The organism is Nocardia beijingensis NBRC 16342 (genome assembly GCF_001612785.1).
GTDB classification, from domain to species: Bacteria; Actinomycetota; Actinomycetes; order Mycobacteriales; family Mycobacteriaceae; genus Nocardia; species Nocardia beijingensis.
The window spans coordinates 1-57,554 of sequence record NZ_BDBC01000047.1 but is presented as its reverse complement, the minus strand read 5'-3'; the positions used below and the strand labels follow the sequence as shown (position 1 = coordinate 57,554).

The 57,554-nt window shown below is 68.4% G+C and carries 52 protein-coding genes (1 of these 52 running past the window's edge); 37 read left to right on the top strand and 15 right to left on the bottom strand.

Features of this window, described 5'->3' with window-relative positions; genetic code table 11:
- The 3 genes from NB3_RS24735 to NB3_RS24725 form a co-directional block, all read left to right on the top strand.
- On the top strand, positions 1-4,556 hold part of the coding region annotated (locus tag NB3_RS24735) for a non-ribosomal peptide synthetase (RefSeq protein WP_157111990.1) (this coding region is incomplete at its 5' end). Its footprint begins 5,837 nt before the window's first position; 4,556 of 10,393 annotated nt are visible.
- 235 nt (positions 4,557-4,791) lie between these two features.
- Positions 4,792-5,781, top strand: a complete 990-nt coding sequence (locus NB3_RS24730; protein WP_067808138.1) for an alpha/beta hydrolase — start codon at positions 4,792-4,794, stop codon at positions 5,779-5,781.
- 132 nt (positions 5,782-5,913) lie between these two features.
- Complete coding sequence (locus NB3_RS24725; protein WP_067808135.1) at positions 5,914-7,155, top strand: Nramp family divalent metal transporter; 1,242 nt, start codon at positions 5,914-5,916, stop codon at positions 7,153-7,155.
- Between the two features lie 22 nt (positions 7,156-7,177).
- Here NB3_RS24725 and NB3_RS24720 read toward each other — a convergent pair whose 3' ends face one another.
- Complete coding sequence (locus tag NB3_RS24720; RefSeq protein ID WP_067808117.1) at positions 7,178-8,203, bottom strand: SDR family oxidoreductase; 1,026 nt, start codon at positions 8,201-8,203, stop codon at positions 7,178-7,180.
- Between the two features lie 48 nt (positions 8,204-8,251).
- A complete protein-coding gene (locus tag NB3_RS24715) occupies positions 8,252-9,067 on the bottom strand; it encodes an enoyl-CoA hydratase-related protein (protein ID WP_067808115.1) in 816 nt (271 codons plus the stop codon).
- A 127-nt stretch (positions 9,068-9,194) separates the two neighbouring features.
- Here NB3_RS24715 and NB3_RS24710 point away from each other — a divergent pair, with 127 nt between their 5' ends.
- Positions 9,195-10,463: a TetR/AcrR family transcriptional regulator gene (locus NB3_RS24710; RefSeq protein WP_067808111.1), complete on the top strand. Its 1,269-nt coding sequence runs from the start codon at positions 9,195-9,197 to the stop codon at positions 10,461-10,463.
- Between the two features lie 88 nt (positions 10,464-10,551).
- On the opposite strand, the gene NB3_RS24705 is transcribed toward NB3_RS24710, so the two are convergent.
- On the bottom strand, positions 10,552-12,078 hold the full coding sequence (locus NB3_RS24705) for an aldehyde dehydrogenase family protein (protein ID WP_067808133.1): 1,527 nt from the start codon (positions 12,076-12,078) through the stop codon (positions 10,552-10,554).
- Positions 12,079-12,443: 365 nt separating this feature from the next.
- On the opposite strand from NB3_RS24705, the gene NB3_RS24700 reads away from it, so the two are divergent.
- From NB3_RS24700 to NB3_RS24690, 3 genes are read left to right on the top strand one after another with little or no spacing between them, the layout of a single operon-like run.
- Positions 12,444-13,427, top strand: a complete 984-nt coding sequence (locus NB3_RS24700) for a daunorubicin/doxorubicin resistance ABC transporter ATP-binding protein DrrA (protein WP_067808130.1) — start codon at positions 12,444-12,446, stop codon at positions 13,425-13,427.
- 23 nt (positions 13,428-13,450) lie between these two features.
- Complete coding sequence (locus NB3_RS24695; RefSeq protein WP_244892062.1) at positions 13,451-14,248, top strand: ABC transporter permease; 798 nt, start codon at positions 13,451-13,453, stop codon at positions 14,246-14,248.
- On the top strand, positions 14,245-15,123 hold the full coding sequence (locus tag NB3_RS24690; protein ID WP_067808105.1) for an ABC transporter permease: 879 nt from the start codon (positions 14,245-14,247) through the stop codon (positions 15,121-15,123). Before NB3_RS24695 ends, NB3_RS24690 begins: the two co-directional genes overlap by 4 nt.
- 24 nt (positions 15,124-15,147) lie before the next feature.
- Here the strand turns inward: NB3_RS24690 and NB3_RS24685 are convergent, their stop codons facing one another.
- The gene (locus NB3_RS24685; RefSeq protein WP_067808102.1) at positions 15,148-16,344 is read right to left on the bottom strand and encodes a lycopene cyclase family protein; all 1,197 of its coding nucleotides are present in this window, start codon (positions 16,342-16,344) and stop codon (positions 15,148-15,150) included.
- Between the two features lie 234 nt (positions 16,345-16,578).
- Between NB3_RS24685 and NB3_RS24680 the strand changes: the two genes are divergently transcribed.
- From NB3_RS24680 to NB3_RS24670, 3 genes are read left to right on the top strand one after another with little or no spacing between them, the layout of a single operon-like run.
- A complete protein-coding gene (locus tag NB3_RS24680) occupies positions 16,579-17,586 on the top strand; it encodes an alpha/beta hydrolase (RefSeq protein WP_067808100.1) in 1,008 nt (335 codons plus the stop codon).
- A 17-nt stretch (positions 17,587-17,603) separates the two neighbouring features.
- Entirely contained in the window at positions 17,604-18,539 is a 936-nt protein-coding gene (locus tag NB3_RS24675; RefSeq protein ID WP_157111989.1) for a lipase family alpha/beta hydrolase, read from the top strand.
- 47 nt (positions 18,540-18,586) lie between these two features.
- On the top strand, positions 18,587-19,237 hold the full coding sequence (locus tag NB3_RS24670; RefSeq protein ID WP_067808087.1) for an ATP-binding cassette domain-containing protein: 651 nt from the start codon (positions 18,587-18,589) through the stop codon (positions 19,235-19,237).
- Between the two features lie 133 nt (positions 19,238-19,370).
- Here NB3_RS24670 and NB3_RS24665 read toward each other — a convergent pair whose 3' ends face one another.
- Positions 19,371-19,847: a hotdog fold domain-containing protein gene (locus NB3_RS24665; protein WP_067808079.1), complete on the bottom strand. Its 477-nt coding sequence runs from the start codon at positions 19,845-19,847 to the stop codon at positions 19,371-19,373.
- A 437-nt stretch (positions 19,848-20,284) separates the two neighbouring features.
- Between NB3_RS24665 and rpsJ the strand changes: the two genes are divergently transcribed.
- The 17 genes from rpsJ to NB3_RS24580 all read left to right on the top strand — a co-directional run bounded on the left by rpsJ (position 20,285) and on the right by NB3_RS24580 (position 32,917).
- Complete coding sequence (gene rpsJ / locus NB3_RS24660; protein WP_003938093.1) at positions 20,285-20,590, top strand: 30S ribosomal protein S10; 306 nt, start codon at positions 20,285-20,287, stop codon at positions 20,588-20,590.
- A 14-nt stretch (positions 20,591-20,604) separates the two neighbouring features.
- Positions 20,605-21,270, top strand: a complete 666-nt coding sequence (gene rplC / locus NB3_RS24655) for a 50S ribosomal protein L3 (RefSeq protein WP_067808076.1) — start codon at positions 20,605-20,607, stop codon at positions 21,268-21,270.
- Positions 21,267-21,941: a 50S ribosomal protein L4 gene (gene rplD / locus NB3_RS24650; RefSeq protein WP_067808073.1), complete on the top strand. Its 675-nt coding sequence runs from the start codon at positions 21,267-21,269 to the stop codon at positions 21,939-21,941. Before rplC ends, rplD begins: the two co-directional genes overlap by 4 nt.
- Positions 21,938-22,243, top strand: a complete 306-nt coding sequence (rplW, locus tag NB3_RS24645) for a 50S ribosomal protein L23 (protein WP_011207266.1) — start codon at positions 21,938-21,940, stop codon at positions 22,241-22,243. The genes rplD and rplW overlap by 4 nt, the downstream gene beginning before the upstream one ends.
- A 33-nt stretch (positions 22,244-22,276) precedes the next feature.
- Entirely contained in the window at positions 22,277-23,113 is an 837-nt protein-coding gene (rplB, locus tag NB3_RS24640; protein WP_039795441.1) for a 50S ribosomal protein L2, read from the top strand.
- 15 nt (positions 23,114-23,128) lie between these two features.
- Entirely contained in the window at positions 23,129-23,410 is a 282-nt protein-coding gene (gene rpsS / locus NB3_RS24635) for a 30S ribosomal protein S19 (RefSeq protein WP_043719741.1), read from the top strand.
- Entirely contained in the window at positions 23,407-23,808 is a 402-nt protein-coding gene (rplV, locus tag NB3_RS24630) for a 50S ribosomal protein L22 (protein ID WP_067808071.1), read from the top strand. The genes rpsS and rplV overlap by 4 nt, the downstream gene beginning before the upstream one ends.
- Positions 23,809-24,603 carry a 30S ribosomal protein S3 gene (gene rpsC, locus NB3_RS24625; protein ID WP_067808069.1) on the top strand — a complete coding sequence of 265 codons (795 nt, stop codon included), beginning with the start codon at positions 23,809-23,811 and terminating at the stop codon, positions 24,601-24,603. It begins immediately after the preceding gene.
- Positions 24,604-24,606: 3 nt separating this feature from the next.
- Positions 24,607-25,023: a 50S ribosomal protein L16 gene (gene rplP, locus NB3_RS24620; RefSeq protein WP_063021258.1), complete on the top strand. Its 417-nt coding sequence runs from the start codon at positions 24,607-24,609 to the stop codon at positions 25,021-25,023.
- On the top strand, positions 25,023-25,262 hold the full coding sequence (rpmC, locus tag NB3_RS24615) for a 50S ribosomal protein L29 (protein WP_040864843.1): 240 nt from the start codon (positions 25,023-25,025) through the stop codon (positions 25,260-25,262). Before rplP ends, rpmC begins: the two co-directional genes overlap by 1 nt.
- Positions 25,259-25,531, top strand: coding sequence for a 30S ribosomal protein S17 (gene rpsQ, locus NB3_RS24610; RefSeq protein WP_043719750.1), 273 nt, complete (start codon positions 25,259-25,261; stop codon positions 25,529-25,531). Before rpmC ends, rpsQ begins: the two co-directional genes overlap by 4 nt.
- Before the next feature lie 189 nt (positions 25,532-25,720).
- Positions 25,721-26,533, top strand: coding sequence for a phosphatase (locus tag NB3_RS24605; protein ID WP_067808066.1), 813 nt, complete (start codon positions 25,721-25,723; stop codon positions 26,531-26,533).
- 567 nt (positions 26,534-27,100) lie between these two features.
- Complete coding sequence (locus NB3_RS24600; protein WP_169810743.1) at positions 27,101-27,679, top strand: helix-turn-helix domain-containing protein; 579 nt, start codon at positions 27,101-27,103, stop codon at positions 27,677-27,679.
- 276 nt (positions 27,680-27,955) lie between these two features.
- Positions 27,956-28,111, top strand: coding sequence for a lariocidin/triculamin family lasso peptide core domain (locus tag NB3_RS24595; RefSeq protein ID WP_157111988.1), 156 nt, complete (start codon positions 27,956-27,958; stop codon positions 28,109-28,111).
- Positions 28,112-28,291: 180 nt separating this feature from the next.
- Entirely contained in the window at positions 28,292-29,461 is a 1,170-nt protein-coding gene (locus tag NB3_RS24590; protein WP_084823638.1) for an asparagine synthase-related protein, read from the top strand.
- 7 nt (positions 29,462-29,468) lie between these two features.
- On the top strand, positions 29,469-31,226 hold the full coding sequence (locus NB3_RS24585) for an ABC transporter ATP-binding protein (protein WP_084823637.1): 1,758 nt from the start codon (positions 29,469-29,471) through the stop codon (positions 31,224-31,226).
- Positions 31,223-32,917, top strand: coding sequence for a bis-aminopropyl spermidine synthase family protein (locus NB3_RS24580; RefSeq protein WP_084823636.1), 1,695 nt, complete (start codon positions 31,223-31,225; stop codon positions 32,915-32,917). The genes NB3_RS24585 and NB3_RS24580 overlap by 4 nt, the downstream gene beginning before the upstream one ends.
- Before the next feature lie 60 nt (positions 32,918-32,977).
- Here the strand turns inward: NB3_RS24580 and NB3_RS24575 are convergent, their stop codons facing one another.
- Positions 32,978-33,904, bottom strand: coding sequence for an NAD-dependent epimerase/dehydratase family protein (locus NB3_RS24575; RefSeq protein WP_067808125.1), 927 nt, complete (start codon positions 33,902-33,904; stop codon positions 32,978-32,980).
- A 92-nt stretch (positions 33,905-33,996) separates the two neighbouring features.
- Between NB3_RS24575 and NB3_RS24570 the strand changes: the two genes are divergently transcribed.
- The 5 genes from NB3_RS24570 (at position 33,997) to NB3_RS24550 (ending at position 38,939) form a co-directional block, all read left to right on the top strand.
- On the top strand, positions 33,997-34,221 hold the full coding sequence (locus NB3_RS24570) for a ribbon-helix-helix domain-containing protein (RefSeq protein ID WP_067808056.1): 225 nt from the start codon (positions 33,997-33,999) through the stop codon (positions 34,219-34,221).
- Positions 34,218-34,664, top strand: a complete 447-nt coding sequence (locus NB3_RS24565) for a type II toxin-antitoxin system VapC family toxin (protein WP_067808053.1) — start codon at positions 34,218-34,220, stop codon at positions 34,662-34,664. The genes NB3_RS24570 and NB3_RS24565 overlap by 4 nt, the downstream gene beginning before the upstream one ends.
- Positions 34,665-34,984: 320 nt before the next feature.
- Positions 34,985-35,464, top strand: coding sequence for an EXLDI protein (locus NB3_RS24560; RefSeq protein WP_067808050.1), 480 nt, complete (start codon positions 34,985-34,987; stop codon positions 35,462-35,464).
- Between the two features lie 42 nt (positions 35,465-35,506).
- Positions 35,507-37,657: an MMPL family transporter gene (locus NB3_RS24555; protein ID WP_067808043.1), complete on the top strand. Its 2,151-nt coding sequence runs from the start codon at positions 35,507-35,509 to the stop codon at positions 37,655-37,657.
- Positions 37,658-37,877: 220 nt separating this feature from the next.
- A complete protein-coding gene (locus NB3_RS24550) occupies positions 37,878-38,939 on the top strand; it encodes a fatty acid desaturase family protein (protein WP_169810742.1) in 1,062 nt (353 codons plus the stop codon).
- A 39-nt stretch (positions 38,940-38,978) separates the two neighbouring features.
- Here the strand turns inward: NB3_RS24550 and NB3_RS24545 are convergent, their stop codons facing one another.
- From NB3_RS24545 to NB3_RS24515, 7 genes are all read right to left on the bottom strand, one after another.
- A complete protein-coding gene (locus tag NB3_RS24545; protein ID WP_067808039.1) occupies positions 38,979-40,166 on the bottom strand; it encodes a helix-turn-helix domain-containing protein in 1,188 nt (395 codons plus the stop codon).
- Positions 40,167-40,214: 48 nt separating this feature from the next.
- Positions 40,215-42,797, bottom strand: coding sequence for a helix-turn-helix domain-containing protein (locus NB3_RS24540; protein ID WP_067808038.1), 2,583 nt, complete (start codon positions 42,795-42,797; stop codon positions 40,215-40,217).
- A gap of 313 nt (positions 42,798-43,110) precedes the next feature.
- Positions 43,111-43,851 (bottom strand): CPBP family intramembrane glutamic endopeptidase, encoded by a 741-nt coding sequence (locus tag NB3_RS24535; RefSeq protein ID WP_067808033.1) that lies wholly within the window; start codon positions 43,849-43,851, stop codon positions 43,111-43,113.
- A 148-nt stretch (positions 43,852-43,999) separates the two neighbouring features.
- A complete protein-coding gene (locus NB3_RS24530) occupies positions 44,000-44,959 on the bottom strand; it encodes an RluA family pseudouridine synthase (RefSeq protein ID WP_067808031.1) in 960 nt (319 codons plus the stop codon).
- Positions 44,960-45,013: 54 nt separating this feature from the next.
- The gene (locus NB3_RS24525; RefSeq protein ID WP_067808028.1) at positions 45,014-45,595 is read right to left on the bottom strand and encodes a putative glycolipid-binding domain-containing protein; all 582 of its coding nucleotides are present in this window, start codon (positions 45,593-45,595) and stop codon (positions 45,014-45,016) included.
- Positions 45,596-45,600: 5 nt separating this feature from the next.
- On the bottom strand, positions 45,601-46,053 hold the full coding sequence (locus NB3_RS24520; RefSeq protein WP_067808025.1) for a TIGR03667 family PPOX class F420-dependent oxidoreductase: 453 nt from the start codon (positions 46,051-46,053) through the stop codon (positions 45,601-45,603).
- A 97-nt stretch (positions 46,054-46,150) separates the two neighbouring features.
- Positions 46,151-46,345 carry a hypothetical protein gene (locus NB3_RS24515; protein ID WP_067808123.1) on the bottom strand — a complete coding sequence of 65 codons (195 nt, stop codon included), beginning with the start codon at positions 46,343-46,345 and terminating at the stop codon, positions 46,151-46,153.
- 345 nt (positions 46,346-46,690) lie between these two features.
- Here NB3_RS24515 and NB3_RS24510 point away from each other — a divergent pair, with 345 nt between their 5' ends.
- Positions 46,691-48,544, top strand: a complete 1,854-nt coding sequence (locus tag NB3_RS24510) for an ABC transporter ATP-binding protein (RefSeq protein ID WP_067808023.1) — start codon at positions 46,691-46,693, stop codon at positions 48,542-48,544.
- Positions 48,541-50,277, top strand: coding sequence for an ABC transporter ATP-binding protein (locus NB3_RS24505; protein ID WP_067808021.1), 1,737 nt, complete (start codon positions 48,541-48,543; stop codon positions 50,275-50,277). Before NB3_RS24510 ends, NB3_RS24505 begins: the two co-directional genes overlap by 4 nt.
- A 64-nt stretch (positions 50,278-50,341) precedes the next feature.
- On the opposite strand, the gene NB3_RS24500 is transcribed toward NB3_RS24505, so the two are convergent.
- Positions 50,342-51,043, bottom strand: coding sequence for a siderophore-interacting protein (locus NB3_RS24500; protein WP_067808018.1), 702 nt, complete (start codon positions 51,041-51,043; stop codon positions 50,342-50,344).
- A gap of 116 nt (positions 51,044-51,159) precedes the next feature.
- The gene (locus NB3_RS24495; protein ID WP_067808120.1) at positions 51,160-51,624 is read right to left on the bottom strand and encodes an MTB12 C-terminal domain-containing protein; all 465 of its coding nucleotides are present in this window, start codon (positions 51,622-51,624) and stop codon (positions 51,160-51,162) included.
- A 214-nt stretch (positions 51,625-51,838) separates the two neighbouring features.
- Here NB3_RS24495 and NB3_RS24490 point away from each other — a divergent pair, with 214 nt between their 5' ends.
- From NB3_RS24490 to NB3_RS24480, 3 genes are all read left to right on the top strand, one after another.
- Positions 51,839-53,125, top strand: a complete 1,287-nt coding sequence (locus NB3_RS24490; protein ID WP_244892060.1) for a SidA/IucD/PvdA family monooxygenase — start codon at positions 51,839-51,841, stop codon at positions 53,123-53,125.
- A gap of 44 nt (positions 53,126-53,169) precedes the next feature.
- The gene (locus tag NB3_RS24485; RefSeq protein WP_067808013.1) at positions 53,170-54,108 is read left to right on the top strand and encodes a methionyl-tRNA formyltransferase; all 939 of its coding nucleotides are present in this window, start codon (positions 53,170-53,172) and stop codon (positions 54,106-54,108) included.
- Positions 54,109-54,117: 9 nt separating this feature from the next.
- Positions 54,118-57,554 (top strand): non-ribosomal peptide synthetase (locus tag NB3_RS24480; RefSeq protein ID WP_067808011.1); only part of this gene is annotated, 3,437 nt, incomplete at its 3' end.

Genomic DNA, 57,554 nt, shown 5'->3' with positions numbered 1-57,554 from the left:
AGACCGTCACGCGCGCCATCGGTTCGGTCGTCCGGCTCTGCGCCGACGGTCGCGCGGCCACCGACGCCGACGCGGCGAGCACGGTGGGCGGCTTCGTCACCGAATATCCGTTGCCGCTGCGCTTGAGCCGGATCGACATCGACGAGGCCCTGATCGGCGGGCCAGCGGCGGGCACGGCGATCGCGCAGATCAAGGAACTGCGGCGATCGGTGCCGTCGCGCGGTGTCGGCTACGGCCTGTTGCGCCACCTCAACGCCGAGACCGCCGCCGAACTGCGCCGCCTCGGCCGCGGCCGGTTCGCGCTGCGCTACCGGGATCTGCGTCCGGCCCGCGTGCACACCGACATCCCGGCCGACGACCTGCTGCTGGTGCTGACCGTCGACGCCACCGACGACGGACTGCTCGCCCGGTTCGACTTCGCCGCCGCCGCATTCCGCGGCGAGGACGCGAAAACCTTCGCCGAGCACTGGATTCGCGCGCTCGGCGGCCTCGCCGAACACGGCCTGCGCCCGGACGCGGGTGGCTACACCCCCTCCGACTTCCCGCTGGTGCGGCTCAAGCAGCCCGACATCGACCGGTTCACCCGCGCATACCCCGACCTGTCCGACGCGTGGCCGCTCACCCCGCTGCAATCGGGCATGCTGTTCCACGCCCTGCTCGCGGAGCACTCGGTGGACGTCTACACCACCCAGTTCGTGCTCGATCTCGGCGGCGCGGTGGACGCGCGCCGGATGCACGCGGCCGCGCAGGCGGTGCTGGACCGGCACGACAACCTGCGCGTCGCGTTCGCCGACGACAGCGAGGGCAAGCCCGTGCAGATCGTGCAGGACGCGCTGGAAGTGCCGTGGCGGCTGATCGATCTGAGCCATCTGGAACAGGCTGCGGCCGCGACCGAACTGGAACGGATCAAGACGGCCGATCTGGCCGACCACTTCGACATGCGCACCGCGCCGCTGCTGCGGTTCGCGCTGATCCGCTCTGCCGCCGCCCGCTACCACCTGCTGGTGACCAGCCACCACATCCTCGTCGACGGCTGGTCCATGCCGCTGTTGATGAAGGACCTGCTCACCCTGTACGCGTTCGGCGCCAATTCCCGGCACCTGCCCCCGGTGCGGTCCTACCGCGACTATCTGGCGTGGCTGGTGGCGCAGGACGCGGAGGCGGCCCGTTCCGCGTGGCGCGCCGCGCTGGCCGGTGTCACCGAGCCGACGCCGCTGGCTCCGGTCGACCCGGGCCGTGAGATCGCCGCGGGGGTCGGCGAAGTCGGGTTCGAGCTGTCCCCGGCCGACACCGCCGCGCTGACCCGGCTCGCGTCCGGTCTCGGCGTCACGGTGAACACCGTGGTGCAGGCCGCGTGGGGATTGCTGATCGGCCGCATCGTCGACCGTGACGACGTGGTCTTCGGCGCCACCGTGTCCGGCAGGCCGCCACAGTTGGACGGCGTCGAGGCGATGGTCGGCCTGTTCCTCAACGCGATCCCGGTGCGGGTGCGGCTCGACCCGACCGGCACGCTCGCCGGGCTGCTGCGGCAGCTACAGGCCGAGCAAGCCGCGCTGCTGGACTACCACTATCTGGGACTGAGCGACATCCAGGAAGCCGTTGGCGTGGAGGGGCTGTTCGATTCGCTCGTCGTGTTCGAGTCGTTCCCGGTGGACCGGGAGGGCCTGGACCGGGCGGGCGCCATCGACGGTATGAGTGTCACCGGCGTCGGCGCGGTCAACGGCACCCACTACCCGTTCACGGTGATGGTGGTGCTGGACAACCAATTGCGCGTCTCGGTGAAGTACCTGCGCGATGTGACCGCCGAACCGGCGGCGCTCGCGCTCACCCAGCGGCTCTCGGCGCTGATCGGCCGCTTCGTGACCACACCGCAGGCGCGCGTCGGCGAGATCGACGTGCTGCTGGACGACGAGCGCGCCGAGCTGGCCACGCGCAACGCCACCGACATGCCGGAACTGCTCGACGGCACGACCTTGCCCGCGCTGTTCGCCGCGCAGGTGGCGCGCACACCGGACGCGCCCGCGGTGCGCTTCGGCGACACTACGCTCAGCTACGCCGAGTTCGACTCGCGCGTCCGGTCCATGGCCGTGGAGCTGATGCGCTGGGGCGTCGGCCCGGAGACGCTGGTCGCCGTGGCCATGCGACGCGGCATCGACCTGGTCGTGGCGATCCACGCGGTGCTGCGGGCCGGTGGCGGTTACGTTCCGATCGATCCGGACCATCCGGCCGAACGCAACGAGTACGTCCTCGGCGGCACCGCTCCGATCTGCGTCCTGACCACCACCGCGGACGCGTTCGACACCGCGACCGGTGTGCCGGTGATCGCGGTGGACACGCTGTATCTGCCGCCGTTCGAAGGCCCGTGGCCCCAGGAGGACGTGCACCCGGACACCGTCGCCTACGTCATCCACACCTCCGGCTCCACCGGCAGGCCCAAGGGTGTGATGATCACGCACCGGCAGATGGTGAACCAGTTCCGCTGGGCGCAGTCGGCCTACCCGCACGACGGCCGGGACGTGGTGCTGCACAAGACGCCGATCACCTTCGACATCTCCGTCTGGGAGTTGTTCTGGCCCTTGCAGACCGGGGCGTCGATCGTGATCGCCGCGCCCGACGGGCATCGCGACCCGGCCTATCTGGCCCGCGTCATCGTCGCGAACGCCGTGACCACGGTGCATTTCGTGCCGTCGATGCTGGACGCGTTCCTGGACCCGGTCGCCAACGCGACCGTGGGGTACCCGTCGCTGCGCCGGGTATTCGCGGCGGGCGAGGCGCTGTCCGGGGAGACCGCGGCGAGGTTCGCCGCGACCGCGCCGGACGCCGAGCTGATCAATTGGTACGGTCCCGCCGAGGCCACCGTGGTCACCGGCCACCCCGTGCGCGGCGACGCCGCGGTGGCGGTCCCGATCGGGGTGCCGGTGGCCAACACCCGGGTGCACGTGCTCGACCGGCAGTTGCTGCCGGTGCCGCCGGGCGCGGCGGGCGAGTTGTATGTCGCGGGTGTGCAGTTGGCGCGCGGCTATCTCGGGGCCCCGGCCCTGACCGCCGAGCGTTTCGTCGCCCACGCGGGCGGCGCGCGGCTGTATCGCACCGGCGACATCGTGCGCTGGCGCGACGGCGTCCTGGAATACCTCGGCCGCCGCGACTTCCAGGTCAAACTGCGCGGCCAGCGCGTCGAACTCGGTGAGATCGAGGCCGTGCTGGCGAGTCATCCGCAGGTGCGGCACGCCGCGGTCGCGGTGGTGCGTGGCGGCTCCGGCGACCGGCTGGCCGCCTACGTCGTCGTCGCGCCGGGGCAGCCCATCGACGAAGCCGCGCTGCTGCTGCACGCCCGCGCCGCGCTGCCGTCGTACATGGTGCCGTCGGCGGTCGTCACGCTCGCCGAGCTTCCGCTCAACGCCAGCGGCAAACTCGACCGCAAGGCGCTGCCGGAACCGCGGCTGGTGACGCGTCCGTACCGCGCGCCGGGCACGCCGCTGGAGCGGACCGTGCTCGAAGTGTTCGACGAGGTGCTCGAACTCGGCGTCGGGCAGCGGGTCGGGATGGACGACGACTTCTTCGACCTCGGCGGTACCTCGCTGGTCGCCACACGCGCGGTCAGCAGGCTGCGCACGCTCACCGGCGCCGAGGTGCGGGTGCAGTGGTTCTTCACCGATCCGACCCCCGCCGCGCTGGCGGCCAGGATCATGGCCGCGCTCGCCGACGACCACGACTACGACCAGGACTCCAACGCCGCGCTCGGCGTCCTGCTGCCGATCCGCACCATGGTGCCGCACGACGTGGCCGCCGCCGAGCCGCTGTTCTGCCTGCATCCGATGTACGGGCTGTCGTGGTGCTACGCGGGCCTGGCGCGCTACGTGCCCGCGAGCACGCCGATCTTCGGCCTGCAGTCGCCCGCGCTCACCGAGGAGGGCTACCTGCCGCGCTCGCTGGCCGAGATGGCGCACCGCTATGTGGCCGAGATCCGGGCGGTGCAGCCGCACGGGCCCTACCGCCTGCTCGGCTGGTCACTCGGCGGTGTGCTGGCGCACGCGGTGGCGACCGAGTTGCAAGCCGCCGGCGAGGAGATCGGCCTGCTGACCATGCTCGACAGCCACCCCGACATCGATGTCACGGACTTCAGGGCGGCGATCCGCGAGGCGCTGGCCGAACTCGGTATCGGCGCGGACGCTCTGCTGCCCGGCGAGGGCGACATCCACGATCTGAGCGAGGACGCGCTGGCGGCGCTGCACGCCACCATCCCGCCGGACATGGCGGTGCTCACCCCCGACCGGGTGCGCCGGATCTACCGCAGCGCGGTGCGCTCGGCCGAGTTGATCGCCGAGCATCGGCCCGAGGTCTACCGCGGCCGGTTGGACTACTTCAGCGCGGCCGGACACGACACCGCGGCGTCCGGCTGGCAACCCTATGTGCACGGCCGGGTGGACGATCATCCCGTCAATGTCTCGCACGATCAGATGACATCGCCGGAGGCGCTCGCCCAGATCGGGCCTCGATTGTCCGAGTTGCTCGATCCCCCGGGGTGGGAAGCGACACGGAATATGGGGCGGTCATGATCGGATCGACACCGGTCGGGCATGATGGGCAACGGTGCGGTAACGAAGTCCACTGTTGTGACGACTACATAGGCCGTATGGTCGGGCGGATGCCTTGACATCCATCCGGCGTGTGGGGCATGCAGAGCGAATCTCGAGACGAAGCGAAGGTGCGAAATTGATACGTCGACAGAGCCGGCGCGGTGGCCTGCGGGCCGCGGCCGCGATCGCGGCAACCGCGGTGCTCGCGGGAATGATGACCGGTCTCGGCGCGTCCAGCGCGACAGCTGATCCCATCATCGATTCCAAGAGTCTGCTGGCCGACCCGGTCGCCCCGGACGGTTCGCGTATCACCAAGGCCGAGTACAAGGACGCGCGCAGCATCCGGCTGTACGTGTACTCGGCGGCGATGGACGAGAAGGTCATCATCGACGTCCAGCGTCCGGCCGACGCCTCGGTGCCGCGTCCGACGCTGTACCTGCTCAACGGCGCGGGTGGCGGCGAGGACGAGGCCTCGTGGCAGGCGAAGACCGACGCGCTGCAGTTCCTGTCGGACAAGAACGTCAACGTGATCCAGCCGATCGGCGGCAAGTGGAGCTACTACACCGACTGGATCAAGGACGACCCGGTGCTCGGCCGCAACAAGTGGAAGACCTTCTTCACCGAGGAGCTGCCCCCGCTGGTCGACGGCGCGCTCGGCACCAACGGCGTGAACGCCATCGCGGGCCTGTCCACCTCGGGCACCACGGTGCTCGCGCTGCCGATCGCCAAGAAGGGCCTGTACAAGGCCGCCGCGGCCTACAGCGGCTGCGCGCAGACCAGTGACCCGGTCGGCTCCGAGTTCGTCAAGCTGACCGTCGAGACCTGGGGCGGTGGCAACACCGACAACATGTGGGGTCCGGAAGGCTCGCCGGAGTGGGTGGCCAACGACCCGTACGTGAACGCCGAGGGGCTGCGCGGGCTGGACCTCTACATCTCCACCGGCAACGGCCTGCCCGGCCAGTACGACACGCTCAATGGTCAGTACGCCCTTCCCGGCGCCTACGGTCTGGCCAACCAGATCGTCATCGGCGGCGTGATCGAGGCGGGCACCAACTACTGCACGCACAACCTGAAGAACCGGCTGGACGAACTCGGCATCCCGGCCACCTACAACTTCCGCGACTCGGGCACCCACTCGTGGGGCTACTGGCGCGACGAGTTCCAGCGGTCGTGGCCCGTGCTCGCGAGGGGTCTCGGTATCTGATCGATGTGAGCCGGGACGCCCGGCCCGCTTTCACCGACCGCCTGGTCTCCGCTGTCGCGGGGACCAGGCGGTCGTCTTTGTGGGGTAACCGTCACAAAAAGTTCGGGAGGCCGTAAAATCTAGTTCGTGGGTATTACGCTGGCTGAACAGACCAAGTCCGTCACCGAGCGCGCGCGGGCCGCGACGGTCCTGCTCGGCCCGGCGTTCGTCGCGGCCATCGCGTACGTCGATCCCGGAAACGTCGCGTCGAATATCAGTGCGGGCGCGCAGTTCGGTTATCTCCTGGTCTGGGTCATCGTTCTGGCCAACGTGATGGCGGGGCTGGTGCAGTACCTCTCGGCCAAGCTCGGCCTGGTCACCGGGTGGTCGCTGCCCGAAGCGGTGCGCGCGAAAGCGAGCGGCCCGGTCCGGCTGGCGTACTGGGGTCAGGCGGAGACGGTCGCGATCGCCACCGACCTGGCCGAGGTGGTGGGCGGCGCCATCGCGCTGCACCTGCTGTTCGGCCTGCCATTGCTGGTGGGCGGCGTGATCACGGGAGCGGTGTCGATGGGCCTGCTGCTGGTGCAGGACCGCCGCGGCCAGCAACCGTTCGAGCGGGTGATCACCGGGATGCTCGCGATCATCGCGATCGGATTCCTGGCCAGCGTGGTCATCGCCCCGCCGTCGGCCGCCGACGCGGCGGGCGGTCTCCTGCCGCGCTTCCAGGGCACCGAGAGCGTCCTGCTCGCCGCCGCCATGATCGGAGCGACGGTCATGCCGCACGCGGTCTACCTGCACTCCGGCCTGGCCCGCGACCGGCACGGGCAACCGGAGGCCGGCCCGCTGCGCGCCAGGCTGCTGCGGATCACCAAGGTCGACGTCGGGCTGGCCATGATCCTGGCGGGCACGGTGAACCTGGCCATGCTGCTGATGGCGGCCAACACCCTGCGCGGGCGAGACGTCGAGACCATCGAGGACGCGCACGCGGCCGTCGGCGACGTGCTCGGCCCGGCCGCCGCGCTGCTGCTCGCGATCGGCCTGCTCGCCTCCGGCCTTGCCTCCACGTCGGTCGGCGCCTACGCGGGCGCGATGATCATGCAGGGCCTGCTGCACAAGCGGATTCCGCTGATCACGCGCAGGCTGATCACGTTGATCCCGGCCATCGCGGTCCTCGCGCTCGGCATCGACCCGACCCGCGCGCTGATCATCTCCCAAGTGGTGCTGTCGTTCGGCATCCCGTTCGCGCTGATTCCCCTGGTGCGCTTCACCAGTGACCGCACGCTGATGGGCGCGGACGTCAACCACCGCGTGACCACCGCGCTGGCCTGGGGGGTCGCCGCGATCATCTCCGTGCTCAACGCCGCCCTGATCTATCTCACCGTCACCGGGCGATAGCCAGCCCGGTGACGCGCGCCGGTCAGACCCAGTTCTCGATCCAGTACTTCCAGATCCGCGGCGCGTAGGCCTCCAGCGGCGGCACTCTGATGTCGGTGCCCGCCAAGGCCGCGCTGGTGTGCCTGCAGTCGAACCAGCAGGCGAATTCGCTGTGCTCCAGCACGTCCAGTGGCACGCCGACCCTCGGCAGCAGCCAGTTCGCGCCGGGGACCCGCAACATCATGTCCAAGGTGCGCTTGGGCATCACCTCGACCAGGTGCGGCGCGCCCGCCTCGTCCGCGAACAGGTTCAGCGCGTCGACCGCGCTCTGCCTGCGCGGATCGACCAAGTGATAGGCGATCTTGTCCGAGCCGGCGCGATGCGCGATGTGATCGAGGGCTCGGGCCACGAAATCCACCGGAACCATGTTGGTCTCGCCCAGTTTGGGCACCAGCACCGGCAGCAGCCTCGGCAGCTGGGCGCCCATGCGCAGCAGGCGGAAGAAGTAGTACGGGCCGTCGATCCGGTCGATCTCGCCGGTCCTGGAATGCCCGATCACGATCGATGGCCGGTACACGCGCCAGCGAAGCGACGATTCCCGCACGATCCGCTCGGCCTCGAACTTCGCGCGCTGCGCCGGGGTGGCCAGCGTCTGGCCGTGATCGAACATGTCCTCGGTGAACAGGCCCTCGCTGGACCCGGCCACCTCCACGGTCGAGACGTGGTGCAGCAGGCCGGCGTCCAGTTCCTCGGCGACGTCGACCAGGTTCCTGGTCCCGCCGCCGCGCGCGGTCAGGTCGTAGCCCGCGGCCAGATGGAAGACGTGCTCGATGGCGCCGCGATGCCGGGCCAGCCAGGTGGGATCGATGCCAAGGCCCGGGGCGCCGAGATCGCCGCGCACCAAGCGGACGCGGTCGCCGCCGGCCCATTCCTGCGCGCAGCAGGCGAACCGGTCGGCCGAGGCGTCGCCCGGCCGCACCAGCACGTGGATGTCACCCTCGCGTTTCAGGAGCTCAGGGATGAGAAAACGACCGATGAACCCAGTTGCCCCGGTAACCAGGTAAGTCATAGCCGATGAACATAGTCGCCTGCCGGTCGCTACGTTCCGGCGGGCCGATCAGTCGGCGAAGACGGCCTTGCGCTTGGTGAGCATCGCGGTGGCGCCTTCGATGAAATCGGCGGAGCGCAGCAGCTCGGTCTGTCCCGCCTTCTCGGCGGCCAGCGCCGCGTCCAGCGAGGCCAGCGTGGCCTGGTTCAGCGCCTGCTTGGTGAGTTCGAGCGCGCGGCGCGGACCCGTGGCGATCTTCTGTACCCCGGCCTCCACGGTGGCGTCGAGTTCGTCGTCGGGCACGACGGCGGTGAACAGACCGGCGGCCGCGGCCTCCCGGGCGGGCAGCCGTTCGCCGAGCAGCGCCATCCGCGCCGCCAGCGGACGGCCCGCGGCCGCGGCCACCAGCGCGGCGGCCCCGCCGTCCGGCATCAGGCCGATGTTGATGAAGGCCAGCAGCAGGTAGGAGTCCTCGCTCGCGTAGACCAGGTCGGCGGCCAGCGCGATGCCGACGCCGACGCCGGCGGCGGCGCCCCGGATCCGCACGATCACCGGGACCGGCGCGTCGACGATGGCGCGCACCAGCCGGTTCGCCGCGTCCATCACCATGTCCGAGGTGATGCCCCGCTGCGCCTCGTCCGCGCTCGCGGACAGATCGGCGCCCGTGCAGAAATCGCCGCCTTCGCCGGTCAGTACGATCGCCCGCACCGCGCGGTCGTCCGCCGCAGCGCGGAAGGCGTCGCCGAGCGCGACCATGGTGTCGTAGTCGATGGCGTTCTTCCGCTTGGGGTTGGTGATCGTGATCCGCAGCACCTTGCCGTCCTGGACCGCGGTGAACTTCGCGGTGGACGCGGCGGCCGGGGCCGCGGAATCGTTGTTGCTCACGTTTGCTCCTAAGCTGCAATTCGGCGGGCACCAGGCCGTGAATAGTGGTTAACTTTGCGAATTGTGGTTAACTTAGGGTCCAGTGACGGGCGCTGTCAACCAGCGCCGCCGGAGAACGGAGAGGTGCATGGTCGCGGATCGCAGCGAGATCGATCTCGCTCCCGCGCGCCCCGAACCGGGCAGGCGGGCGAGCGCAGCGGGCGCGCCTTCGGTGCGCCGACGTCCGAAGGACCGCAAGGTGCAGATCATCCGGGCGGCCGCGCGCGCGTTCAGCGAACGCGGCTACTACCCGGTCGGCGTCGATGAGATCGCCGCGGAGGTCGGCATCTCCGGTCCCGCCCTCTACCGGCATTTCACGAACAAATACGCGCTGCTGGTCGCCGCCGCCGAGGAGGGTGCTCGGCACCTGTTGAGCGTGGCAGAGGGGGCCGACGATGCCCGGCTGGACCCGGAGCGGCGCGCGGACGCGCTGATCCGCGCGATCAGCGAGCACACCGTCGAGATCCGCCGCGAGGCCGGGCTCTACCGCTGGGAGCGCCGCTACCTCGAGCGCGACGACCGCGTCCGGATCAAGAAGATCTACGACGACCTGAACAACACCCTCGCCGCCCCGATCGCGCTGCTGCGCCCGGAGGCGGCGCCCGCGGACGTCGCGATGCTGGCCGCGGGCGTGCTCAGCGCGATCGCCAGCATCGCCGCGCACCGCACCGCGCTGTCGAGCGCCAGGCTGCTTCCGCTGTTGCATCAGATGTCCTGGGCCATCCTGCGCACCGAGCTGCCTCCCGCGCCCGCGGAACCCGATCCGGGCCCGCCCGTGCGCGGCATTCCGGTGACCTCCAAGCGCGAACAGTTGCTCACCGAGGCCATCCGGATCTTCGGCAGGCAGGGCTACCACGAGGCGAGCATCGAGGAGATCGGCGCCGCCGTCGGCATCAACGCCTCCAGCGTGTACCGGTACTTCGCGAGCAAGGCCGACCTGCTCGCCGCGGCCTTCCACCGCACCGGCGACCGGCTGGCCATCGCGATCACCGAGGCGCTGGCCGAAGCGACGAGCCGGGCGGACGCCGCGCGGAATGTGGCCGAGCGCTACGCCAAACTGAGTTTCGCCATGCCCGAGATCATGGCGGTGTACTACGCCGAGTTCGGCAATCTGCCGCAGGCCGAGCAGCACAAGCTGCGCGCCATCCAGCGGCAGAACGTGCTGGAGTGGGCCAACCTGCTCGACGGCGACCCGGTGGAAGCGCGCTTCCGGGTACACGCCGCCATCAGCCAGGTGATCGATGTGGGCAGACTGATCCGATTCGATTCCCGCCCCGCGCAATTGGCCCGGGTGACCGCGCTCATGGACGCGGTGCTGCTCGCCGAACAGGCACAGCCGCACCACGACCGCGATTGACCCGCGTATAGCTCAGCGCCTGCTGGGTGCTAGGACAACCTCGACTCGAGTACGGCCGCAGCGAAGGCGGAGGTACGCCGAAGTCCGCTCAGGGGCGGCGGCCGTGCCGGATTCGGAAGAACGTCCTGGCCAGGCGGAGGTGGCGGGGGTGCCGATCGAACGTGGACAGGTTCACCGGCGCCTGGTACCGCTTGCGTGTGATGGCCAGGGTCCGGCTGAACTCCCGCAGCCCCTGGTCGCCGTGGCTGTGGCCCTGGCCGTATTCGCCCACACCGCCGAAGGGCAGCGCGGGGATGCCGGCGTAGGCGGTGGAGGAGTTGATGGTCACCACCCCGACGCGCAGTTGCTCGGCGAAAGCCTCGATCTCGTGCACGTCCCTGGTGAACACGGACACGGCGACGTCGGTGCCCACGGCGTTGATCCGCTCGGCGGCCTCGTCCATGCTCGCCACCTTGTTCACGATCAGCACCGGGCCGATGCCCTCGCCGGTGATCGCGATGCTCTCCTCCGGCACCTCGGCCAGCACGATCGGCTCGATGTAGGGATCGCGGATGGAGTCGAGCCCGCCGACCACCGCGCGGCCGCCGCGGGCCACCGCGTCGCGCACCTGCCTGCGCACCACCTCGATCTGTGACTCCATGATCATCGGGCCGTAGGACGCCTTCCGGTCCGCGCCGGGCCGCAACTTGCGCGCCTGGGCCGCGACCAGGTCCAGGAAGCGGTCGTAGACCGACTGGGCGACGTAGGCCCGCTGGATGCCGGTGGCGTTCTGCCCGGCGTTGGCCATCGCGCCGAAGACGGCGGCCTCGGCGGCGTCGTCCAGCTTCGCGTCGACGTGCACGACCATGCTGCCTTTGCCGCTGCGCTCGACGACGACCGGCGTCATGGTCTGCGCGCACACCGAGATCACCTCGCGCGCGCCCGCCTCGGAACCGGCGTAGGCGATCTTGTCGACCTTCGCCCGGCACAGCGCGGTCCCGGTGGCCTTGTCTCCCGTGACCACTTGCAACACCGGCTGGTTCGGCGCGAGCCGCGCCCAGCTGTCGGCCAGCCACACGCCGACGCCGGTGGTCAGCTCGTGCGGCTTGAACACCACGGCGTTGCCCGCCGCCATCGCGTAGGCGATCGAACCCATCGGGGTGAACACCGGGTTGTTCCACGGACCGAGCACTCCGACGACGCCCAGCGGCAGATAGCCGACCGAGGCGCGCTGATTGCGGGTGAGCCAGTTGGAACCGATGCGCCGCCGGCCCAGCGCGCGGCCCGCGTTGCGGGCGGCCCAGTCCAGATCCTCCACCGCGAGCATCACCTCGATCGCGGCGTCGGCCACCGGCTTCCCGGTCTCCTCGCACAGCAGGGCGACCAATTCGCCCGAGCGCCGGGCGATCTCGCGTTTCCAGTCCAGCAGCCACCGCTTGCGACTGCTGAATCCGAGTTCGGCCCACCACTTTTCGGCGGAGCGGGCCGCGCGCACCGCGCGATGCAGTTCGCTCGCGGTCATCACGGCGTAGTTGCCCACGACCTCGCCGGTGCGCGGGTCATAGGACGTCAGGACGTTCGTAGGGCCCGTTCCTCCCGGACGCGCCGCCAACCGTGACTGCGCGGACTCGGCCATGATCACCTCTCGCAGTGTCGAAACCAGCCTGCGGACCGCTATATGGGGCCACAGCCGCGGACGAGTGAGTGTTTTCCCCCGCAAAGCAGACTATGGTCTCGCGCAGCGGACCGACAAGGCTCGGCCGCAGGCCCGGCGTCCGTACCGGATCGCGCTCACCAGCGTCGATTCTTCGGGTCGCGAACGGGCGGCGGGAAATGTGAGTAAGGACACAATGGGTGCGCCCCGGTGCGGGTACCTCACGCGACGCGGAAGTCCGGGCGATCGGGCCGGTAACATCACGCCGAGCGCGACGGATCACCAATCCGAGCGTGCGCCTGCGCTCGGGCGACCTGGTCGCCGCACCGGCCGATAGTGGAGAGTTGATGCCGAGTTCCAACCAAGCAGAGTCGCATGCCAGTGAGCCTGCGGTCCGGGTAGCGGACGTCCGCAAGTCGTTCGGCGATGTGCATGCGCTGCAGGGCGTCAGCTTCGTCGCCGAACGCGCCTCCGTGCTCGGCATCCTCGGGCCCAACGGCGCGGGCAAGACGACCATGGTGAAGGTGCTGTCCACGCTGCTGCGGCCCGATTCGGGCACCGCCGTCGTCGCCGGGTACGACGTGCTGAAGGACCCGGCGGGCGTGCGCCGATCGATCATGATGACCGGTCAGTACGCGGCGCTGGACGAGAACCTCTCCGGCCGGGAGAACCTCGAGCTGTTCGGCAGGCTGATGGGCCTCGGCAAGTCCGCGGCCCGCAAGCGCGCCGACACCCTGCTGGAGGAATTCGATCTGGTGAGCGCGGGCCGCCGCGCCGTGCGTCACTACTCGGGCGGCATGCGCCGCCGCGTCGACATCGCCTGCGGGCTGGTGGTGCGTCCGGAGGTGGTGTTCCTGGACGAGCCGACCACCGGTCTCGACCCGCGCAGCAGGCAGGGCGTCTGGGATCTGGTGACCGCGCTCAAGACGCAAGGCATCACGGTGCTGCTGACCACGCAGTACCTGGAGGAAGCCGACGTGCTCAGCGACAACATCATCGTCATCGACAAGGGCACGGTGATCGCGGAGGGCACCGCCGACGAACTCAAGGAGAAGACCGGCGGCAGCTACTGCGAGGTCGTCCCCCTGGATCAGAAGAAGCTGCGCACCGCCGCGTACGCCCTCGGCGACCTGGTGCCGCCCGCGGTGCTGGCCGACGTCGACGGCGGCGACCGGCTGTCCATCCCGGCCCCGGAGGGCGCCGCCACGCTGACCGAGGCGTTGCGCAGGCTCGACAGCGCCGGTGTCGAACTGGCCGACATCGCGCTGCGCCGCCCCTCGCTCGACGACGTGTTCCTGTCCATCACCGGCCACTCGGGCGGCCGAGCGTGACCGCTGCGACCGCCCCGGAGCACATCCAGGCCGACGTGACCTTGTTCGCCGAGCTGCCCGCGGCGCGGCTGTCGTCGTTCGCGCAGTGGCGCGCGCTGACCGGCCGCATCGTGCGGACCATGGCGACCAAGGGCGAGCTGATCGTCGCGGCGATCACGCCGCTGATCTTCACCCTCGGCTTCTATCTGCCGCTGCGTTATGTGATGAAGATCCAGGGCGTCGACTACGCCCAGTACGTCATGCCGATCATCGTCTTGCAGACCATGGCCTTCACCATGATGTCGAACGCGCAGCTGGCCGCGTTCGAGGCGATGACCGGCCTGAGCACCCGCCTGCAGACCATGCCGATCGGGACGCTGGTGCCGTTCACCTCGCGCATCTGCGCCGGGCTGGTCCGGTCGGTGACCTCGCTCACCGCCGCGGTGCTGTTCGGGCACCTGATCGGCTTCCGTTTCGTCGCAGGCACCGGCCAGGCCGTGCTGTTCTGCGCGTTCTCGCTCGCGGTCGGCACCGTGCTCGCGGTCGGCGCCGACGGGCTCGGCAGTCTGACCAAGAGCCCGGAGTCGCTGAGTCAGGCGCTGACCCTGCCGACACTGATCTTCGGCATGCTCTCCTGCGGGTTCGTGCCGGAGCGCAACTTCCCGGAGTGGATTCGCCCGTTCGTGCGCAATCAGCCGATCTCGCAGTTCTCCTTCGCGCTGCGCGACATGGCGGCCGACGGCGTGACCTGGCAGGTGCTGTGGGTGCCGCTGGTGTGGTTGATCGGGCTGGCCGCGGTGTTCACCCCGTTGGCGATCTGGGCGAGTGTGAGGCGGTCATGAGTTCGGTGGAATCGACCGTGGAGCGCACCGCGCCGCAGGCCGAGCAGGCGGAGGTACGCGCGAGCGAACCGCTGCCCATCGTCCGGGCGAAGCCGGAAGGTTCGCTGGTCACCTGGGTCTCGCAGAGCCTGATCCAGTGCAAGCGGCTGCTGCTGGTCTGGGCGCGTGATCCCGCGACCACCATCCAGACGCTGGTGTATCCCGCGCTCACCTTGGTGATGTTCTACATCGTGCTGAACAAGCCCGTCTCCGGCGCCACCGGGATGCCGGCCGTGTACGGAACGGTCCCGTTGCTGACGCTGGTCGCGGCGATGTCCGGCGCGGTGGTCAGCGCACTCGGCTTCAAGACCGAGAAGATGACCGGACTGCTCGGCCGGTTCTGGACGATGCCGGTGCACCGCGCGGCGGGATTCACCGGCCGGCTGCTCGCCGAGGCGATCCGGGTACTGGTGACCACGGTGTTCGTCGTGGCCGTCGGTCTGCTGCTCGGCTTCCGATTCGAGCAGGGGCCGCTCGCGGGCCTGGCGCTGATCGGCATCCCGGTGCTGTTCGGGGTGGCGTTCGCCGTCCTGGTCACCGCGCTGGCCACCGTGTCCGAGGGCGTGATGCTGGTGAACATCATCGGCATGATCAGCACGCTGCTGATGTTCTTCAACTCGGGTTTCGTTCCGGTCTTCGCCTACCCGATCTGGTTGCAGGACGTGGTGGCGCACCAGCCGATGAGCTGCGCGATCGACGCGATGCGCGGATTGTCCTACGGCGGCGCGGTCGCCGACCCGCTGCTGGAGACGCTCGCTTGGACGATCGGGATGATCGTCGTCTTCGCCTACCCCGCGATCAGGGGGTACCGGCGGGCCGCGGAAACCGGGCCGTAACCACCCACGTCGCCGTCCGCCGGGTCAGCGAATCCGGCGGACGGCGTCTTCCCGCGGTTCGGCGAAGTCGTAGTCCAGCCAGCGGTTGCGATTGGTCCAGCCGACCAGGTCGTAGCGCCAGCGGAACGGCCAGGTGTGCGCGACCGTGTTGAACAGCACCGCGCCGAGCGCCGCGTAGTCGTCGTGGGCGGACAAAAGGGCGCGCTGCCCGCGCGGTGACGCGCTGAAGAACGCGTCGAACATGGCGACGGACTGCTCGGTGGTGAGCCTGCCGAGGCCGTAGAGGCCGCGCATCCGCATCCAATACACCAGTCGCGCGCGCGGCGGCCAGAGCGCGGCGATCGGGTCGCGGCCTTCCAGCAGCGCGGCGACCGCGGTGTCCACCAGCGCCAACGAGTCGGCGACGCTGTACCCGGTGCACGGGTGCATCATGCCGCCGCGCGAACCGAACGGAATCGCGCGCGCCTCGCCTCTGCGCGGCGGCGGCTGGTCCAGCGGATAGTGCGCCGCCTCGCTCGGTTCGGCGCCGGTGAGCCGGATGCCGTGCGCGGCCAGCCGCGCGAGCGTGCGCCGCCGCAGTTCGTGCTGCGGCATGCCGCCCCGGAGACCGAGGCTGGTCTCCTCGAAGATCACCGTGCCGTCGCCGAGCGGCACCGCGTAGAGGAACGACGGCGGCTCGTCCGGTCCCGCGCCGTTCTCCGGCCGCCAATCCAGCAGCAAGCCCTCGCCCTCGGTGATCATCGGGGCCGCGGTCTCGGCGTCGACGAAGATGCCGTGCGCGCTGGCCGCTCTGCGGCGTCCCAGCGAGGGCAGTCCACGGGTGTCGAACACCACCGCCGCCCGGTGCACCGCGCCGTCGGTGAGTTCGACCTCGTGCGCGTCCACCCGCGTGGCGCGGCCCGTCACGACGGTGGCGTCGTCGAGCGGCAGCGCCGCCCGCAGACCCGGTTTGGACAGCACACAGTACGGACGGTCGATGCGATGCTCGGTCTTCGTCCACACCGTCGGCGCCGGGATGGTCGTCGCGATCGCCGTGGCGGGCAGCCATGGCGGCAGTTCGTCCACCCAGCAGGAGAAGGTGGGCGGCCACAGCCGTTCCGGGCGTGGGTCGATCGCGGTCACCGACAGCCCCGCGCGCATGACGCGGTGCGCGAGCGCCCGTCCGGTGGGACCGAGCCCGACCACGCACACATCGACTTCCCGGTCCGCGCTGACACCCATACGGGCATTCAATCCGGTGGGACGACGGCCGCGCAACTATTCCGCGCCTCGGAGCCCAAGGAATCAAGGGCTCGCTATTTCGGGATCGGATCGATATGGACGGACGATAATTCGGGGTTTCTGGCATGCCCCCAGAATTGGTGGCCCAGCAACTTCAGTCGTGAATCGGCTCCGGCCGGACCATACCCTGAGCTCGGAACGCGAGGCGTTCCGGGATTCGGGACAAGGGGAGTCATGAGAGGAAGCCACCTCCGTCGGCTGATGTTGTCGGCGGTCGTCGCCGGGGCTGCCGCCGCGTCGGCAATGGTTTCGGTGCAGGCCCACGCGGCGCCCGCGGAATCTTCCATCGTCTCCGTGCAGGAACACAATGCGCGGAGCCTGACATTGACGGTGCATTCCGCCGCGATGGATCTCGACATTCCGGTGGAAGTGCAGCGCGCCGCGGATACGAGCGTGCCGCGGCCGGTGCTGTATCTGCTGCTCGGCGCGGCCGGTGGCATCGACGGCTCCACCTGGGCCACGAAGACCGACGCGATGCAATTCCTCGCGGACAAGAACGTGCACGCGGTCACGCCGATCGGCGGCATGTTCAGCTACTACGCGGACTGGGAGAAGGACGATGCCAGACTGGGCCGACAGAAGTGGCGGACCTTTCTGAGCACCGAACTGCCCCCGCTCATCGACGCGTACCTCGGGACCAGCGGGCGCAACGCGCTCGCGGGGTTCTCGATGTCGGGGACCACGACGCTCGCCCTCGCCGCGACCACGGGCGAGTTGTTCTCCAGCGTCGCGGCCTACAGCGGTTGCGCGCAGACCAGCGATCCGGTCGGCCGCGAATTCGTCCGGCTGACCGTCGAGGAATGGGGTCTCGCGGAGCTGGACAACATGTGGGGTCCGGCGGGCGCCCCGCAATGGGCGGCCAATGATCCTTACGTGCAGGCGGAGGGATTGCGCGGAAAATCCATCTACATCGCCAGCGGTAATGGCATGCCCGGCGTCTACGACCGATACGGCGGAAAATATTCGCTGAACGGTCCATGGGGTTTCGCGAATCAGTTGGTCGTCGGCGGCGTGATCGAAGCGGCCACCAATTACTGCTCGCACAACATGAAAGACCGGCTGGACAGCCTCGGCATCCCCGCGCGCTACAACTTCCGCCCGGAAGGAACTCATTCCTGGGGCTATTGGGAGGACGCGCTGAAGGATTCCTGGCCGACGCTCGCCGCACCATTGGGAATCTGATCCGTCGGGAATTCGGAATGACTGTTCGTACCAGGGCCGCGCGCGTCGTCGGCCTCATGCTGGCCGCGGCCTGCGTGGCACTGTCCCACGCGCCGAGCGCGGCCGCCGCACCGGAGACACCGGCGCTGGACGGCGCCAACGACTGGACCTGCGAGCCGACACCGGCGCGACCGGAGCCGGTGGTGCTCGTGCACGGCTCCGGCACCGACATCGGCCGCAGCTTCCCCCTGCTCGCGCCCGCCATCCGGGCCGAGGGTCATTGTGTGTTCGCCGCGAATCTCGGCGCGGCGCCGGGCGTCGTGGACGCCGTGAGCGGGCAGACCGGCTCCAGTGCCACCGGCATCGGGCCGATCGGCGCCGCGCTGCTGGGCCGCGTGGTCTACGGCGTTGCCGACATCGACCGGATGGCGGCCGAACTCGCCGAAGTCGTGCGGTCCGTGCGGGAGACGACGGGCGCGAGCCGGGTGGCGCTGGTCGGCCACTCCACCGGCGGCACCGTGATCCGGCAGTATCTGCGCACCCGCGGCGGCGAGGCGGTGGCCCAGGTGGTGACGCTCGGCACGCCCTATCGCGGCACGACCTGGGCCGGGTTGCGCGGCAGTTATCCGGACCTGGCCGCGCTCGGCCTCGGGGACGCGCAGATCGCCGCTCAGGTCTTCGGGACTCCGGGTCAGCAGCAAGTGGTCGGGTCACCGCTGCTGAACCGGCTGAACGCGGGAGGCGAGACCGTGCCGGGTCCCCGGTACACGGCCATCGCCTCCCGCGCCGACCAGGTGATCACGCCGCAGGACACCGCCCTGCTGGCCGCGCCGACCGCCGCCGACCGCAACGTGTGGTTGCAGGACGGATGCCCCGCCGACGCGGCCGACCACAGCGGGATGCTCGAAGACCCGCGCGCCGCCGCGGCGGTGCTGTCCGCGCTCGCCGGAGATCGGCGGGCACTGCCCTGCTGAGCGCGCCTGCGGCCGGACAAGATCACGAGACGGGATGGAGAACCGCGGTGGGCCTCGGCATCACTTGTAGCGGGCTGCGCCGCGAATTCGCCGGAATCGCGGTGGTCGACGACGTGACGTTCCGCGCCCCCGCGGGCCTGGTCACCGCAGTGGTCGGGCCGAACGGCGCGGGGAAGACGACGCTGCTATCGATGCTCGCCGGTCAGTTGCGGCCGCACCGGGGGCGGCTGCGCGTGGAGGACGCGGATCCGAGCGTCGAACCGTGGGTGGTCCGCTCCAGGGTCGGCTGGGTCCCCGACGTGTACGAGGGCAGCGAGACCTGGTCGGTCGCCGAGGTGGTGGAGTTCTCGGCGAAGATCGCGGGGCACAGCGCAGACGCGGCCGAGGAACTGGTCGATCGCGCACTGCATCTCGCGCGTTTGGCGGAGTCCTCGGCCACGCCCGTGCTGCGGCTGTCCCGCAGCGAGAAGAAGTGGCTCGGTCTGGCCAAAGCGCTGGCCGCCGGAACGACGGCGCTCGTGCTCGACAATCCCATGGCCGACTTGGACGACGACGGTCGTCGCTACCTGTCCGGGATGCTGCGCGCTCTCGCGCGGCAGGATATGACGATCGTCGTTTCGGCCTGTCTGGAAGACGATCTCGCCGGCTGCGCCGAGCGCATCCTGCGTATCGATCGGGGCCGCGTCGTCGCCGGGTGAATGAAATCCGCCCCGGCGCAGGAGGAGCCGGAAAGCGTCGGTGGTACCGGCCGCGCGCGAGGGGTCGCCACCCAGCGACCCTCAGCGGTCGAGATCACCGCGGCGGGACCGGCCGCGCGGGGGTCGTCGGTGACTACTTGGGCGTGACCCAGGTCGTGATGTCGGCGTGCACCACCTCGAGGCCGTGCTTGTCGTAGATCGACACCGGCACCACCACTTCGCGGCCATCGGTGATGCTCGCGAAGTCGGGGATCTCGGCCAGTTTCGCGACCGCCCGCAGCCCGGTCTCCGCCTTGGCCAGGTACCGCACGTTCATCGCCTTGGGGATCCACCGGTGCGTCGCGGGCACGGTCGCCTCGCTGAGCATGCCCATCGCCACCTCGGCCAGGTTGCACGCCGCGATGGCGTGGAAAGTGCCCAGATGGTTGTGGATGCCGAACCACTTCGGCGAGGTGACCTCGCACAACCCCGGTTCGAGCCGCACCACGTTCGGCAGCACGGTGCCGAAGTAGGGCACCCGGGCCACCATCCCGAGCGAGAACAAGGCATGTCCCAGCCGGTTGTCCGGCAGCTTCTTCCAGCCGCGATAGGTCACGGTCTCTTTCGTCATGGCCGCTATCTTACTCAGAAGTAAGTTCGTCTCGGGCCCCACTGATTTGAAGTGGCCCACGGGGGTCGTGCATACTGTTCGGGTTGCCTTGCACCGGGCCATGCCTGTTTCTCCGTGAAACGGCTGGTCGGGCGGGGCGAGCAGTACCCATCATGTACCTCGCCGGGTTTCTGGCGTGGGTACGTCCGGGACAGTGTTCCAGGCCTGAGATACGTAGCGATCCGAGGCCGAGGAATGAGCGGACGGGCGACACGCCCGACCGCGTGGACCGGAGAACCATGACAGATGAACAGCGGCGAGGATCGGGCATGCCCGGTCATGGTCTCCACCGTGTGGGACGTCTTCGTGTGTTCGGGCTGTGCAAATGAGGGTGGTCCAGAGGACTGGTGTAGCCGGGCTTCGGATCACGAAGGAAAGCGGAGAAAAGGACACTTAGCGTGGCGGGACAAAAGATCCGCATCAGGCTCAAGGCCTATGACCACGAGGCGATCGACGCTTCGGCGCGCAAGATCGTGGAGACGGTGACCCGCACAGGGGCACGCGTCGTCGGCCCGGTGCCGTTGCCGACCGAGAAGAACGTGTACTGCGTCATCCGTTCGCCGCACAAGTACAAGGACTCGCGCGAGCACTTCGAGATGCGTACGCACAAGCGCCTTATCGACATCCTCGACCCGACGCCGAAGACGGTGGACGCGCTCATGCGCATCGACCTGCCGGCCAGCGTCGACGTCAACATTCAGTGACGGGGACTCGAGACATGACTGACAACAAGAACAGGCCTGCCGCGGGCATCCTGGGCACCAAGCTCGGCATGACCCAGGTCTTCGACGACAACAACCGCGTCGTTCCGGTGACCGTCATCAAGGCAGGGCCGAACGTCGTCACCCAGATCCGCACCGTCGAGCGCGACGGCTACAGCGCCGTCCAGGTCGCCTTCGGCGCCATCGACCCGCGCAAGGTGACCAAGCCGGTCTCCGGCCAGTTCAGCAAGGCCGGCGTCACCCCGCGCCGCCACGTCGCCGAGATCCGCGTCGCGGACGCCTCCACCTTCGAGGTCGGCCAGGAGATCAACGCCGACGTGTTCGAAGAGGGCACCTACGTCGACGTCACCGGCACCAGCAAGGGCAAGGGCTTCGCGGGCACCATGAAGCGCCACGGCTTCCGTGGCCAGGGCGCCTCGCACGGTGCGCAGGCCGTGCACCGCCGTCCGGGTTCGATCGGTGGCTGCGCCACCCCCGGCCGCGTGTTCAAGGGCATGCGCATGTCGGGCCGGATGGGTAACGACCGGGTCACCACGCAGAACCTGTCGGTGCACAAGGTGGACGCCGAGAACGGCCTGCTGCTGATCAAGGGAGCGATCCCGGGTCGCAAGGGCGGCGTCGTGATCGTCAAGAGCGCCGTGAAGGGTGGTGCGCACGCATGACCAGCCTCGAGAAGAAGGCCAACCTGACGCTGCCGGTCAAGGAGATCGGCGGCAAGACCAACGGCACCGTCGACCTCCCCGCGGAGATCTTCGACGTGACCGCCAACATCGCGCTGATGCACCAGGTCGTCGTGGCCCAGCAGGCCGCGGCCCGCCAGGGCACGCACGCGACCAAGACCCGTGGCCAGGTCTCCGGCGGCGGCAAGAAGCCGTACCGGCAGAAGGGCACCGGCCGCGCCCGCCAGGGTTCGACCCGCGCGCCGCAGTTCACCGGCGGTGGCACCGTGCACGGCCCGCAGCCGCGCGACTACACCCAGCGCCTGCCCAAGAAGATGAAGGCCGCCGCCCTGCGTGGCGCCCTGTCCGACCGGGCGCGCAACGAGCGCATCCACGTGATCACCGAACTGGTGGCCGGGCAGACCCCGTCCACCAAGACCGCCAAGAGCTTCCTGGCCGAGCTGTCGGACCGCAAGAAGTTCCTGGTCGTGGTGGGCCGCGAGGACGTCGCCGCGTGGAAGAGCGTGGCGAACCTGCAGAACGTGCACCCGATCGCTCCCGATCAGCTCAACACCTACGACGTGCTCAACAGCGACGACGTGGTGTTCAGCGTCGAGGCGCTCAACGCGTTCGTGCACGGCCCGGCCGAGGCTGCACAGGAGGAGAGCAAGTGACCACCATCGCCGACCCCCGCGACATTCTGCTGGCGCCGGTCATCTCCGAGAAGTCCTACGGACTGATCGAGGAAGGCACCTACACCTTCCTGGTGCACCCGGACTCGAACAAGACGCAGATCAAGATCGCCGTGGAGAAGGTCTTCGGTGTGAAGGTGACCAGCGTCAACACCGCCAACCGTCAGGGCAAGCGCAAGCGGACCCGCTTCGGTTACGGCAAGCGCAAGAACACCAAGCGCGCGCTCGTGACCATCTCGGCCGACAGCAAGCCCATCGAGATCTTCGGAGGCCCGGTCGCGTAAGCGCCCGGGAGTCCAGAAAGCAGAGAAGAACTCATGGCAATCCGTAAGTACAAGCCGACTACGCCGGGCCGTCGTGGCTCCAGCGTCTCGGACTTCGCCGAGATCACCCGGTCGACCCCGGAGAAGTCGCTGCTGCGCCCGCTGACCAAGTCCGGCGGCCGCAACGCCCACGGCCGGATCACCACCCGGCACCGCGGTGGCGGGCACAAGCGCGCCTACCGCCTGATCGACTTCCGTCGCCTGGACAAGGACGGGATCCCGGCCAAGGTCGCGCACATCGAGTACGACCCGAACCGCACCGCGAACATCGCGCTGCTGCACTTCGTGGACGGCGAGAAGCGCTACATCATCGCCCCCAAGGGCGTGACGCAGGGCACCCGCATCGAGTCCGGCCCGACGGCCGACATCAAGCCGGGCAACAACCTGCCGCTGCGCAACATCCCGACCGGTACCACCATCCACGCGGTGGAGCTGCGTCCCGGTGGCGGCGCCAAGCTGGCCCGTTCGGCCGGCATGAGCATCCAGCTGCTCGGCAAGGAAGGCCCCTACGCCACGCTGCGTATGCCCTCCGGTGAGATCCGCCGCGTCGACGTGCGCTGCCGCGCCACCGTCGGCGAGGTCGGCAACGCCGAGCAGTCGAACATCAACTGGGGCAAGGCCGGACGTATGCGCTGGAAGGGCCGCCGCCCCACGGTCCGTGGTGTCGTCATGAACCCGGTCGACCACCCGCATGGTGGTGGTGAGGGCAAGACCTCCGGTGGTCGCCACCCGGTCTCGCCGTGGGGTCAGCCGGAAGGCCGCACCCGCAAGCCCAACCGTCCGAGCGACAAGCTCATCGTCCGCCGTCGCAAGACCGGCAAGAAGCGCTGAAGGAGGAGGTAAGAAATGCCACGCAGCCTCAAGAAAGGCCCGTTCGTCGACGACCACCTCCTGAAGAAGGTGGACGTGCAGAACGAGAAGGGCACCAAGCAGGTCATCAAGACCTGGTCGCGTCGTTCGACCATCATCCCCGATTTCATCGGGCACACGTTCGCGGTGCACGACGGCCGCAAGCACGTGCCGGTGTTCATCTCGGACAACATGGTCGGGCACAAGCTCGGTGAGTTCGCGCCGACCAGGACGTTCAAGAGCCACGTCAAGGAAGACCGGAAGAGCAAGCGGCGATGACGACTGAGACTCAGAACCCGACTGCGCGCGCGACCGCCAAGCACGTTCGCGTCACCCCGATGAAGGCCCGCCGGGTCGTGGACCTGGTCCGCGGCAAGCGCGTCGAGGATGCCCTCGCCCTGCTGAAGTTCGCGCCCCAGGCCGCGAGCGAGCCGGTCGCCAAGGTCGTCGCCAGCGCCGCGGCCAACGCCGAGAACAACCTCGGCCTGAACCCGGCCACGCTGGTCATCTCGACGGCGTACGTCGACGAGGGCGCCACCCTGAAGCGGTTCCAGCCGCGTGCCCAGGGCCGTGCGTTCCGCATCCGCAAGCGCACCAGCCACATCACCATCGAGGTCGAGAGCATCCCCACCGCCGGTGGAGCCACTCGTAACCGCCGGAAGGGAGGGGCAAAGTAAATGGGACAGAAGATCAATCCCCATGGCTTCCGCCTCGGTATCACCACCGACTGGAAATCGCGTTGGTACGCGGACAAGCAGTACGCGGACTACGTGAAGGAAGACGTCGCGATCCGCAAGCTGCTGGCCACCGGCATGGAGCGGGCCGGCATCGCCAAGGTCGAGATCGAGCGCACCCGTGACCGCGTGCGGGTGGACATCCACACCGCGCGTCCGGGCATCGTGATCGGCCGCCGCGGCGCCGAGGCCGACCGCATCCGCGCCGAGCTGGAGAAGCTCACCGGCAAGCAGGTGCAGCTGAACATCCTCGAGGTGAAGAACCCCGAGTCGGATGCGCAGCTGGTGGCCCAGGCCGTCGCCGAGCAGCTGTCCAACCGTGTGGCGTTCCGTCGCGCGATGCGCAAGGCCATCCAGTCGGCCATGCGTTCGCCGAACGTCAAGGGCATCCGTGTGCAGTGCTCGGGCCGTCTCGGCGGCGCCGAAATGTCGCGCTCGGAGTTCTACCGCGAGGGTCGGGTGCCGCTGCACACGCTGCGCGCCGACATCGACTACGGCCTCTACGAGGCCAAGACCACCTTCGGTCGCATCGGCGTGAAGGTCTGGATCTACAAGGGCGACATCGTCGGTGGCAAGCGTGAGCTCGCCGCCGCTGCCGCCGCGCCCGAGCGTCCGCGCCGGGAGCGGCCGAGCCGCCCGCGTCGGTCCGGTTCCACCGGCACCACCGCGACCAGCACTGAGGCCGGGCGCGCCGCCACCGCGGTGGCCGACGCTCCGGCAGAGACACAGGAGGGCTGACGCATGCTGATGCCTCGCAAGGTGAAGCACCGCAAGCAGCATCACCCGGGCCGTTCCGGTACGGCCAAGGGCGGCACCTCGGTGGCGTTCGGCGATTTCGGCATCCAGGCGCTGGAGCCGGCCTACGTCACCAACCGGCAGATCGAGTCGGCGCGTATCGCGATGACTCGCCACATCCGCCGTGGCGGCAAGATCTGGATCAACATCTACCCGGATCGCCCGCTGACCAAGAAGCCCGCCGAGACCCGTATGGGTTCGGGTAAGGGTTCGCCGGAGTGGTGGGTCGCGAACGTCAAGCCCGGTCGCGTGATGTTCGAGATGAGCTACCCGAACGAGGAGACCGCTCGCGAGGCCCTGCGTCGCGCGATGCACAAGCTCCCGATGAAGTGCAGGATCGTGACCAGGGAGGAGCAGTTCTGATGGCTACCGGAACACCGGCCGCAGAGCTCCGCGAGCTCACCGAAGAGGAGTTGGTGGCCAAGCTGCGCGACTCCAAGGAAGAGCTGTTCAACCTGCGCTTCCAGATGGCGACGGGTCAGCTGGACAACAACCGTCGTCTGCGCGTCGTCCGTCACGAGATCGCGCGCATCTACACGGTCATGCGTGAGCGTGAGCTCGGTCTGGCCACCGGACCCGCTGGCAAGGGAGATGCCGCATGAGCGACAAAGCAGAAGGGCAGCGCGGCACCCGCAAGGTGCGGGTCGGCTACGTTGTCTCGGACAAGATGAACAAGACGATCGTCGTCGAGCTGGAAGACCGTAACCGGCACCCGCTCTACGGCAAGATCATTCGCACCACCTCGAAGGTGAAGGCGCACGACGAGAACGAGATCGCCGGCATCGGCGACCGCGTTCAGCTGATGGAGACCCGTCCGCTGTCGGCCACCAAGCGCTGGCGTCTGGTCGAGGTGCTGGAGAAGGCCAAGTAAGCCTCTCCGCCACGGCGTGAAACCCGAAGGCCCGTTTCCCGTTCCGGGAGGCGGGCCTTCGCCGTGTGCGGAGTGGGTACTGTCGTGTGCGTGTCGCGGGCAGCGATGGGGCGAACCGGCACCGCCGCCTGACCGCAACCGCGACGACTGGCGCCGACGGCCGATGCGGAGGTATGAGCGGTGGGGAACGTGACTCGACCCGACCAGCCCGATGACCGTGCGCGGCTGCGGGAACATCTGCTGCGGACGCGGATCGCGGGGGATGTCGCGACGCCTCGGGAAGGGAATCTCGCGAACTATCGCAAGATGGTGGATAAGGATCCGGGATACCAGTTCGGGCTGACGCTGAGGAATTGGACGTTCGCCGAGACCCTGGAGATGATGGCGCGGCTGTGCGGGGTCGGTTCCGATCCCCGTCATGTCCGGGGGCCGGACACCATCGACGTCGACCTGACGCTCGACGCGCTCGACGCGATGGCAGAGCGGATCGGACTCGCGGCCCGCCGCGAGGAGACGGTGATCCTGGCGACCGGGCATCCGGACACGCTGATGGGCGTCTATCGCGCGGCCGCAGACGCGCTGCGGGCGGCGGGCTGTGTGGTGCTCACGCCTGCCGCCGGGTGGTCGTATCGGGCCACCACGCCCTTCGGCCCTCAGCACCGCGAAATCGTCTACACCTCAGGAGTCGCCGCGCTCGGCACCGACGGCACGCTGCGACACACGCATGACCCGCATCCGATGCGGGCGGTCCTGCGGGAGTTGCGCGACGCCGCGACCGGCCGGTGGCCAGGTCTGGTCATCGCCGATCACGGCTGGGCCGGAGCGGCGGGCGAGGCGGGCATCGAGACCGTCGGATTCGCCGACAGCAATGACCCCGCCCTGTTCGCCGGGCACGCGGAAGGGAAGATCGCGGTCACGGTGCCACTCGACGACGGCGTCCACCCCGGCCACTACCGACCTCTGACCGCGTATCTGCTCGACCGCGCTGGACTCGGCGGGTGACGCCGACCGTATGTCGCGGCCACGGCTTCGCCGCTCGGACCATGCGCGCCAACGCATCTCGGCTTGTTCGGCGAACCGCTCGGCCGGTATTTGCGTCTATTGTGGACGGTGGGCCGACTCCAGGACGGAGGTGAGGTGTGCAGGAGCCGGGAGACTCCAGCCCCGCACGGGCGAGCATGCCTCGAGTACGGGCGGCCGCAGTCAAGGGGGTGGGATGTCGGTTCGAGCGTATCGGGCACGCCTGCGCGGGGGAGCGCTCCTCCGCGATCCGGAGGTCGTATCGACCTCGGTCTTTCGATGTCGGCATGTGATGCCCCCGTGAGCGTCGCGAACTGATCGCGAGCGCGGGCGGCTCTGCCGCGGCAGGCGGCGCGCGGCGGTATCGAACGAGTGCCGGGCGCGCGGTTCGGCCGCGTTCGAGATGTCCGGCCTCGGCATGTGCGTCACCATCGTAACGGGGGCGATAAGCGAGGAAGTCGCGCATTCTTTTCGAGTGGGAGGAGGCTCGATAGGTCATTGTGGCGGTTCGGCTAAGTTGACAAATCAGTGATCTCGCGAAGGATGATCATGGGGCGGGCGTTGAAGAAACTGAATCCTGACCAGTCGGCACAACACAGATTCGGGGCGGAATTGCGGCGATTGAGAATATCGCGCAATTTATCACAGGTCGAGCTGGGGCGCCTGCTGATGCACAGCGGATCGACTGTGGCGAAAATAGAGAAAGCCGAGCGATGGCCGAGTTCGGAATTCGCCGAACGCGCCGACGAAGTCCTCGGCGGCGGGGGGAAACTACTCGAACTACTGTCCACTGCGCGTCGTGAACGGGCGATCGGACTATCCAATGTGCGGAGTGGCATCACCTGGAATTCGAGAAGCAATTCCGAAGCCTCCGCGCGGACGCGCGGTCGCTGCGACGGTTTCGGCGGCCAGTCGACCGGCGATCCATCCGCGCCGGGCTCGGCGGAAGCCACAGAGTTGGACAGCGTGGTCGCGGAATGCCTGGCTGCGCTGCGCAGCGCGGTCGAGGAGCATCCCGAGGGAGAGTACCTGACCAGGCATGTCGACTTCGTCATCGACGTGATCGACTACCACTTCGGCGGCCGTGTGCGGACGGCCTACCGGTTCGCCTACCGCGCGGGTGCGTGATGGCGTAGGTGGTGTGAACGCTTCATCGAAGCCGGGGGCCGCAGTACGCTGCGGCCCCCGGCTCGCGTTTCGGCACGCCGCGGGCGAAGCGGCTCGCGCATCCGTCCAATTCCTGTGCAAAACCGTATCAGTGCTCGAATACTCCCAGCATCCATTCGTACATCCGTATCGTCCGATTCGAAATCATTGAAACCTCATTCTGGTCCGGGTTTCATGGGAATCGGCGCTCGGTTGAATCAACCGGACGCACCGAAGAAATTGATGAAGGAGATATCGATGGCGAAGAAGAGCAGCCCCGGCGACGGCACCCACGGCAAGGGCGTGCGCGGCGGTCGTGCCGATGCCTACGACCGCACCGCGGCGGAGGGAATTCAGAGCAACATGGTCGCTCTGGCGGAGACCGTGAAGTCCTTGCAGAAGGCGCCCAAGTAGGGCGGAACTCCGGAGGCTTGCCCAGGTCCGCTCGGACCGGGCAGGCCTCCCTTCTGTAAAGGGGGGAATATCATCGTGCTGACGAATAGCATTTCGCGGAGAAAGCTGGCGCTCTGGCTCGCCCTCCCCGCGATCAGAGGCGAGTTCGGCCCAACGCATCCATTCGAAAACGAGCCGGACATGGTGCTGGAGCAGCCGTGGCCCGCGCCCGACCGGAGCCTGCGAGACCTGCGCGCGGAATTCGTCGCGGCCATCGAACGTGTGGTCGGCGACAGCGCCGATATCGCCGTGTCCACGTCGGGCGGGCTCGACTCGCTCGCGGTCCTCGTCAACGCCGTACGCGCTTTCGGCGACGAGCGGAAGGTGAGGGCGGTCGCCATCGAGATGATCGACGATCGGGGCCGGTCCAACGTCCCGGTCATCGAGCGGGTGTTGCGCGGTCTCGATCTGCGTTGCGAACTGCGCACGGCCCCGCTGTCGCAAAGGCCGGCAGGCCGCCCGCAGTGGCACCCGGAAGGTCCGCGGCTGGACGCGCTGCCGGACGCCAACCGCGTTGTCGCCGAGCTCGCGCATGCCGCGGGCGCGGAGGTCATCCTCTCCGGCGACGGCTCCGACGAACTGCTGGGAAGTACGCAATTCCTCACCCTCGAGCTGTTGCGCGCGGGCCGGTGGCGTGACCTTCCCGGCTACTGGCGCGATCATCCGGGCGAGCACTACTCCACGGCGAAGCTGGAAGCCGTCGCGCTGCGGGCCGCGTTCGAACGGAAGCGGAAGCGGGCGATGCTCTATCTCGCCTCATCCTGGCCCGAACTGTGCCGCAACCCGTCGCACGATTTCTTGCGAGAGCCCTACCGCGGCCTCGCCGACGAATGGGCGGGGTCCTGGATCGGATCGTTGGTCGCCATGCACGAGCACCACCACGCCACCTTCGCGACGATGGATGCCTGGAGCAGCCTCTATCCGCATCAGAGGCTGCGCACTCCAGGATTGGTCCGTGCCGAAGATCCCTTCCTGGAACCGGGATTCGTCGCCGACGCCCGCAGACTGCCCCTGCACATGCGATACGACCCTGGCTACCCGTGCGCGTACTGGCGGAGGAAGTCGCAGGTCGTCAAGCTGCTGCCGGCCGAGGCCGTGCCATACCTGCCCACGGAGAAGCAGATATTCTCCCGAGCGATCCTGGATCGTGTCGATACCGAGGTACTCGCAGCGGACACGCTGGTGGACAGCGGAATCCTCGACGCGGGGGCGCTGCGCAAAGAAATTGATCCGATGGTGGCCACCCGTATCATGGAAGTCGAGCTGTGGCTTGCCGAAGCGATTGATCTCGGCTACGAGATCGTGGATTGACGGGATCATGAATTCGACAGTGGACACGCCGGCGCGAACTTCGCTGCGGGATCTGCTCGCTTGGACCAGAGGCAATCGCATCAGATTGTCTTTCGCCGGATCGGCGGCCTTGCTCGCGGCGGGTCTCGGGTTGCTGCAGCCGATGATCGTCAATTGGACCATCGACCGGGCGATCGCCAAGAATTCGGTAGTCCTGTTTCTCGTGCTGCTGGTGGCGGTTTTCCTCGCCCAGGCCATCCTGCAGGCCTACGCGCTGTTCCGGCTCGATCAAGCGGGGGAGCGCATGATCCTTCGCATCCGAAGAGCCCTTGTCGATCGCCTGATCAGGGTCGATTTAGCCGTGCTCGCAAAGCAGCGGCTCGGCGACTTGATTTCGCGCGCGACGACCGATACGACCCTGTTGCGCGACGCGTTGGTCTATGACGTGGTCGGCGCGGCCGTCAACGGCGTGATCATCATCGGCGGAATCGGGATGCTGCTTTGGCTCGACCCTCTGCTCGCCGTCATCGTGCTGACCTTGGTATTCGCCGCGGGTTTCGTCGTCGCCGGCGCGCTGAAAGGCATTCGCCGGGCCGTGACGGCCGCGCAGGACAGCACCGGTGCGCTCGCCTCCGACTTGGAACGCGTGCTCAGTGCGGTGCGCATGGTTCGCATCCATCGCATGGAAGAGCGGGAATCGGACCGACTGGCGCAGGTGGCCGGGGAAATATACCAGCACAATGTGCGGGCTGCGCGCCTGAGTTCGGCGATATCGCCCGCGATCGAAATGGGCATCCACGCCTCTTTCGTAGTCGTGATCGTCGTGGGTTTGCAGCGTGTCTCCGGCAATCACATGATGATCGGCGAACTCGTCGCTTTCCTGCTGTATGTGAATTATCTGTCGGCCCCGATGATGGGGATCCTGGATTTCGGGCGGGCCATGCAGACCGGCCTGGCGGCACTACAGCGGGTGGACACGGTCCTCGATCTTCCCGCCGAGACGGACCGGCGACCCGAGGAGAACCAGCAGTGTGAGACGAACCTGCCTGCTGAAACCTCCGGCCTGATACTGCGCAATGTGCGATTCAGCTATGGAGACCGGCCCGTGCTGCGTGGCATAGATTTTCGCGTCGCACCGTGCACCATGGTTGCCATAGTCGGACGTTCGGGGGCAGGGAAGAGCACGATACTGAGCTTGCTCGCCAGATTCTATGATCCTTCCGAAGGATCCATAATGTTGAACGGCCGCGACGCGCACAGCGAGCATTCCCTGCATGACTGGCGCGCCCGAGTCGGTCTCGTCGAGCAGGATTCCCCGAGCATGTTCGGAACGCTGCGGGACAATATCTGCTATGGCACGCCGGAGTCCGCGGAGAACTGGTTGGAGCAGGTCGTGGACATGGCGGGCCTGGCCGATCTGGTCGAACGTCTCCCCGAAGGTCTGGACACGCCGGTCGGCGAACACGGGACGTCGCTGTCCGGCGGTGAACGGCAGCGCGTCGCGATCGCGCGGGCCGTGTTCGGCCGGCCCGAACTGCTGCTGCTCGACGAGCCGACCGCGCATCTGGACGGCATCACCGAGGATCTGATCGCCGAGAACTTGCGGCGCCTCGCGCAGGGATGCACCGTGCTGGTCGTCGCGCATCGGCCTTCGACGGTTCAGGCGGCCGATCAGGTCGTGGTGATCGAGGACGGGCGCGTGGCAGCCGCGGGCGGATACGCGGATGTGTACGACCGGCTCCCGACGTCGGTGCGGGGTGAACCGGCCACTATCGTGAGAACGTGACCGATAACAACCATCTCGGCAGTGGGGGTCTTGCGATCGAGAAGGTGGCCGCAGTTGTCGAAGCTGCCGGTGTGGCCGGGCGTCAGCTGCGGGAAGTCGTCTACGCGGTCGGCACGGAGGAGCACACGCTGGCTTCGCTGGTGCGGTCGACGGCCGTCCCGCGGCGGACCGTGGAAGACGTTCTGTCGGCGCTGGGGGACGATCTCGAGTATCAGGGGGAGACCTTTCGGCTGCGCGCCGACCGGGTGGACAGCTACGCCGCACGCTTCGATTTTCCGCAGCTGCGACGCACCGAGCTGATCGATCCGCTGGCGGCGCGGATGTCGCAGCACACCGACACCATCCGGATCGTGCGGGACCTGATCCGGCGGGCGCCGGCGTCGCGCCAGGACATCGACCACGTCTCGGCCACAGCGGAAACCGTTGTGCGACGCGCCCTGTGGATGGATTCCACCTTCGACTTGGCCGGGTCGCGGATTCTCTTCGTCGGCGATCACGATCTCACCTCGATCGCCACCGCGCTGGTGTGCCCGCGGGCGAGTATCACGGTGGTCGACTTGGACGAGCGCATTCTCGAGTTCATCGATACCGAGACCGCGGAGCTGCCCAACGAGGTGCAGTGCCTGTTCGCCGATCTTCGCCTCGGCCTGCCGACAGCCGCCGCCCGGTCCGCCGATCTGGCGGTGACCGATCCGCCGTACACGCCGGAGGGCATCAAGCTGTTCCTGGCTCGCGGTCTCGCGGGCCTCAGCGACAAAGAGAATTCGCGGATTCTCCTGGCCTACGGGTTCAGCGCCCGGCAACCAGCGCTGGGTTTGAAGGTGCAGAACACGGTCCGCGATCTGCATCTGGCGACCGAGGCGATGCTGCCGAAGTTCAACCGGTATCTCGGTGCGCAAGCCGTCGGGAGCTCGGCTGATTGGTACGTGTGCAGGCCGACCTCGCGGACCTGGCGTTCGCTCGAGTCCGCGCAGGGCGGCGTCGCGGCGAACATCTACACCCACGGTCCGCAATCCCTCGAAGGAGGTACCGGTCAGCTCGACAGCGAGTTCGTGGATTACCTGCTGGAGCAGACCACGGGGGAGGCCGCGGTACTGGTCGGCGACGGCTGGGGTGGCAGTGCCGAAGGGCGGGCGAAGGTCGGCCTGGACACGTTGCTCGCCAACGGGATACCCGCCGCGCACAGTCGGCGTGGACTGTGCAGTGTGGTCGCGAACTTGGCGAAGGACCCTGGCGGCTGGTTGCTGCGGGTACTGCTGGCCGCGAACTGCCGCGAGGTGGTCGCCGTGGTGCCCGATTCGCATCCCGATGTGCGCGACGCGCGGTCGCTGGCGCGATTGTCCTCGTCGGTATCCGCCAAGTACGGGCTGCGCGTCACCCGCGATACACCGCGAGCCGGATATCTGATCGTGCACGCGGACGCGGTCGACACTGCCGGTCCGGACGACGCGGTCGTCGGCTTCCTCTTGAGCCGTGCGCACGGAAAAGTCGGAAACGTCTGGCGGGACGGGCTGATTCGCCATGCGTCGGGTGAATCCGAGCTGACCAAGCGGCAGGCGAAAGAGCTGGTGCAGACCACGGCGTCGAAGAGCAAGCTGCTCGGGCTGCCGCTGATCGAACTCGCGCGTCACGACGTCGCCACGGTGGTGGCGGATGTCCGCGCATCGATGCGCGCACTCGCGCACGGTTGACCCGCGCGGGAGTGATGAGTTCGGACGGGCTGGTTCGCGGCGATGGGTGGGTCGCAGCGATCAAGACGGGCCGGGTGATCCTTTGGTCTCGTCGGTCCGGGCGATACGCCAGGTGTCGCGAACGATCGTTTCGATGTCCGAACGACAAGGACGCCAAGGTAATTCGGTCATCGCCTTCGTGGGATCGCTGATCAGCGCGGCCGGTTCGGGCGCCGGTGGCCGGTGGGTCAGCTGGATGCGGCGGCCGGTCTGCCGTTCGACCGCGGCGACGACGTCGAGGATGCTGCTGCCACGGCCGCCGCCGATGAGATAGCGCCGTTCGCCGCTCATCGGCATATTCTCGACGCACGCGACGAAAGCGGCCGCGGCGTCCGCGATATGCAGATAGTCGCGAACCGCGCTGCCGTCGCCGTTGACTTCCAGCGCCGAGCCGTTCATCGCGGCGGCGAACGCACGGGGCACCAGACGCGTCGGATCGGGATCCACGCCACCGGCTACGTTCATCAAGCGCAGCACGACAGCGGACAAGCGACCGGTGGCCGCCTGCGCACTGATCGCCCACTCGGCCGCCAGCTTGCTCGCCGCATACGGGTGCGGGGGCGCGTCGGGTAGACGCTCCGTCATCGGCTGCCGTTCGGGAGTTCCATATATCGATCCGGTGGAAGCGAAGACCATCCGCGATACTCCGGCGGCGGCCATCGCATCCAGCAACGCGACGGTCCCGCCGGTATTGACGCGGAAGTACCGCAGCGGATCGGCCGCCGACTCGCGGGCCCGAGTGAGCCCGGCGAGATGGCACACCACCTCCACCCCGTCCAGCGCTGCGCGCAGCCCGCCCTCGTCCAGCAGGTCGGCGACCCGAGTCGCCACCCCCAGGGCCGAACCGCTCCCGCGCACCATCGCGATCGGCTCGTGCCCGGCACCGGCCAGCAGCTCCACCACCGCTCGGCCCAGATAGCCGTTCGCTCCGGTCACGAGTACCCGCACCACACGATCCTGTCATCGAGTGGGGGTGGCTGTAGCCCGGGTGGAATTATGAGAAGCACTCCGATTGGTATCAGGGCTGATACCATCATGGTATGGCTTGGACCATGCGGTTGCCGGAGGACGAAGAGGCGGCGCTGAATGCGCAAGCCGATGCCGAGGGGCGCTCGAAGCACGAAATCACTCGTGATGCGGTCCGGGCGTATCTCATGCGCCATCGCAAGTGGGACTCTCCCTTGCTCAGTGATGACGAGACTTTCGATCTAGGTGGGCCCATCGGCAAGGACGACATCCGTAATGCGATGAACCGGCCCGCATGATCGTCATCGCAGACCCCTCGGGAATCCTCGCGCTTTTCAATCGTTCGGATCCTGAGCACTTCGCGGTGCGGCGAGCCGCGGATTCGGCTAGCGCGATCGTGGTGAGTCCGCTGGCGCTGACCGAGGTGCATCATGTGGCAAGCGTTCGAGCTGGACGCAAGGTGGCCGACGGCATCCTCGCTCTGCTGGCCGATCGGGTTGCGTCGACGCGAATCGTCGTCTCGGGCATCGATGCGGCACAGCTGCATGCCGCTGTCGGTATTCGTGGGAAGTACGGCGATCTCAATCTGGACCTGGTCGACGCTGCGTGCGTGGCTCTAGCGGACGAATTCGATACCGACGCGATTCTCACGCTCGACCGCCGTGACTTTCGAGCCTTGCGGCCCGTCAGTCGTTACTCCGCGTTCCGGATCTTGCCGGACGATTGGAGTTCCAGCACCTGATGCGTGCCAGTCGGCGCGGCAAGGTTCATCCTGCATGCGCGGCAGGAGTGAAGCCGTGGCCGAGGTCGGCGTTGTTCGAGGGAGGTCCGCGGGGCCTCGAACACGGTCGGCCGGTCGGGCGGGCCGGCTAGTCGAGCGCTTCGGTGTTCGGACGGGCCCTCGGGCGGCTCTTGCGTTATACGTATACATCTACTTATAGTGAGATGACGGCCCGGATGTTCTGAGAACTCGAATCCGCACCGGTAGAGCCGGATTCGGGGCGGGCCGGTCGATGGTAGACGCATGCCCACATGCGCACTGATCTATGAAATGGGGACATCATGACCACCGATCCGAACGACCCGAGCGATGCGGACACTGTCGAGGCGCGGGCTTGCGGCGTCACCATCGTGAAGGAATCGGCCGAGCCGGGCGACGCGGAGGACTTGCGCCAGATCGTGTTGCGCGTGGGGCCGGGAGGCGGGCGGCAGCAGCGGTTCTTCGGCAGGCTGCTCGGCGAGTCCCGGGAATACAGCAAAGTCGGGATGAACGTGGTGCGGGTCTATGTGAGCCGCAAAGGCAAATTCGTGGTGCACCGCCGGGAATCGGACTGGCGCGAAATGTCGGTCGCGATCGACTGGACCGAATGGAAGAATTGGCGCGAGCTGCTGCGGCCGGGCAGCGGCGAGCGTGAGTGGGGTGATTACACGGTGGAGATCGTGGACTCGCCCGCTGAACTGCGCGGCCGGATTTTGGAGCACATCTACCGGACGGTCGTCGACGTGGCCGAGAACCCGAACTCGCAGGACCTGCAGATCTGAGATACCGCCGCTTTTCCACATCCGGAAAGGATCTATTCGCAGATGTTCGCACGACTGGGGGCCGTGGTCGTCCACAATCCGTGGAAGGTGATCGGCCTGTGGGTGCTGCTCGCCATCGCGGTGGTGGCCGCGGCGCCGGAACTGAAATCCACCACAGATCAATCAGCGTTTCTACCCTCGCATTACGAGTCGATTCAAGCGTTGGAGTTGCAGCAGAAGGCTTTCCCGGACAGCTCGGCTCCCGCGGCGATCATCGTGTTCGCCCGGCAGGACGGCACGCCATTGACCGACGCGGACGCCGCTTCGGTCGTCTCGATCGGCAACGCCTTGCGCGAGGACCAGATCAAGGACGTCATCGGACTGCAACCGACGCCCCCGTCGCAGAACCGCCTGGTCCAGATCATCGCGGTGCAGATGACGAAGGTGACCAATCCGAACGACACCACGCAGGGCGACGCGGTCAAGGCGCTGCGCAAGCAGCTGAAGGAGCGCGTCGAAGGCACCGAGCTGAAGGCGGGCATCACCGGCCAAGCGGCGCAGGTGCTGGATCAGCGGGAATCGGGTGACAAGGGTTTGGCGATCGTCGGCATCGCCACCGTCGTGCTGATCCTGGTGCTGTTGCTGATCATCTTCCGCAGCCCGGTGATCGCGTTGCTGCCGATCGTCGTGATCGGCGCGATCTCCAGCATGGTCAGCGGGTTGATCGCGGTGGTCGCCAAAGCCTTCGACTTGCAGATCGACGCATCGATCAACGCGATCCTGGTGGTCGTGCTGTTCGGTGTCGGCACCGACTACATCCTGTTCCTGATGTTCCGTTACCGCGAGCGGCTGCGGGCGGGCGAGGATTCGAAGACGGCCATGGTCAGCGCCGTCACGCGGGTGGGCGAGGCGATCACGTCCGCGGCGGGCGCGGTGATCATCGCGTTCATGGCGCTGGTGTTGTCCACGCTCGGCATGTTCCGCGCCATGGGCCCGGCGCTGGCGATCGCGGTGGCGGTCGCGCTGGCCGCGGGATTGACGCTGGTGCCCGCAGTGGTCTCGCTGTTGGGCACCAAGGTGTTCTGGCCGTCGAAGGCGTGGCGCACCGAACCGAAGGGCGCGCGGTTCACCGCGATCGGCAATGCGCTCGGCCGGCGGCCCGGTCTGTTCGCCGCGGTCTCCGGCGGGGTCCTGGTCGTGCTCGGGATCTTCGCCTTGGGTTTCCACCCGACGTTCGACCTCAGCTCCGGATCGACCTCGCAGGCATCGGAATCCGTCGTCTACAGCAAGGAGCTGGTCAAGGGCCTGCCCGCTGGGACCACCCAGCCGACGGACGTCCTGTTGCAGTCCGGCGGCGGCGAATTGGCCGGCGATCAGCTCGCCCTTTACCGTGCCGCGCTGGCCGCGGTGCCGGGTGTGGGACAGGTGGCCGAGCCGAAGTTGTCCGCGGACAAGTCGATCGCCGACTTCGCGGTGACGCTCGACGCCGCACCGGAGTCGGACGCCGCGCTGGACACCGTCTCCGGCCCCCTGCGCGATGTCGCCCATTCGGCCGCGCCCGCCGGCGCCACCGCCGCGGTGGGCGGTCTCACCTCGGTCTTCGTCGACTTCCAAGAGGCGATGGCGCGTGACTACTCGATCGTCTTCCCGGTGGCGGCGATCCTGATCATGATCGTGCTGGGTTTGCTGCTGCGCAGCCTGGTCGCACCGTGGTACCTGATGGCCTCGGTGTTCCTCGGCTTCGCCGCCACACTCGGCGCCGCGGTGCTGGTGTTCCAGCACATCCGGGGCGAGACCGGCCTGATCTTCACGCTGCCGGTGATCATGTACCTGTTCGTGGTCGCGCTTGGCACCGACTACAACATCCTCATGGTCGCCCGCTTGCGGGAAGAGGCGCGCGAGGGTAATGAACCGAAACAGGCCGCGGCGCTGGCCCTGCGGCACACCGGCCCCACCATCGCGGCGGCCGGAGTGATCCTGGCGGGCACGTTCGCGTCGATGATGCTCGCGGGCAACAACGTCCTCGCGCAGATGGGTTTCGCCATCTCGGTGGGCATCGCGATCGCGGCCTTCGTCATGGCGATGTTCTTCACGCCCGCGCTCACCGCGCTCATCGGGCACAAGGCGTGGTGGCCTGGGCATGGGGACGAGAAGCCCGGTGGGGCGGGGCCGGAGTCGCGGGAGGTCGTCGGGAGTTCGGTCGGCGAGGGCTGATCGGAGCCGGAGCGTTCACCACCTGCGCTCGCGGATAAATGAACCGGAACAGAGCTGTGCACCCGGGTTTACCGGGTGCACAGCTTTTCGTGCACGCATTTCCCATCGCTGGCGAATCCTGCTGGTGCAGCTAGGTTTTCACCCGTGCCGGGGCAGGTGGACGTGCGCGTCGACCGCCGTGAATTCATCAGCGGCAGGGCGCCGCGGCAAGGATGCGATGTTGACTACGGGACAACGAAGCGATGACCTCACTCCGCTGCCTGGTCGCGTGCCTCGCTACAGGTTCGATCCCGAGATCGACAGCGAGGTCAGAACATTGCGACAGCTGGACAATTGGCACGGGCCGTTGGCGTTGATCGGTGACTGGGTGGTCATCGCGGCCGTAGTCATCCTTTGCGAGCAGCTGTCGGGGTGGATATGGTGGCTCGTCTATCTCTCCGTGGCGCTGACTGTCATCGCGACCAGGCAGCGTGCGCTCGCGACACTGGTTCATGAGGCGGTACACGGGACGCTGGCCCAGCACGAGGGACTCAACAAATTTCTCGGAACATGGTTTTCGGGGTATCTGATCCTGCAACCGTTCGAGGCGTTCCGGCGCAGCCACATGCGGGATCATCACGGCAGTTTCGGTGATGTGCGCAAAGATCCGGACTTCCGGGCACATATCGCCGCCGGCTTGTACAAGCCGCAATCCGGCGCGACGTTCGTATGGCGCTACATGGTGTTGCCGCTATCGGGGCAGCAGACTTCGGCAATCGTGAAGGAGTTGCGACTCTCCGGAACCCGGGACGAGGCGCTCCCTGGGCTTGCGGTTACGGGTTACCTGGCAGCACTTGGCCTGCTCTGCTGGACTATCGGTTACGGACCCCAATTTTTGCTTTATTGGATCGTTCCGCTGCTGTTCGTACTGCCGCTGATCAACTGGTACATGGCGTTGCTGGAACACTTTCCGCTCGTCGGAAACAACAACATCGACCTGCAGACCACTCGCCATCGCGTGCTGGGCCCGGTCTCCTACCATTTCCTGGGCGTACACAATGAAGGCTACCATCTGGACCATCATCTCTCGCCGATGATTCCGTACTGGAATCTACCGAAGGTGCACGAAATCAGGTTGCGCGACCCGATCTACGCTCGCGTCATCGAGGAAACCGCGCCTAAGTCCAAAACCGTTCTCTGGCAATTCCGAGATATTGTGCGTCAAGTTTCGGAGGGTAAGACCAGTACGCGGCTCGGTCAGTTCACCCGCATCGAGCTCATCGAGCAAAGGGATCGGCAATAAGGTATGTGCCAGTAGGTTGTCGCATCGCATCCGCCGAACTCAAATCTTGACGTTGGCCCACTTCGCGAACCGGGCGAGGGAGTCGGTTCCGCGCCGGGTATTGGCGAGCACGCGGACGGTCTCGTGGACCTGGGGGTGGTTGCGTGTCAGTCCCGGCGCGATCCGGCGCGCCTGGTCGAGACTGCTGAGGGCACGCTGCTTGTCCCCGTGCAGCAGCCACGCGCGGGACACGTCGATCCAGTGATGCCCGGCGCGGGACGGCGTGACCGATGCAGGTAGCCGGATCCGCTCGGCGCGTGCGACGGCGGTCGTGCCATCGGACAACTCGACGGGCACGGCGACGGAGTGAATGGCGACATTCGGCAGTTGGAACCCGGTTCCGTACTCCTGATAACGGTCGGAGCCGATCGCCTCGCCGAGTCGGCGCGCTTCCCGAAGATGCGCGTCGGCGGTCTCGGCGTCGAGCGCACGGGCCGACAGGATCGATCCCCGCAGGTGCAACGCGCCCCGCACCGCGAGGACTTCCGGCGTTGTGGGCAGTTGCTCACTCGCGGCGTGGGCGCGCTCGATGATCCGCAGTCCACCGGCGTATGCGCCGGAGTAGAGCAGGATCAGCGCGCGATGGTATTCCGCCGCGATCGGCCACGCGGGGTCGCCACTGCGTTCAGCGGCCCACACGCACCGTTCGGCGGCCAGTCCGGCGAGGTCGAGGTAGCCGTACCGGTAGGCGATCGATGACGCGCTGGTGTATGCGTAGGCGAGGGTCGAATAGATGGTCTCGAGACGATGCCCCGCAGGCTCGTCGGCCGCGAGCGCGTGCAATCCGTGGATCACGTCCGGCAGTTCGGCGGTGTGGTCTCCGTACCGGCCGCGCCGTCTGCTCTCCTGCACCCGATGTAGTGCCGCGGTGAGCTCTTCGAATGTGGTCGGCGCGTTCAGTGGCTCGTCATTGAAGGCCAGAATTTTCCGTCGCAGTTCCCGGATGGTGGCGTGTGCTCCGGCATCGTCGCGCGCCGGGGTGTAGGGCTGCCCAGTCAGGACCTCGATGTTCACCCCGAGCGCGTCGGCGACGGCCGTGATGAACGCGGGCGAGGCGGGGCGCACCCCTCGCTCGACCTTGCGCAGCAGCGAGACCGACACGTTCGCCTTCTGCGCAAGCTGCTGCTGGGTGAGCCGAGTGAGCTTGCGCGCTGTGGCGGTGCGTTCCCCGATCCCGGCATCGTCCATGCCTCCACGGTGACACACCAGCCGCAGAGAAAGGCCTGAGCGGCGGGTTCAGACGATGGTCGCGTAAGGGCGGTGGACTTTGATGGCGGAGTCGAGGACTCGGGTGACGGCGGAGCGGGGGACGCCTAGTTCGTTGGCGATGGCGGGGGTGGAGCCGCCCTGGTCGGCGAGTGTCAGGATTTCTCGGACCTCCTCGATCGGGAGGTTGGACAGGCGGCGGCCGGTGATGGCGCGGGCGATCGCGGAGATCTCGTCGTCGTCGGTGTCGGCTTCTTCGGGCTCGGTGGGGAATTCGTCGTCCTCGTCGGCGTCCGTTTCGAGGACGGGCATCGGTTCGACGCGCGGACGCGAAGGCTCGGGGGCTTCCTCGAGCGCCAATTGTTCGCTCTCCGTGTCGGCGGAGCGGTCGTTCTGCTCGGCGGTCGCCGACTTTCCGCGTTTCGCGCGCGGCGCGGTGGCGTTCGGGTGCACCTGCGCGGCAGGGTCGGCCGTCGCGGGGGGCGGTGTGCGCGTTGGCTCGGTGGAGCCCGGGTGCCGGACTTCGTCGCCGTGATGGGCTCGATCGATCGAACGGCCGTCTCGATCGGTAGTGGCGGGCGGCGATGCCGCACTGTTCGCGCGTGCCGATGGGTGCGCACGGAATTCGAAGCCGTCGTGCAGGTCGGCGAGTGAAATCTGTTGTGCCGCTGTTTGTGCGGGCTGGCTGTCGGACGCAGGCGCTTCTGCTGGGCTCGAGGTTCCGCGCTCGACCTCGAGTGGGTGAAGCTCCGGCGCTGCCGTTTCGGTCGTGTGGTCGTCGGCGCGAACCTCCGCGACCGGCTGTGTGGCTGGAGGTACCGAATGCTGCGGGGGAGTCGTCACTTCGCGGACGTCCACGGCCGAGGAGTCCGGGGTTTCGTTGGCAGCGACGGTGTCCGTGGCGTCGTTGCTGACGAGGGGAGCGGTGTGCTTGTCAACCGGGACAGCGGGAGTCATTGTGCCGACGGGCATTTCGGTGGAGGTCGAAGCAGTATCGTGCCCGTTGACCCGAGGGTGTCCGGTCGTGTTGGACGCATCGTCGGCGCTGGGGTGGACGGTGTTCCCGTCGCCGCTCGAGTGCCGCATGGTGCCGTCGACAGGGGAAGCCGGGGTGTGGCCGTTGGTGGCAGGGCGCAAGGTATGCCCATTGATGTGCGGGTGCGCGTTTCCGTTGGTGGACGTCCCATTGATTTCGCCGTGGATCGGCAGCGGGTAGCCGTTCACGGGCAGGTCGGGAGAGCGGCCGTTGCGAGGGTGCGGAAGCGCGCCGCCGTTCGGACCGGCGGCTGCCTCATGGCCATTGCGCGTGATGTTTCCGGCCACTTCGTCATCCACCGGTACCGCCCCCGTGCGGGGGATGGTGACGGGATGGCCGTTGATCGGCGTATCGACGGCGTGACCGTTGGTCCTGCGCGCATCGGTCGGCCCGGAGGCGGGGGAGCCGCTGTGCATTTCGCTGTCCGCGGGGTCCGTCGTCGCGGGCGCCGCGTGGTCGACGGGACGGCCGTCGATCGGTACTCCGGCGGGGTGACCGTTGGCCGCCGACTTCCTGTAGGCGACGTGTGCCGGGGCAGGCATGGCCGCTGCGGCCGGGCGGGTGAACTCGTCGGGCTGGGCACCGGGACGAGCGCCCGTCGTCTCGTCCTGGACAGTGGCGGAGACCGAGGTTTCATGGACGTCGGCACTGCCCTGAGGAGCGGTTCGCGTTGCGGGATTCGTGTCGTAGCGACCATCGGTCACGGGCGCGGCGTAAGTATCGCCGTCCGCAGGGAAGCGGCCGCTGTTCGCCGCAAGGGGTTGATAGTCGCCGCGCTCCATCATTCCCGGAGCGAATCGGACAGCTCGCGGGTCGGGATCGATCACCGGCGCTCCGTCGATGAGCACGGCGTACCGCGCGGAAACCCAGGCGTGCAACCAGATCACCACGCCGACCATCACCGGAGCGATGGCGTACTCGGCGGCGCGGCCGAGGTCGCCCGCGGCGAGATGCGGGCCGGTGTTGAGCGCGACGGTCGTGCCGAGCAGCGCCGCCTCGAAGAAGATCACCTTGCCGCGCGCCAGCTCCCGGCCCCAGCGCGCCGCGGTCGTCGCCGCCACCATGATGGTGATGATCGGGATGGAGATCATCGCCTCGATGCCGTAGCTCAACCAGTACAGCGGGTCGGACATGTCACCGCTGGGCACCAGATTGTGCTGCACGTTGACACCGGCCCAGACCATGCCGAGCACGACGACCGCGATCAAGGCGCGCGAGGACCACTCCGCCCGCCGGTAGAGCTGCGCCAGTCGCGCGTCCTGGCTGGAAGCCCGCCGCCGCGCCGCCAGCGCGCGCCGATGCCACCGGGCGTCGGCCTCCTCCGCACGGCGCAACGCCGCGGCCGACTTCCGATCGCGCCGCTCGGTGGCAAGTTCCGCCTCGATCGCCCGGCGCCGCTGCTCACGGCGGCGCGCGCGAATCCATTCCGCCAATTCACGCTCCGCGGCGATCTCGCGTTCGGAGAGCACTTCCAGCAACGCCGGATCGAGTTGCAGAGGCAACTTGCCGCGCGCGGTCTCGACTTGCTGAGCCAGCGCGGCAATCTCGGAACTACCGTTCGAGGGGTCGTCGGGCATCGCGAGCCTTCCCAAGAGCAGGTCTCATGCCGGGTGGTGGAGACATGATTGCTCGAACATATGTGTGATCGGAGTGAGATTAAACCGACCTCCGCTCGTGGTCAATGCGATGCACATCGGGCCGTGGGCGACACGCCGGGCTGGGAGAATTCGCGGTACGGCTCGACTATCCGGATGAGCGGGGCTTTTATCGGAACTCTCCGCGTGTCGAAACTCAGTTCGAATGAGTGCTCGGCAATCGCGCGAATTCCTCCGCTTCCGGTTGCTGACCGAGCATGCGAACACGCCGCGCCGAAGGCGCGGCTAAGCAAACTCAGCTCACCGTGTGCCAGACGATGGCGGCTGCCAGGGCGCCCGCGCCGTTGACCGACCAGTGCAGGGCGATCGGGGCGAGCAGGCTGCCACTGCGGTGGCGCAGCCAGGTGAACACCACGCCCGCCGCGGCCGTCGCCAGGACGGCGAGCAGGATTCCGGCGATCTGTCCGGTCACGCCGCCGCCGACGACTTCGCTGAGGCCGCGGTTGCCCGAGGTCAGGCCGAGGGACGACGCGATGTGCCAGAGGCCGAACAGCAGGGAGCCCGCCGCGAAGACGCCGCGCGCACCGTAGGCGCGGTGCAGGGTGCCGTGCAGCACACCGCGGAAGGCCAGTTCCTCGGGGATCACGGTTTGCAGCGGGATGACGATCATCGAGGCGATCAACGCGCCGGAGATGGTCGCGTAGCGATCGGCCAGGAAGAACGGCCGGGTCATGGGCAGCGCCGCGCCGATCGCGACGGCCGCGAGGACCACCGCCGCCGCGGCGAGCGCGTAGAGCGAGCCGCGCCGCCACTGCCGGGGTGAGAGGCCCAGTTCCGACCAGCCGAGCCCGCGCCTGCGCATCAGCGCGAGCAGGACGATCGCCGCGATCGGCACCGTCACGATGTGCGCCCAGGCGGTGGTGAAATGCGCGATCAGATTGGTGCCCACGAGGACGATCACCACCACGGCGACGTCGATGTAGGCGTGCATCTTGTGGCGTAAGCGGGTCGGTGCGGCTGGGTCCGGCTCAGACATCCCGACCGAGTCTACGGAACAGGAACACGTTCACCACGGATGGCCGCTAGATTGCCCGATCGATCACTTTTTTCGCCGCCGTTGCGGTCGCGGGGACGGCGCTCTGCTGAATCGTGAGGCGGGCGGCGTGGAGGAGCGTGCGTGGGGCTCAGCCGAACGGCGGGCGGACCGCGGTGGCGTCGCCGGCCCACCCGTGCGGATCGGTCCAGGCTTGCAGCGTGCGGGTGGTCTCGAACCGGCGCGGCTCGCGGGTGACCGGATCGATGAACTCGAGCGAGGCGGCCAGCAGTTGCAGCGGCCTGGTGAAGTCGTCCACCGGTTTGTCGGTGAGCACCGGGTAGAAGTCATCGCCCAGGATGGGAATGCCGAGGCTGTTCATGTGCAGGCGCAACTGGTGGGTCCGGCCGGTGTGCGGGCGCAACCGGTAGCGTCCGAGGCCGTCGCGGTGCTCGAGCAGTTCGATCTCGGTTTCCGCGTTGGGCTCGCCGGGGACCTCTTGAGCCGCGAGCACCTGTTTCTCTTTGATGATCCGGCTGCGCACCACGCGGGGCAGCGCGAGGCCGGGATCGAATCGGGCGATCGCCTCGTACTCTTTGCGCACGGTGCGCTTGTGGAACATGGTCTGGTACGCACCGCGGCGAGCGGGGTTGACGACGAAGAGCACCAGGCCCGCCGTGACGCGGTCGAGCCGATGGGCCGGAATCAGGTCGGGAAGGTCCAGCTCCCGGCGCAGCCGCACCAGCGCCGTCTGCAAGATGTGCTGACCGCGCGGGATCGTGGCCAGGAAGTGCGGCTTGTCGACCACCAGGATGTCGTCGTCGCGATACACGACGGGGATGTCGAAGGGGACTACCGTCTCTTCGGGCAGATCACGGTGGAACCAGACCGCGCCGCCGGGTACATACGGTGCGTCGGGGGCGATCGGACCTTCGAGATCGACGATGCCACCCGCGTGCAACAGCTCATCGATGCGCGCCGGGGACACCCGGGGCAGGCGTTCCACCAGATGGTCCCGGATGGTCGTCCAGTGGCCCTGCTCCGGTAGTCGCAGCCGGGCCGGGTCCAAGCCGTGCCGCTTCGGCAACGGCGGTTGTTGCCGCCTTCTCATCGGTACCGACCTTAACGGGTGCGGTCGGACGTGGTCCGTCCTCAGTCCGCGGGGTCAGTGCGCGCGGATCGCGATGCCCGGGTAATCGAGCACCAGGCCCGATTTGTCGTAGTCGAGTGTGCAGGTGAAGTCGAACTCCGGCGCGGTGTACCGGAAACGCGGCCCGTGCGCGCCGTCGGCCACGCGGACGTAGCGCTGCTCCAAGCGGGCCACCGCGGCGCCGGAGGCGTACACATAGGCCGCGGGCGCGTCCGCGCCGTCGCCGATCTCCCGTGCCGTCCTGTGCACCGGCAGCGCGTTGGTCAGCGCGGAGGACTCCAGGTCCACGTCCAGACAGCCGTCGAGCAGGGGCGCGGGCAGGCCGTCGAGCAGCCAGGACCCCGTGCCGTCGGACTCCAGCACCAGCGTGTTCCAGCCGCCCGGCTTGCGCACGGCCACCTGAGCGCGGCGCGTGCGCCACTCGGTGTCCAGTGCGATCCGGTAGTCCACCACCCAGGGCGCGCCGTCCTCGACGGCTGTGGTGCAGCCGTCGATCAGCACGCCTTGCTCGGTGACCCGGAAGTACGCCACCTCGAATCCCTCCCGGGCGGTGCGATGCCGCCACGCGGCGGTGGGCGGCGGCGGCGCGAATGTCATCGGGATCAGAATCCGCGCAGCCGATCGGGCGTCACGCGCAGCACGACGGAGTACTCGGCGTAGAACTGCTCGTCGGTGATCCCGAGCGAGCGGAGGCCGTCGGCGTACTTCTTCGTGAACGCGTCGAGTTCGTCGTCGCTTGGCCGCTGGTCGCCCACGCGGGCCGTGCCGGTGAGCACGACGACGTCGCCGCCGGTGGCGGTGCTGTTGAGATTCAGCGAGACCCGGGGGTTGCGCCGAATGTTGCGAATCTTCGGCTGGTCGGGCTTGCTGAAGATCAGGAATTCGCCGTCGCGCCACTGGAACCAGACGGGGTTGGGTTGTGGTGTGCCGGTGGGGCCGACGGTGGTCAGCCAGAGGACGGACTCGCGGCCGAGGCGTTCGGCGACTTTCGCGCCGAATTCGGTCTCGGTGTCGACGACGGGGGCGGCGGAGCGATCGGATGCCGTTGCGGTCATGGCAGGGACAACACCACGACTGCCGTGACGATTCCGCCGCCAGGACAACCGCCGCTCCGATCCCGGGAAGGTCTTCGCGGCGACCACGGTGTGCCCGTCAGGGCGTCGCGCGTTCGTCCAGCACCATCAGCCGGGCTTCGACCAGCGTCCTGCGTGCGCGCCGCCGGACCCGGCAGATCTCGACGCTGCAATCCAGGTGCACCTGCATGGCGCGGTGCGCTTGGCTCGCGGTGAGTTCGCCGGGGTCTTCGGCGCAATTCGACAGAACCGTGAACGTCTCTGTGGCAAACATATTCATTCCTGTCTCCCGACCTGTCTCCCGAGGATTTCGTCGCATTCGAAGTTAGCGATGCGCGGGTGCTATCGAGCCAGGATGCCGGTCCGTTCACGAAGGATTCCCGAGCCCGTCGGAAGTTCGAAAAGCGCGAGTTCGCAGCGGTTTTCGCAGATTGACGAAACAAGTCGCGAAAGACAACGCCTGGTGTGGGGCGTGTCCGCGCGTACGACCGCGAGGGGCAGGCGCCGAGCGCGCGCCGTCGGTCTAAGTAACTTAGCCTAACCTTCCTTACGGGCGCCTTCTGTGTGAGTATGGGGCGAATCAGGAACGAACGCCGGGATAGGCGAGAGACGAGGACAGATGACGGTGGAGGCCGCGCCGCTGCCGGTGGCGGATACGGGGAACCGGCCGCCGAAGGCGGTGCTCAGAGAACGCAAACGGCGGGAGGCGCAGGCGCGCAAGGAGATCCTCGCGCCCGTGCGCGGACATCTGACCGCCGCGAGCATCCTCATGGCCGTCGCGTCGGTGTGCGCGGTGGTCCCGTTCGTGCTGATCGTCGAAGTCTGCCGCGAACTGCTCGACCAACCCGTGGACACCGGCCGGGTCTGGCGACTGCTCGCGGTCGCCGCGGTGGTGCTGCTGGCCCGCGCCTTGCTCCAGGCCGGTGCGCTGACCTGGACGCATCTGGTCGACGGTGGCTATCAACTCGCGGTGCGGCGGGCGCTGGCCGCCAAGCTGACCAGGGTGCCTCTTGGCTGGTTCGGTGAGCGGACCTCGGGTGAGGTGAAGAAATATCTGCAAGACGACGTGGAGGCGCTGCACTACCTGGTGGCGCACGCGCGGCTGGAGTTCGTCGGCGCGCTCACCGTTCCGCTCGTCACCCTCGGCTACCTGGTCACCGTGCAATGGCGGCTCGCTTTGGTGCTGCTGTTGCCGATCCTGGCCTACGCCGTGCTCTACAGCAGGATGATGGACCGCGACGGCCGGGACCGCTACGTCGTCTACACCCGCTCCGAGCAGCGCACCAAGGAAGCGGCCATCGAGTTCGTCGACGGCATCCAGGTGGTGCGCGCGTTCGGCCAGGCGGGCAAGGCGCACAGCGTCTTCCAGGACGCGGTGGAGCATCAGGCGCGCAGCGTCGACCGGCTGAAGACGCCGATCATCAAGGTGCAGGCGGCCTCCGACATCGTCGTCACCCCGGTGTTCGTGATGCTGGTCGTGGTCTTCGCCGGGCTGGCCGCGGTGGGTCTCGAGTGGGTGCGGCCGCTGGACGTGCTGCCGTTCCTGCTGGTCGGCCTGGGTCTCGGCAGCTCGCTGCTCAACCTCGGCTACGGCGCGCAGGCGCTGCGGGCGGCGGCGGTCGCGGCGCAACGGCTCTACGACCTGCAACAGACGCCGGAATTGAGCACCGATGCGCACGCATCCGACGCGGCGCAGTCCGCGCCCGCGGGACTGGTCCGGTTCGAAGGGGTCGGCTTCGGTTACCGCAGCGGCCACGACGTGCTGCACCACATCGACCTCGAACTCGCGCCGGGGACCATCACCGCGCTGGTCGGCCCCAGCGGGTCCGGCAAATCGACGCTGGCCAAGTTGCTGCCACGCTTCTACGACGTGGGTGCGGGCCGGATCATCATCGGCGGCCGGGATATTCGTGACTTCTCGAGCGAAGAGCTCTATCGGACGGTCGGATTCGTCTTCCAGGACGTGCGGCTGATCCGCGGCACCATCCGGGAGAACCTGCTCCTGGCCCGGCCGGACGCCGATGACGCGGCGGTGGAGAAGGCGGCCCGCGCCGCGCAGATCCACGACCGGATCGTCGCGCTGCCGCGCGGTTACGACTCCGAGATGGGCGTCGACGCAAGCCTTTCCGGCGGCGAGGCGCAACGGCTTTCCATCGCGCGCGCCCTGCTCGCCGACACGCCGGTGCTGGTGCTCGACGAGGCGACCGCCTTCGCGGATCCGGAATCCGAAGCGGCCGTGCAGGACGCGCTGGCCGTCCTGGTCGCGGGGCGCACCGTGCTGGTCATCGCGCACCGGCTGCACACCATCACCGGAGCGGATCGCATCCTGGTGCTCGAGCGGGGACGGCTGGTGGAGCAGGGCGAGCACGCGAGCCTGGTCGCCGCGGGCGGCACCTATCAGCGACTGTGGGAGATCAACGAGGCGGCGCTGGGCGAGATCGCCCTCGTCGAACGTGCGGAGGGCGTCCGATGATTCGCAAGGTACTCGATCTGGTTCCAGCCGAATTCGCCCCTCTGACGCCGAGGTTGTTCGCCGCCATCGTGGCCCAGGCGCTCAGCCAGGCGCTGGCGTATCTGCTGCTGGTGCCGGTGTTGCAAGCGCTGTTCGACGACGATCTCGGCCGCGCGTGGATGTGGGCGCTCGGCATGCTGGCCGCGGTCGCGGGCGTGGTGGTGTTCGGGTATCTGCAGGCCGCGATCGGCCTGCGCGTCGGCGTCGGCATGCAGCGCGGATTGCAGACCCGGCTCGGCGACCACCTCAACGCGCTGCCGCTCGGCTGGTTCGAGACCCACGACGCCGGGCCGCTGGGACGGCTGATGGTCGAGAACGTGCGCGAACTGCAAGGCCTGGTCGCCTACCTGCTGGCCAAGATCCTGACCGGCGTCATCGTCCCACTCGCGGTCGCGGTGGGCATGCTGCTGGTCGACTGGCGTATCGCGATGGCGATGCTGCTCGCCGCGCCGGTGCTCTACCTGGTCAACGGCCTGGCGAACCGCGCATACACCGGCGCGGATCAGCGCATGCACGCCGCGGCGGCGGAAGCCGATTCGCGCGTCATCGAATTCGCGCAGGCGCAGCCGGTACTGCGGGCCTTCGGCGCGGTGGGCGCGGGCAACCGTGCGCTCGACGCGGCGCTGGCCGCGCAGCGGTCGGCGGGCGCGCGCATGGTCTTCGCCAGCGTGCCGGGCCTGATCCTGTTCGCGCTGTTCGTGCAGGCCGTGTTCCTGCTGCTGGTGTACGTCGCGGTCGCGCGGGTGACCGACGGCGCGATCTCGGCCGCCGCCGCCATCGCGCTCGTCGCGGTGAGCTCGCGATTCATCGAACCGGTCAATCAGGCCGCCCAACTGGGCAACGCGCTGCGCTCCGCCGCGACGGCGGCGGACCGGATCACCGAATTGCTCGCCGAGCCGGTGCTTCCGGAGGCCGCCGCCCCGGTCACGCCGGGCGAGCCCTCGGTGATCTTCGACGACGTGAGTTTCGGTTACCGTGACGGCGAGCCGGTGCTGTCGGGCGTCACCTTCAGCGTGCCCGCGGGGACCACCACGGCTGTCGTCGGACCGAGCGGCGCGGGCAAGACGACTCTGCTGCGGCTGGCCGCCCGCTTCTACGACGTGGATTCCGGCCGGGTGGCGGTGGGCGGGCACGACGTGCGCGACCAGCCGTCGGCGACGCTGTTGAGCCAGCTGTCGCTGGTCTTCCAGAACGTCTACCTGTTCGACCAGTCGGTGGCCGACAACATCAGGATCGGCAAGCCCGGCGCGGACGACGCCGAGGTGCGGCGCGCGGCCGAGGCGGCTCGGGTGGACGAGATCGTCGAGCGTCTTCCCGACGGGTTCGACACCCGCGTCGGCGAGGGCGGCACCGCGCTGTCGGGCGGTGAGCGGCAACGTGTCTCGATCGCGCGGGCGCTGCTGAAGGACGCGCCGATCGTGTTGCTGGACGAGGCGACCAGCGCGTTGGACCCGCACAGCGAGGCGGTGGTTGTGCGCGGCGTGCACGAGATCACCAGGGACAAGACGGTGATCGTCGTCGCGCACCGGCTCGCCACCATCGCCCACGCCGACCAGATCTTGTTCCTGGACGGTGGCCGCATCGTCGAGCGCGGCACGCACGAAGAGCTGCTGGCGCTGGACGGTCGCTACGCCGCCTTCTGGAACGAGCGCTCCCGCGCGACGGGCTGGCGGCTGGAACCGGCTCCGGCATAACCAACCGGGCGCGAGGTCCCGTCGCCGAGCCGGCGGCGGGACCACGCGCCCTGCTCGATGGAAGCTACTTCCAGTAGGCGCGCGCTTTGATCGAAGTCTTCGGCAGCGCGTGCGCGGTCTTGAGCGTCTTGACGATCGAGCGGGTGGTGTGACCGTCGCAGGCCACCCACGCGAAAGCATCTTTCGGGCAGTCGATCTCGTGGGCTTGCTCGCGCATCAGCCGTCCGTCGTCGACGCGTTGCAGCCAGGTGACCTGGTGATGCGGCTTGTTGCGGACCGGGAGGGTGCGGTCGGACTCGTACTGCCATTCCAGCCAGACCCGTGCCGGGGTGTCGCCGATCGCGTCGAGCAGGGAATTGATCGCGGGCAGCGACGCGGTGTCACCGAAGATCAGATACTCGCTGTGGGCGGTCTCCGGCAGCTGGAAGTCCGAACCGAGGACCGAGGCGTCGATCTCGTCACCCACCCCGGCTTTTCGAGCCCATTCCGCGGCCGGGCCGTCGTGCAGGGCGAATTCGATCCAGAAGCGGTCGTTCTCCGGGTCGGGGTCGACCAGGGTGTATCCGCGCTGATGTTCCTTCTCCCCGTTCGGAATCCACAGCCGGACCCACTGGGTCGGATGCACCGGATGGTCGGCGAGCAGGCCACCCGCGTCGAAGCCGAGCCGGACGAACTTGTCGGTGATCTGCTCGGTCGAGGTGACGGTCAGCCGATAGTCATCGGCCCGCCACGCCTTCAACATCAAGCCTTCGAATCCTCTGCCCATGCGACTAAGGCTAGCCTAATCACACTTGGAAGTGGAGGCGTAGGACGTGCGGTGCGAAAACGGTCCCGGAACTCGGAAGCCGAGTTCGACGGGACCGTTCGTCGTGCCGCGGCCGGTCAGACGCTGCAGGACACCGACGCGTAGTAGCCGATGGTGCACTCCGATTCGCGGGTCAGCTTCCAGGTGCCATCGATCCGGCGCCAGGACACCTCGATCGCCGGGAAGGGGGAGAAACCGTCGACGGTCGTCATCAGGTTGGCGGAGAGGGTGTCGCCGTTGACGCTGACCGGGCCCTGAACCGACCACCGGAAACTGGGCACCGAATTCATCACGCCCGCGATCTGATCGATCATCGGCAATCCGGCCTCGCCCGCCTCCAGTTCGGCGGCGCGGGCGGAGCGCGACGCTCCGGTGTTCAGCAACACCTGCAACTTGGCCTGCAGTTCCCCGACCGAAGGCGCCGCGGTGCGGACCACGGCGGGTGCCGCGGTAGCGGGTGCGATGCCGGCGAATCCGCCGGCAAGCGTTGCCGAGGCGATGGCGAAGGCCGCGGCGGTTGCTCTGATCTTGCGGTTGTTCATCTGCATACTTCCGTTTCGTTCCAGGGCGATTGCTCGCCTGCCCCTGCGGAGTCCACCACAGGAGCGGTTGCCCCTAGCAATATAAGGTAAGCCTATGCAAACATGTGTGCGTGCATGTCCAGTCGCACGGTGACGTCGCCGCGAGCGACCAGCCGCACAGCTGAGTGCTCTACCGATAGCTGCGCAGTGGCTGGAAACACAGATGGGAGAACCGGTGGACAGACTTCTCGTAGTCGGTGGCGGCCCCAAGGCCATGGCCGTGGCGGCGAAGGCGCACGTGCTGCGCGAACTCGGGCTGGTGGCGCCGGAGGTCGTCGTCGTGGAATCGCAGGCGGTCGGCGGCAATTGGCTCGCCAGCGGCGGATGGACCGACGGTCAGCACCGGCTCGGCACCAGTCCGGAGAAGGATGTCGGCTTTCCCTATCACTCGACCTGGGCGCGGGGTCACAATCGCGCCATCAACGAGGCGATGCAGCGGTTCAGCTGGACTTCTTTCCTGATCGAGCGGGGCACCTACGCCGAATGGGTGGATCGGGGCAGGCCGCATCCGCACCATCATGTGTGGGCGAAATACTTGCAGTGGGTCGCGCGCAAGACCGGGGTCGAGCTGGTGCTCGGCACGGTGCGCACCATCTCGGCGGCCGCCGACGGCTGGCTGGTCCGCGTGGTGGACGCGAACGGCGTCGAGTCCGAAATCGACGCCGACCGGTTGATGATCACCGGCCCGGGGCGCAGCGACCGCGCGCTCGCCCGGCATCCGAAAATGCTGAGCATCGCCGAATTCTGGGATCTGGCCTGCCGCAGGCGGCTGCCCGCGTCCTCGCGGGCGGCGGTGATCGGCGGCGGGGAGACCGCCGGTTCGGCGCTGGACGAACTGGTGCGCCACGACGTGCTGACCGTGTCGGTGATCTCTCCCGCGGCCACGATCTACACCCGCGGCGAGAGCTTCTTCGAGAATTCGCTCTACAGTGATCCAGCCAAGTGGCGGGCGCTGAGCGTGGGGGAGCGGCGGGATGTGGTGCGGCGCACCGATCGCGGCGTCTTCTCGGTGCGGGTGCAGGAGAATCTGCTCGCCGACAGCCGGGTGCATCACCTGCAGGGCCGGGTGGTGCGGGTGGCCGATCAGGGTGACGGGGTCGCGTTGACCCTGCGCAACGATCTGCGCCCGGATCAGGTGCACGCGTTCGACCTGGTGGTCGACGCGACCGGCGGACAGCCGCTGTGGTTTCTCGAGCTGTTCGATTCCGACGCCGCCGATCTGCTGGAACTGGCCGTCGGCGGGCCGGTCACCCAGGCGCGGCTGGAGGCGGCCATCGGCCACGACCTCGCCGTCTCCGGGCTAGAGGCGAAGCTCTATCTGCCGAATATGGCGGGGCTGGCGCAAGGGCCGGGATTCCCGAATCTCAGCTGCCTCGGCGAACTTTCGGATCGAGTGCTGGCGGGCGCCCCGGTGCGCCCGGCCGCAGTGCGGCACTTCGGAGCGAACTCGGCGTTTGCATAGGCTAGGCTAGCCTTACTTTAGAGTTCGTCGAGGATAGGTTCGGTATGCGCATCGTGTCGTTCGGCTTCCAGACCTGGGGCCGCAAAACCCTGCAGGCCCTGATCGATTCCGGTCACGACGTGGTGCTCGCGGTGACGCATCCGGTCAGCGAACAGTCCTACAAGGCCATCTGGTCGGACTCGGTCGAGGAACTGGCTCGCGAGCACGGGATCCCGGTGCACCTGACCGAGCGCGCCGACGCGGAGACCATCGACCTGGTCAAGCGGGCCGAGCCGGACGTCATCGTGGTGAACAGCTGGTACACCTGGATGCCGCCGGAGCTGTACGACCTGCCTCCGCACGGCACGCTCAACCTGCACGATTCGCTGCTGCCCAAGTTCACCGGCTTCTCGCCGGTGCTGTGGGCGCTGATCAGCGGGGAGACCGAGTTCGGGCTCACCGTGCACCGGATGGACGAGCAACTGGACACCGGCGACATCCTGGTGCAGCATTCGCTGCCGATCGGCCCGGAGGCCACCGGCACCGAACTCGTGCTCGCCGGAATGGAATTGATTCCCGGGGCCGTCCGGGAGGCGCTGCACGCGCTGGAGACCGGCACCGCGGTGTGGCGGCCGCAGGACAAGACACAGCGGACCTATTTCCACAAGCGGTCCGAGCGCGACAGCCGCATCGACTGGCGCACCCCGGCGGTGGATCTGGAGCGGTTCGTCCGCGCCCTCTCCGAGCCGTACCCGCGGGCCTTCAGCTATTACCGCGGCGAGAAGATCGAGGTCCTGGCAGCGCGCGTCTCGGAGGCGCGCTACGGCGGCACGCCCGGCCGGGTGATCGTGCAGGAGGGCGGCGGCACCGTGGTCTGCGGGCCGGACGCCTACCGGGGCAACCCCGGCTTGGTGCTGACCCGGGTGCGCACGTCGGACGGGGTGGAACGGTCGGGAGCCGAATTCTTCACGCGCGGGGGCTATCTCACCGATTCGCCGGAGTGATCCGCCGCCATGTCGACCATCGCCGATTCCGCGCGTCTACGCGACGGCGCGGATCCCGCCCGCGCCGGTGACGGGCGGGTTCCCCTGTCCCCGGGCCAGCGCCGGGCCTGGTTCCTGCAGACCAGGGACCCCGACGACGCCACCCTCAACATCTGCTTCGCCTACCGGCTGACCGGCCCGCTGGATGCCGCCCGGCTGCGCGCGGCCGTCGATGGCGTGGTGGCGCGGCACGACATCCTGCGCACCACTTACGGATCGGCTTCGGACGGCGAGCCTTACCGGCTGGTCCACGACGATCTGTCCGCCCCGTGGCAGGAGGTCGATCTCGCCGGCCTGCCGGAATCCAGCCGCAACCGCCGGGTCGAGGTGCTGGCGCGCCGCGCGGTCGGCGAACCGTTCGACCTGACCCGCGCCGCGCCGCTGCGGCTGCTGTTGTTGCGCACCGGCGCGGCGGAGTTCGTCTTCGTGCTGGTCACCCACACGATCTGCTGGGACGACGACTCCTGGAGCGTGTTCCGCGCCGAGGTCAACGCCGCCTATCGCGGCGCGTCCGCGACGATGCCGACGCAGTACGTGGACGTCGCGGTGCACGGCATCACCGGCGAGCCGGAGGACGCCGCCGTCGAATTCTGGCGTCGCACGCTGCGGCCGCTGCCGGAACCACTGGAACTGCCGAACCGATCCGCGCTCGCGGGCGCGGGGAACCGGCAGGCGGGTCACCGGGCCCTCGACGTGCCCGCCGAACTGGTCGACCAGGTGTACGCGTTCGCGGGCGACTACGACACCAAGCCGTTCGCGGTGCTGCTGGCCGCCTACTACACGGTAATCCACCGCTACACCGGCGCGACGGATTTCCTGGTGGCGGTGCCGGTAACCAACCGAGGTCCCGCCGCGGTGGCGGCCATCGGATACTTCGGCAACACCCTGTTGCTGCGCGCCGGGTTCGCCCCGGAACGTTCCTTCGCTGATTTCGTCGCGCTCGTCGCCGAGAGCTGCACGGCGGGATTCGCGCACCAGCATGTCGGCATCGATCGCGTGGTCCGCGAAGTCAATCCGGATCGCGCCGACGGACGCGACGGGTTGGAGCAGCTGGTGAGCGTCGGATTCGGAGTGCGCGAGAGCCCGCGCGGATTCGACTTCGACGGCGTCACCGCGCACGGCGTGCAGTTCGGCGGGTCGGTGGCCCAGTTGCCGCTGCGCCTGAACGTGGTGCTCGACGAGCGGGGCGTGCATCTGGAAGCCGAATACGCCGCGGACCTGCTGACCGACGCGGTCGTCGATCAGTTGCTGCGGCACTACCTGCATCTGGTCGGCGCCGCGGTGGCCGAGCCGTCCCGCGCGGCCGGCGATCTCGAGTTGTTCGCGGCGGCGGAGCGGGAACGCATCGCGGCGCTGTCGCACGGCGAACTGGCCGGCACGCCGCCGACCACCGTGCCCGCGCTGTTCGAACGGCGCGTGGCCGCCACCCCGGGCGCGGTCGCGATCATCGCGCCGGGCGCGGCGGACACGGCGCCGGTCATCCTCACCTACGCCGAGTTACACAGCCGGGCCAATCGGCTGGCGCACTGGCTGATCCGGCAGGGGATCGGGCCCGAGGACATCGTGGTGCTGCGGCTCACCACCTCGGCGGAGTTCGTCGTCGCGGTGCTCGCCGTGCTCGCGGCGGGCGCGGCCTACCTGCCGATCGACCCCGCCGACCCCGCCGACCGAGTCGACGCACTCGATCGCGCGGCCGGTCCCCGCCTGCGGCTCGGCCGGCACGAGCTGGCGGCCGCCGAGCAGGCCGCCGCCGGTCTGCCGTCGCACGCGCCGACCGACGCCGAACGCGTGCGCCCGCTGCGGCCGGACAATCTCGCCTACGTGCTCTACACCTCCGGCTCGACCGGTAAGCCCAAGGGCGTGCCGGTGCCGCACGCCGCGCTCGCTGAGCACCTGACCGGTTTCGCGGCGGAGGGCGGCATCACCGCGGCCGACCGGCTGCTGCAATCGGCGCCGCTGAGCTTCGACGCCTCGCTGCTGGACATCTTCGTGACCCTCACCGTCGGCGCGAGTCTGGTGATCCCGAAACCCGGTGCCTTCCGCGACATCCCGTACGTGGCGGAACTCATCGAACGCTGCGGTGTGACCGTGCTGCACATGGTGCCCTCCCAGTTGAGCACGTTCCTGATGCTGCCGGAAGTGAGCGAGTGGCAGGCGCTGCGCTACGTCCCGGTCGGCGGGGAAGCGCTGCTCGGCGAGGTGGCCGACCGATTCGCGGGTGTCTTCGACGCCGAGCTACGCAATCATTACGGACCCACCGAGGCGGTGATCTCGGCGACGCACTTCACGGTCGACGGCCCGCAGGGCACCGGGATCGTGCCGATCGGCGTACCCAATCGCAACGTCCACGTCTATCTGCTCGACGCCCGCCTGCACCCGGTGCCCTCCGGCGTTGTCGGCGAAATATATCTGGGCGGAACGCAATTGGCGCGCGGATATCTCGACCGGCCGGGATCGAGCGCGGAGCGGTTCGTCGCCGATCCGTACCGGCCGGGCAGCCGCATGTACCGCACCGGCGATCTGGCCCGCAGGGACGAGGCGGGCGTGCTCGAATTCGTCGGCCGCGCCGACGAACAGGTGAAGGTGCGCGGTCACCGGATCGAACTCGGCGAGGTGCGGGCCGCCATCGCGAGCCATCCCGCGGTGGCGCGCTGCGAGGTCGTCGCGGTGACCGACGCCGCGATCGGTCCGATGCTCGCCGCCTACGTGGTGGCGGCCGAGGACGACCTCGATCTCGACCAGATCCGGGCGCACGCGGCGGCCGTCCTGCCCGACTACATGGTGCCCGCCGCTTTCGCGGTCCTGCCGGAGATTCCGCTGACCGCGCACGGCAAGCTCGATCGCCGCGCGCTGCCGGAGCCGGTGCGCAGCGCGGCGCATTCCTACCGGGAACCGAGCACGGCCAACGAGATCAGGCTCGCCGACCAGTACGCCAGGATTCTCGGCCTGGACCAGGTGGGCGCCGACGACTCGTTCTTCGAGCTCGGCGGGCATTCACTGCTGGCCAATCGGCTGCTGGCCTGGATACGGGAGGAGTTCGGCGTTGAGATCGACGTCCGCGTGCTGTTCGACACCCCGACGGTCGCCGAACTCGCCGCCGCGCTGGAGGCGAGTTCGGCCGGCGCCCGTGACGATCTGAGCGGGGAGCAGCGCAGGCGCGTGCTGGGCGAGTGGGCCAACGGCGTCGCGCTGTCCGACGTGCCGGGCGTCGAGGAGTTGATCCGCGCGGCGCGTACCGTTCCAGGCCCGCGCCGCGCCCTGCTGTGCGCGGGCGAATCTCTCACCTACGATGCGCTCTTCGAGCGACTGGCCGCGCCGCGCGCGACGTCGGCGAATCCGGTGGACGCGCTGGTCGCCTTGCTCGCGCGCACGATCGCGCACGGCGACGACGACGCGCTCGCGGCCGC

Excerpts from the sequence above, each read along its gene's own strand:
- NB3_RS24730 (WP_067808138.1), top strand. The coding sequence starts at position 4,792 with ATGACCGGTCTCGGCGCGTCCAGCGCGACAGCTGATCCCATCATCGAT.
- NB3_RS24720 (WP_067808117.1), bottom strand. The coding sequence starts at position 8,203 with ATGACTTACCTGGTTACCGGGGCAACTGGGTTCATCGGTCGTTTTCTC.
- NB3_RS24710 (WP_067808111.1), top strand. The coding sequence starts at position 9,195 with ATGGTCGCGGATCGCAGCGAGATCGATCTCGCTCCCGCGCGCCCCGAA.
- NB3_RS24705 (WP_067808133.1), bottom strand. The coding sequence starts at position 12,078 with ATGGCCGAGTCCGCGCAGTCACGGTTGGCGGCGCGTCCGGGAGGAACG.
- NB3_RS24700 (WP_067808130.1), top strand. The coding sequence starts at position 12,444 with ATGCCGAGTTCCAACCAAGCAGAGTCGCATGCCAGTGAGCCTGCGGTC.
- NB3_RS24690 (WP_067808105.1), top strand. The coding sequence starts at position 14,245 with ATGAGTTCGGTGGAATCGACCGTGGAGCGCACCGCGCCGCAGGCCGAG.
- NB3_RS24685 (WP_067808102.1), bottom strand. The coding sequence starts at position 16,344 with ATGGGTGTCAGCGCGGACCGGGAAGTCGATGTGTGCGTGGTCGGGCTC.
- NB3_RS24680 (WP_067808100.1), top strand. The coding sequence starts at position 16,579 with ATGAGAGGAAGCCACCTCCGTCGGCTGATGTTGTCGGCGGTCGTCGCC.
- NB3_RS24675 (WP_157111989.1), top strand. The coding sequence starts at position 17,604 with ATGACTGTTCGTACCAGGGCCGCGCGCGTCGTCGGCCTCATGCTGGCC.
- NB3_RS24665 (WP_067808079.1), bottom strand. The coding sequence starts at position 19,847 with ATGACGAAAGAGACCGTGACCTATCGCGGCTGGAAGAAGCTGCCGGAC.
- rplC (WP_067808076.1), top strand. The coding sequence starts at position 20,605 with ATGACTGACAACAAGAACAGGCCTGCCGCGGGCATCCTGGGCACCAAG.
- rplD (WP_067808073.1), top strand. The coding sequence starts at position 21,267 with ATGACCAGCCTCGAGAAGAAGGCCAACCTGACGCTGCCGGTCAAGGAG.
- rplB (WP_039795441.1), top strand. The coding sequence starts at position 22,277 with ATGGCAATCCGTAAGTACAAGCCGACTACGCCGGGCCGTCGTGGCTCC.
- rpsS (WP_043719741.1), top strand. The coding sequence starts at position 23,129 with ATGCCACGCAGCCTCAAGAAAGGCCCGTTCGTCGACGACCACCTCCTG.
- rplV (WP_067808071.1), top strand. The coding sequence starts at position 23,407 with ATGACGACTGAGACTCAGAACCCGACTGCGCGCGCGACCGCCAAGCAC.
- rpsC (WP_067808069.1), top strand. The coding sequence starts at position 23,809 with ATGGGACAGAAGATCAATCCCCATGGCTTCCGCCTCGGTATCACCACC.
- rplP (WP_063021258.1), top strand. The coding sequence starts at position 24,607 with ATGCTGATGCCTCGCAAGGTGAAGCACCGCAAGCAGCATCACCCGGGC.
- rpmC (WP_040864843.1), top strand. The coding sequence starts at position 25,023 with ATGGCTACCGGAACACCGGCCGCAGAGCTCCGCGAGCTCACCGAAGAG.
- rpsQ (WP_043719750.1), top strand. The coding sequence starts at position 25,259 with ATGAGCGACAAAGCAGAAGGGCAGCGCGGCACCCGCAAGGTGCGGGTC.
- NB3_RS24600 (WP_169810743.1), top strand. The coding sequence starts at position 27,101 with ATGGGGCGGGCGTTGAAGAAACTGAATCCTGACCAGTCGGCACAACAC.
- NB3_RS24595 (WP_157111988.1), top strand. The coding sequence starts at position 27,956 with ATGGCGAAGAAGAGCAGCCCCGGCGACGGCACCCACGGCAAGGGCGTG.
- NB3_RS24590 (WP_084823638.1), top strand. The coding sequence starts at position 28,292 with ATGGTGCTGGAGCAGCCGTGGCCCGCGCCCGACCGGAGCCTGCGAGAC.
- NB3_RS24585 (WP_084823637.1), top strand. The coding sequence starts at position 29,469 with ATGAATTCGACAGTGGACACGCCGGCGCGAACTTCGCTGCGGGATCTG.
- NB3_RS24570 (WP_067808056.1), top strand. The coding sequence starts at position 33,997 with ATGGCTTGGACCATGCGGTTGCCGGAGGACGAAGAGGCGGCGCTGAAT.
- NB3_RS24565 (WP_067808053.1), top strand. The coding sequence starts at position 34,218 with ATGATCGTCATCGCAGACCCCTCGGGAATCCTCGCGCTTTTCAATCGT.
- NB3_RS24560 (WP_067808050.1), top strand. The coding sequence starts at position 34,985 with ATGACCACCGATCCGAACGACCCGAGCGATGCGGACACTGTCGAGGCG.
- NB3_RS24555 (WP_067808043.1), top strand. The coding sequence starts at position 35,507 with ATGTTCGCACGACTGGGGGCCGTGGTCGTCCACAATCCGTGGAAGGTG.
- NB3_RS24545 (WP_067808039.1), bottom strand. The coding sequence starts at position 40,166 with ATGGACGATGCCGGGATCGGGGAACGCACCGCCACAGCGCGCAAGCTC.
- NB3_RS24540 (WP_067808038.1), bottom strand. The coding sequence starts at position 42,797 with ATGCCCGACGACCCCTCGAACGGTAGTTCCGAGATTGCCGCGCTGGCT.
- NB3_RS24535 (WP_067808033.1), bottom strand. The coding sequence starts at position 43,851 with ATGTCTGAGCCGGACCCAGCCGCACCGACCCGCTTACGCCACAAGATG.
- NB3_RS24530 (WP_067808031.1), bottom strand. The coding sequence starts at position 44,959 with ATGAGAAGGCGGCAACAACCGCCGTTGCCGAAGCGGCACGGCTTGGAC.
- NB3_RS24525 (WP_067808028.1), bottom strand. The coding sequence starts at position 45,595 with ATGACATTCGCGCCGCCGCCGCCCACCGCCGCGTGGCGGCATCGCACC.
- NB3_RS24520 (WP_067808025.1), bottom strand. The coding sequence starts at position 46,053 with ATGACCGCAACGGCATCCGATCGCTCCGCCGCCCCCGTCGTCGACACC.
- NB3_RS24515 (WP_067808123.1), bottom strand. The coding sequence starts at position 46,345 with ATGTTTGCCACAGAGACGTTCACGGTTCTGTCGAATTGCGCCGAAGAC.
- NB3_RS24510 (WP_067808023.1), top strand. The coding sequence starts at position 46,691 with ATGACGGTGGAGGCCGCGCCGCTGCCGGTGGCGGATACGGGGAACCGG.
- NB3_RS24505 (WP_067808021.1), top strand. The coding sequence starts at position 48,541 with ATGATTCGCAAGGTACTCGATCTGGTTCCAGCCGAATTCGCCCCTCTG.
- NB3_RS24500 (WP_067808018.1), bottom strand. The coding sequence starts at position 51,043 with ATGGGCAGAGGATTCGAAGGCTTGATGTTGAAGGCGTGGCGGGCCGAT.
- NB3_RS24495 (WP_067808120.1), bottom strand. The coding sequence starts at position 51,624 with ATGAACAACCGCAAGATCAGAGCAACCGCCGCGGCCTTCGCCATCGCC.
- NB3_RS24485 (WP_067808013.1), top strand. The coding sequence starts at position 53,170 with ATGCGCATCGTGTCGTTCGGCTTCCAGACCTGGGGCCGCAAAACCCTG.